This window comes from Martelella mediterranea DSM 17316 (assembly GCF_002043005.1).
Lineage (GTDB): Bacteria > Pseudomonadota > Alphaproteobacteria > Rhizobiales > Rhizobiaceae > Martelella > Martelella mediterranea.
Window position 1 is genome coordinate 2,715,135 of the sequence record NZ_CP020330.1, and the last position, 56,093, is coordinate 2,771,227.

Here is a 56,093-nt window from a genome sequence, read left to right on the forward strand (position 1 = left end):
TTCATGCTGCTGATGGCGCTGGTGATCGCGATCGCGATGAAGATCGTCGGCATCATGCTGATCACCTCGCTCCTGATCGTGCCGGCCGCCACCGCCCGCCGTTTCGCGCGGACCCCGGAGATGATGGCCGTATTCGCATCGCTGATCGGGGTTGTGAGCGTGGTGGCAGGACTATATTCCTCGCTCTATTATGACACGCCATCCGGTCCGTCGATCGTGGTGGCCGCCATGCTGATCTTTCTGGTGACGCTGGTGCCCGAAGCGGCGAGGCGGCCGCGATGAAAACGAGGGACGATATGAAAAGGCCCGATGAAAAGCTGACACGCAACCAGGCGCTTGTGTTCGACTGCCTCAGCGGCAGCGAGGCGCCGATCAGCGCCTATACCATTCTGGACCGGTTGCGCGATCAGGGCTTCAAGGCGCCGTTGCAGGTCTACCGCGCGCTGGAGAAGCTCACCGAGGCCGGGCTGGTCCACCGGCTGGAGAGCCTGAATGCCTATGTCGCCTGCGCCCATCCGCATCAGGATTGCAGCCATCACGGCATGACGGCCTTTGCGATTTGCGAGGGGTGCGGCGCGGTGATCGAGTTCCATGCCCACGATATCGAGGAGGCGCTTGGCCGGCTGGCGCGCTCGAAAGGGTTTCGGCCGGGCGCGATGACCGTGGAGATGCGGGGACTATGCGCGGCATGCGCTTCTGGCGAAGCATGATGCCGGCTATGCGACCTCAGTTCCGCAGGGCGGCCGTTGCGGCATTGTCCCCGAATTCCGGGGCGGGATCCATGGAGATATCAACCCGCGTGCAGTTGCGGCCGGCGCGCTTGGCGGCATAAAGCGCCCGGTCGGCCCTGATCAGCAGGTTGCGCGAATCGTGCTGGGTCGTCGCCGGGTGCTCGACGGCGATCCCGATGCTGACCGACAGTCGTTTGCTCGGACTCGATGCGTGCGGGATGGCGAGTTCTGCGATCGCGTCATGAATGCGGTCGCTGAGGGCAAGGGCCGCATCTTCGTCGCTGTTCGGCAGCACCAGTGCGAACTCCTCGCCGCCGAAGCGCGCGGGAAGATCCTCGTCGGACCGGGTGGATGCCTTGAGCGCGGCGGCAACCCGTTTCAAACACTCGTCGCCGGCGGGATGGCCATAGGTATCGTTATAGCCCTTGAAATGGTCGATATCGATCATCAGCATGGCGAGCGGCCGGTCCGCCTCCGCGGCTGCCGTCCAGCTCTGCTTCAGGAAATCGTCAAACAGGCGGCGGTTGGCGAGCGCTGTCAGGGCATCCGTGTTGGAGATATCGTTGAGCGAGCGATATTTGGCATAGAGCGCCTCGGCATAGACCTTTTCGCGCAGATAGAGGAGGAACACCTTGCGCTCGACCGACTCGATGCGATAGCTCGCCAGCAAAGTGAGCAGACTTGTCACGCCGAGAAAGATCAGCGGAGAGGCCTTTTCCATCGGCAGCAGTGTCGGCAGCGGAAGAATGAAGAAGGCGGCGATGGCGAAGTTTACCGATGCGGCAACCACGGCCTGTGACGTGCGCAGCGGCAGCGCGATATTGCCGACGATGGCAAGCAGTATAAAAGTGTACGGCTCGAATTCCACGATCGGATTGCCGGGCGATTTCAGCATCAGCCCGGTGCCGACCGCCGATACCGCGACGCCGAAAACCGAAATCCAGCCCGGAAGGCGGGTGTCGAGATCGCGCATGATCAAAACTGTTAGCGCTGACAGCAAGGCCAGAACAACGCCAGATCTGATCAGGGTCATGCGGGCCAGCAATTCTTCCCGATAAATCAGATCGATAAAGGCAAAACCCGCGATCACGAGGATGCCGATCGCGCCTGCCCAGACGAGCTGGCGGTGGCGGTTGCGATGCATCTCCTCCACGAACCGGCGTTCGAGCGGGCGCGTGAATCGGAGCAACACCCCTCTTTTTTTCAGGTTGAGTTCAATCTGCTCGTCGAGCAACTGGTCTTCGCTCGACAGGCTTTTGACGCGCCGCAACATCATGGCGCGCGCGACCCCGCAGGTCCCAGATCGCGGCTGAAGCGCTTCCAGTTGGCGATGTAGTTCTCGGCCGACTGACGAAGGCCGGCGATCGCTTCACCATCGAGTTCGCGCACGGCGCGCGCCGGCGCGCCGACGATCAGGCTGTTGTCGGGAAAGGATTTGCCCTCGGTCACCAGCGCGTTCGCGCCGATCAACGAGTTGCGGCCGATCGTCGCGCCGTTCAGGATCGTGGCGCCCATGCCGACAAGGCTGTTTTCGCCGATGGTGCAGCCATGGAGGATTGCGCGATGGCCGACGGTGCAGCCTTCGCCGATCGTGGTCGGGAAGCCCATATCGGTATGGATGATGACCCCGTCCTGGATATTGCTGCCCCTGCCGATGGTGATCGGCTCGTTGTCGCCGCGCAGCACGGCCGCAAACCATATGCCGACATCCTCGCCGATAATGATGTCGCCGATCACCGAGGCGTCGGGAGCGATCCAGAATTGGCCTTCGGGCGGCAATCGCGGCTGTTTATCGGCCAAGTTGTAAAGGGGCACTTGCATCTCCTCTCAAACGCAGACAGACACTATATCAGATCACCTCGAATGCAAGGTCTCCAACGCCTTCGATGCTACACGCGATGCGATCACCACGCTCGACCGGGCCGACGCCAGCCGGCGTGCCCGTCAGAATGATGTCGCCGGCGGCAAGGCAAACGTATCGAGACAGTTCCGCGATGATTTCCGCGGTCTTCCATATCATCTGCGAGAGATCGCCATGCTGGATCACCGTGCCGTTGCGCACAAGGCTGATCGCACCGTGCTCGGGATGGCCGATTTCGGTGGCGGGCGCGATGTCGGAGACGGGCGCGGACGCCTCGAAGGCCTTGGACATTTCCCACGGCCTCGATTTCGCCTTGGCTTCGTCCTGAATATCGCGCCGGGTGAAATCCACCGCGACGCCGTAACCGTATACACAATCCAGGGCCTGATTAACGCCGATATCGGCGCCGCCATTTTTCAGGGCAACAAAACATTCCACCTCATGGTGGACGTTTCGCGACAGGACGGGGTAGGGAAAGGGTCTGCCGCCAGGGACGAGATTGTCGGGGTTCTTCTGGAAGAAGAACGGCGCTTCGCGGCTGGGATCATGACCCATCTCCACCGCGTGTGCGGCGTAATTTCGACCGACGCAATAGACCCGGCGAACGGGAAAGGTGCTTTCACTGCCTCTGACGGGCAGGGTCACGGCGGGCGGGGAGGGAATGACGGTTGACGACATTGGTGCTTGTCCTGAAAGCGAGAGCCACGGCAGGTGCATTTTGACGCCGGCCCGGATTGAAGATCTTGGCCGGATGACGCCAAACAGGCCACTAAGTAGGGAGTGTAAGTGCGTCGGTCCAGTGTTAACCCTACCAACTCGTCGGCATATCGGTATATATTGGACATTCCTCGCTCTCACGGCGCCCTGGAGCGAACCGCGCGCCTTGTCGTTGAAATTCGACGCCCGTGCTTCCGCGGGTTCGAAGGTTGAAGAAAGGCCTGGCGGTTCAGGACGCAATGCTTGAGAATCTGGAAATCATCATCGCCATGCTGGAAAAGGTCGGCATGGCGGCCCTCATCGTGCTCGCCTATAGGTTGATCCGCTACGCGCGCTTCTCAATCGTCCGTTCATCGCTCGCGATCGGGCTGTTGTTCGGCTTCGGGGCGGTGGTCACGATGGTCGATCCGCTGGAGGTGCTGCCGGGCATCATCGTCGATATCCGGGCGGTCATGGTTGCCCTTGCGGCGCTTTTCGGCGGCCCGCTCGCCGCCTTGATCGCATCGGCCGTGACCATTGCGATGCGGATTTATATCGGCGGCGCCGGTGCGCTTGCGGGCTGCGTCAGCATTGCGCTGGCCGCGGTGATCGGGCTTGTCTATGCACGCCTCAGCGGCGGACGGCGCGACCCTGTCGGCCTTGCCATTCTGGGCCTGTTGCTGTCGCTCACCCTGGTCGCGGGCGTTTTTGCGCCCGTTCCGATAGTGTCGTCGACAACGCCGGCGCTGATCATCCGCAATCTGCTCGGAACCATGATCCTCGGCTATCTGCTTGCCGTGGAGGAACGGCGCGAGGCCGAATATCGCGCCTACAAGCGCGAGGCGGAGCGCGATCCGCTCACCGGACTCAAGAACAGGCGGGCGCTCGAGGCGTTTGACCGGCAGGTCACCACCGAGGCGGAGCGTCGCCCCTTCGCCGTACTGATGATCGACATCGATGGCTTCAAATCGCTGAACGACCTTCACGGCCACGCCTTTGGCGACATGGTTCTGCGCCGGCTTGCCGAGGTTGTCCGCGGACGCATGCGCGGCTTCGATCTGGTGGTGCGCTATGGCGGGGAGGAATTCTGCGTGGTGGTCAAGGAGGCGACGCTGCACAATGCCAGGCGCATCGCGGAGGATATCAGGCTTCAGATCATGGAAGAGCGTTTCCAGGCCGCGACAGAGGAGATCGGGGTGACGGTCAGCGTCGGGGTCGCCGAAGCGAACGCCTCCACCCTCTCCGTGTTCCACGTCATAGAGCATGCCGACAAGGCGCTCTATGATGCCAAGAACGACGGCCGCAATCGCGTGTGCATCTATAGCCTGGAAACCGATCGCAGGCAGAAGCTACATCAGGCCTGAGGTTCGTCCGGAATGGAAAAAGCCCCGTCTCCGGGGCTTTCTGATTTTGCATGTCTTGCGACCGGCTCAGATCGCGCCGCTGCCCCAGGGGCCGTGATGGATATCGAGGCCGTCGAGGCGGTCGAAACCATGGGCGCCGAAGAAATCACGCTGGGCCTGGATCAGGTTGGCGGTGCCGCGCGACTGGCGATAGGCATCGAAATAGCCGAGCGCCGAGGCAAGGCCGGGCACAGGAAGGCCGGCGCCGGTTGCCGCAGAGACGATCCGGCGCAGCGACGGGAGGCACTCGTTGACCATTTCCGAGAATGCCGGCGTCACGATCAGGTTGGCAACGTCCGGCGTGTCGGAGAACGCCTTTGTGATGTCGTCGAGGAACTGCGAGCGGATGATGCAGCCGGCGCGCCAGATGCGGGCGATCTCCGGCATCGGCAGCTTCCAGCCATATTCCTGCGACGCGGAATCCATCACGTCGAAGCCCTGGGCATAGGCCGCGATCTTGGCGGCAAAAAGCGCCAGTTCGAGATCGCGGTTGAGCCAGGGACCGGCCTCGATGCCGAAGGAAAGTTCCTCCTTGTTGAACATTGGCTCGGCCGCGGCGCGTTCGCCGCGCATGGCGGAGATGCAGCGTGCGGCAACGGCCGCCTCGATCACGGTGGCGGGGACCGCGAGCTGCTGGGCCTCGATCGCGGACCAGCGGCCGGTGCCCTTCTGGCCGGCGGCATCGACGATCACGTCGGGCATCGGCTTTCCGGTCTCGGGGTCGCTGGCGCGCAGTACCTTCTCGGTGATCTCGATCAGGAAGGAATTCAGGCGGCCCTTGTTCCACTCACCGAAGACATTGGCGATATCGGACGCTTCCATGCCGCAGCCATCGCGCAGAATGCCGTAGATTTCGGCGATCATCTGCATGTCGGCATATTCGATGCCATTATGGATGGTCTTGACGAAATGGCCTGCGCCATCGGTCCCGAGCCAGGCGCAGCAGGGATCGTTGTCGAATTTTGCGGAGATCGAAGTCAGCACCTTTTCAACGCGTTTGTAGCTGTCCTCTGTGCCGCCGACCATGATCGAGGGGCCGTGGCGCGCGCCTTCCTCGCCACCCGATACGCCCATGCCGATAAAGGTCAGGCCGGTGCCGTCGAGCTCCTTGAAGCGGCGGCGGGTGTCGTGGAAATTGGCGTTGCCGGCATCGATGATGATGTCGCCCTTGCCGAGATAGGGGCGCAGCTTTTCCATTTCCTCGTCGACCGGGTCGCCGGCCTTGATCATGATGATGATCGGGCGGGGCGGGCGGATGGCCGCGACGAAATCCGAAAGCGTTTCGGTCGGGACGATGTTCTTCTGCAACTCGCCGGCGCCGGCGTAGAATGCGCGCGTCTTGTCGGCGGTGCGGTTGTAGACCGCGATCCTGTTGCCCTTCTCGGCAATGTTGAGGGCGAGATTGGAGCCCATGACTCCAAGCCCGATCAGTCCGATTTCTGCTTTTTCCAAGACATCACCTCTTGTCTTTGGCGCATCATGTGGGTTGCCGTCGGCAATGATGCGCAATTTCGAAAACCCGGATCGCCTTCAGGCGCGCCGAAGGGCAGGCGGCGGGCCGGGGTTGGCCTTTTGTGGCACCGCGACGGGCAAACGGCAAGACGTGGCGGCGCAAAACCGGCGCTTTTCACCGGGTGGCCGAAAAGTTTTGCCGTTCTGTCATAATGGGAGATAACCTGTGGCGGAAAGTGATGAATTATCGTTTGGCGGCAGTAAGCGCGGAGAAGTCGAACAACGAGGGATCGAGCAGATGCGAGGGATTGACGCTCGAAAGCGCCCTCAGCATCACGTCCTTCCGGCCGGGCATGCGCGCCTCCATATCCGACAGCATTTCTTTCATGGTATTGCGCTCCAGCCCGTCCTGCGAGCCGCAGAGATCGCAGGGGATGATCGGAAACCGCATCGCCTCGGCAAACCGCGCGAGATCGTCCTCTGCGGCGTAGGCGAGGGGGCGCAGCACCATCAGGTCGCCCTCATCATTCAGCAGTTTTGCCGGCATGGTGGCGAGCTTGCCGCCATGGAACAGGTTCATGAAGAAGGTCTCGAGGATATCCTCGCGGTGGTGGCCAAGCACCAGCGCATCGCAGCCCTCCTCGCGCGCGATCCGGTAGAGATTGCCGCGCCTTAGCCTGGAGCAGAGCGCGCAATAGGTCGAGCCCGGCGCGAGCTTCTCGGTGACGATCGAATAGGTGTCGCGATATTCGATCCGGTGCGGGACGCCGAGCTTCGTCAGGTAATCGGGCAGGACATGCTTGGGGAAATTCGGCTGGCCCTGATCGAGATTGCAGGCAAGGATGTCGACCGGCAGCAGGCCGCGCCATTTCAGCTCCAGCAGAACGGCCAGCAGGCCATAGCTGTCCTTGCCGCCCGACAGCGCCACGAGCCAGCGCTTCTGATCCTTCAGCATGTCGAAATCGGCAATCGCCTGGCGCACCTGCCGGAGCAGCCGCTTGCGCAGCTTGGAAAAGCCGACGGAGGAGGGCGCATCGGCAAACAGAGCCTGGAAGGCATCGGGCAGTGTATCTTCGGCCAGTTCGTTCATCATCGCTCCGGGCGCTTGGTTTGCTAGAGCCTGTTCGCTTTTCGTTGAATCGCGAACCGGCTTTAACCTTTTGTTTTCCGCTCGTCCGGACGGAAAACCGGTATCCACTTTTCCTGGACGCGCTCAAAGGCAATGCCTGTTTACGCCGAAAGGTTCAACCCGCAAAGACCGACCAGCCGGTGCGCGCCGCCAGCATTTCGAGCGCGACCGAGCCAAGCGCGGGATTGCCGGTCGCATCCAGCCCCGGCGACCACACCGCCATCGATGCCTTGCCGGGCGCGACCGCCAGAATGCCGCCGCCGACCCCGGATTTGCCGGGAAGGCCGACGCGGAACGCGAAATCGCCGGAGCCATCATAATGGCCGCAGGTCAGCATCATCGCGTTGATGCGGCGCGCCCTTCGCGGCGAGACCACCGAAAAACCGGTCAGCGGATTGGTGCCGTGATTGGCCAGATAAAGCCCGGCATGGGCAAGCTGGACGCAGTTCATCATCAGCGCGCATTGATGGAAATAGACGCCGAGCACGTGATCGACCGGGTGGTGGATATTCCTGAAGCCGCGCATGAAATTGGCGAGCGCGAAATTGCGGAAGCCCGTGCGCTGTTCCGATTGCGCCACCTTCTCGTCGATCGAGAGCGTCTCGTCATTGGCGATGAAATGCATGAAGCGCAGGAATTCGCCGATCGCCTCGCGCGGCGCATGCCCGGCCAGCACGATATCGGTCACCACGATCGCTCCGGCATTGATGAAGGGGTTGCGTGGGATGCCGTGCTCGTGCTCGAGCTGGACGATCGAATTGAAGGAGGAGCCCGAGGGCTCGCGCCCGACCCTTTTCCATATCGCCTCGCCGACCTTGCCGAGCGCCAGCGTCAGCATGAACACCTTGGAAATGCTCTGGATCGAAAAATGCGTCTCCGCATCGCCCGCATGGTAGGTCTTGCCATCGACGGTGGCGATGGCAATGCCAAACTGATTGGGGTCGACCTTGGCGAGTTCGGGAATGTAATCGGCCACCTTGCCTTCGCCCAGGCGGGGCTGGAGCTCGCGCACGATATCGTCAGCAATGGTCTGCAGGTTCATGCCCGCGATCTCCCTTCAGAGCCTTTCGCGACCGGAACCCGCCATCCGGTCCCCGCGACGATGCGGCAGGTGAGTGGCATAGAGAAATCCGCCCTCGCGGTAAACGCCGATTTTTCTGCAATGTAGTCGATCGCGCAGCGAAGCGAAAACGCATCCGGCACCGAAATCACAATTTTCGATATATCGTATCTTGCAAATTTCGATGGAGATTATATCTTTAGATATATCGTAAACAACAGGAGCGATAGTGGTGAGACATTTTCATGAGCGCCCGGCCGAGGAAGGCCAGGGGCGGTTTCGCGAATATATGATGATGGCGCGCGGCGGCGGCGGTTTCGGCCGGGGCGGCTTTGGCGGCCCGTTCGGTTTCGGCGACGGCGATGGTCCCGGCAGGCCGGGCCGCTTTCTCGGCCAGGGGCAGATCCGCCTGCTGGTTCTCCATCTGATCGGCGAGGAGCCCCGTCACGGCTACGACATCATCAAGGCGATCGAGGAAATGAGCGGCGGCTTCTATGCGCCGAGCCCCGGCGTCATCTACCCCACGCTGTCCTACCTCGAGGAAGCTGGATATGTGGTGGCCGCCGATGACGGAAACAAGAAGCGCTATTCGATCACCGACGAGGGCAGCGCCTATCTCGCCGACAACATGTTCGAGGCATCCATGGCGTTGAAGGCGTTGTCGACGATCGGCGACAAGATGAAGCGCCGGAAAGAGCGGCATAAGGCCGAAGCCGGCCCCGAACTGCCGCGAAGCGTCGATGTCGCGATGCTGAACCTGCGGGAGGTGATCGCCCGCAAGCTCGACGACGACCCCGCCGCCGCAAGCGAAATCGTCCGCGCCCTCTTGGAGTTCACGGCGCGTTATGAGTAGGCTGCCGATAATTTCGATATAACGAAAGATATAACTCGGCGTTTTCGCCGGGTTCCTGGCTGCTCACAAAGTTATCCTTTCTGACGGACGTCATCCTCGGCCCTGTGCCGAGGATCTAATCACCTCTCTATGCGAGCGGAGTCTGCGGTTATCAATGTGCTGTTTTTTATGCATTTCTTAATCCGGTACGCTTCTCGCGCGGGTAAGTGCTTAGACCCTCGGGACAAGCCCGAGGGTGACGGAAGAGGGTGGGGCAGCTTTTGTCAACAGGTCGAAACCGGTGCCTGCGCCGGGTTACTGCCGCGCTCGACGGTTTCTAGAACCGCCGCGCCAGTTCCAGAAGCTCGGTGTCCGACAACGGCGCGATTTCGCTTTCGTGGGTGGAGACCGGCGAGAAGCCGAACTGCTGGTAGAGCTGGAGCGCGCGCGGGTGATCGAGATTGTTTGTCTCGGTGATCACTTTTTCCGGCTGGTCGGCCCAGATCGCCTTCAGGGCCTGGAGCAGGAACCACTTGCCGACGCCGAAGCCGAGCGCGCGTTCGAACAGGCCGAAATGCACCAGCCGGGTGACGCTGTCATCCTCGCGGTGGTATTCGTAAAAGCCGGCCGGCGCGCCTTCCAGATAGAACACGGTCACCGTGGTGCGGTCATTGTGGATGGTGGCGGCAAGGTCCTCGTCGCTCATGCGCACCCGGTCGACCCACTCCCAGCGGGAGCCGACCTGGCGATAGAGAAAACGGTAGTAGGCAAGCGGAATTTCCGGCACCCGCATCAGCGCGATATGAAGGTTTGCCGGCGCCAGCAAATGGGCTTTCGGCGGCGTGGTCATTTCAAGCCGGGTGACGTGAACCGGGATCGGTGCCGTAGTCTTTTTCGTCATCGCGCTCAGGCCTCTCCGGTCGCCACGGGCGTATCGTCGCGGCTGCCCCATTCCGACCACGAGCCGTCATAAAGCGTATTGTCGGCGTGGTCGAGCGTTTCGAGCGCAAGCGTGATGATGGCGGCAGTGACGCCGGAGCCGCAGGTTGTGACCACCGGTTTCGAAAGGTCGATGCCGGCGTCCGCAAACAGGGCGCGCAGTTCCTCGGGCGATTTGAACCGGCCGTCCTTCGCGAAGGAGGAGGATGGCAGGCTTTTCGCGCCCGGCATGTGGCCGGATCGCATGCCCGCGCGCGGTTCCGGCTCGGCCGCCTCGAACCGGGCGGCGCTGCGTGCATCCGCGATCTGGCGACTGCCGGAGGCGACGATTTCGCGCATGTCTTCAAAAGAGGTAACGCGGTGCGGCTTGGCGTCGAGCTTGAACGTCGCCGGCGCGGGCGCGGGAGTGCCGGTCTCCTGGGCGCGGCCTTCGCCGCGCCAGCCGTCAAGGCCGCCATCGAGGACGTAGACGTCGCTCGCTCCCATCATCCGCAGCATCCACCACAGGCGGGGGGCTGCCAGGTAGCCTGGGCCGTCATAGACCACGATCGTGTGATCGCTGCCAACGCCGAGCGCTTCCATTTCGGCTGCAAACACTTCCGGCGCCGGCAGGGTGTGCGGCAGGCCTGAGGAGGTGTCGGCAATCGCATCGTGATCGAAGAACACCGCGCCCGGCAGGTGGCCGGCCAGGTACTCGGCCTTCGGGTCGCGGTTATGGGCCGGCAGGTACCAGGAGGCATCGATGACCGAAAAGCCCGGCTTGCCCAGCCTTTCCTCGACCCATTCCGGCGAAACGATAAAACTCATCTGGCGACACTCCTCATGCGATGGCTGGAATATGTCCGATGAACACGGGTTCACCGGACATATTCCAGCTTATTGTTTTTACGCATTTCCGGACGGAAAACCGTGATTACACTTTTCCTGGAAATGCTTTAGGCGTCAAACCGTATCCGAAAACGGCGGTTCTCGCGGCCCTTCTTTTCGATCTTGCCGATATGGATGCCGCCGACCTCGCCGGTGGAGCGCACATGGGTGCCGCCGCAGGGCTGGCTGTCCACGCTGGCGTTCTCGCCGATCGCGATCAGCGAGATCCGGCCCATGCCCATCGGCGGGCGGACATTCTTCGATTTGACAATGCCGGGATTGGCGGCCAGCTCCTCATCGGTGATCCACTGCACATAGACCGGATGGTCTTCGGCAACCAGCTTCATCATCGCAGCCGTGACCGCGTCCTTGTCGATCGTTTCCGACATGTCGAAATCGACGCGGGATTCCTCTTCGCCGACGGAGGCGCCGGTGATCGGATAGGGACAGACGACGGAAAGCAAATGGCAGGCGGTGTGCATGCGCATCAGCTTCAGCCGCCGCGGCCAATCGATTTCGAGGCGGAGCCTGTCGCCGACGGCGGGCGGCGTCTCGCCTTCGGCCGGCACGTGCAGGATGATGTCCTTGGTCTCGCCATGGCGGGTAACGGCAAGCGCGATCGCCGAGCCGTCAGCGCGCCGGGCGATGCCGGTATCCCCCGGCTGGCCACCGGAGGTGGCGTAAAAACAGGTGCGGTCGGTCTCGAACGTGCCGTCCTGATGCACTGAAGTGACCACCGCATCGCAACTCGCCAGGGTGAAATCGTTGCGGTAGAGGGCATCAACAGGCATGGGTCACTTTCTATTCAAACGGAGCGGCAATCTCCGTTTTCCGGGTCAGCCATTGCGGCAGCGGCAGCCCTTTATCCTTCAGGAATTCGGGGTTGAAAAGCTTCGACTGATACCGGTTGCCATAGTCGCACAATATGGTGACGATGGTGTGGCCGGGGCCGAACTCGCGCGCCAGACGCATGGCGCCCGCTATATTGATGCCCGATGAGCCGCCGAGGCACAAGCCCTCATCCGTTACCAGATCGAATATCAGCGGCAGCGCCTCGCTGTCGGGAATGCGGTAGGCAAAATCGGGGGTGAAGCCTTCCAGATTGGCGGTGATCCGGCCCTGGCCGATGCCCTCGGTGATCGAGCCGCCCTCGCTCTTCAATTCGCCATGGGCATAGAATTCGTAAAGCGCGGCCCCTTCCGGATCGGCGATCCCGATCTTGATGTCGTTGTTCTTCGCCTTCAGTCCCATGGCGGTGCCGGCAAGCGTGCCGCCGGAACCGACCGCGCAGATGAAGCCGTCGACCTTGCCGTCGGTGTCGCGCCAGATTTCCTCGGCCGTGGTCTCTATATGGGCGTTGCGGTTGGCGACATTGTCGAACTGGTTGGCCCAGATGGCGCCATTCGGGTTTTCCTTCGCAAGCTTTTCGGCAAGCCGGCCCGAAAGTTTTACGTAATTGTTCGGATCGCGATAGGGCTTGGCCGGCACCTCGACCAGTTCCGCGCCGAGCAGGCGGAGCGCGTCCTTCTTCTCCTGCGCCTGGGTTTCGGGGATCACGATCACGGTCTTGTAGCCGAGCGCGTTGGCGACCATGGTCAGCCCGATGCCGGTATTGCCGGCAGTGCCTTCCACGATCGTGCCGCCGGGCTTCAGCAGACCGCGCCTCTCCGCATCGCGGATGATGTAGAGTGCTGCGCGGTCCTTGACCGACTGGCCGGGGTTCAGGAATTCGGCCTTGCCGAGAATGGTGCAGCCGGTCGCTTCCGAGGCGGCGCGAAGCTTCACCAGCGGTGTATTGCCGATCAGGTCGATGACGGAGGAATGCGTGGTCATGATCTCGCTTTCAATTTTTCCGTACTTGTGCCGCCGGGGTCGGGCTTTGCCAAGGATTTAGTTTTCGCCGCTTTCGGCTTTGGCGCAAAGCCATTTCATTCCTTGATCGCCTCGAAGGCGGAAAGTGCGCGCTTTCGCGCGGCCTTGTGGTCGACGAGCGGCTTTGGGTAGGTCTCGCCAAGCGTTACGCCGGCTTGGCTGAGCACATCGTCGGGCGCATCGAACGGGGCGTGGATGTGCTTCTTCGGCATATCCTTCAGTTCCGGCACGTAGGCGCGGACATAATCGCCGGCCGGATCGAACTTTTCGCCCTGGAGGACCGGGTTGAAGATCCGGAAGAACGGGGCCGCGTCCGCGCCCGAGCCCGCGACCCACTGCCAGTTCGCCGCGTTGGAGGCGGGATCGGCGTCGACCAACGTGTCGCGAAACCATTTCTCGCCGTGTCGCCAGTCGATCATCAGGTCCTTGATCAGGAAGGAGGCCGCGATCATGCGGACGCGGTTATGCATATAGCCCTCGCGCCAGAGCTGGCGCATGCCGGCATCGACAATCGGATAGCCGGTCTCGCCCCGGGTCCAGGCCGCAAACGCCTCCTCGTCGTCCTTCCAGGCGAAATCGTCGAAGCGCCCGTTCCAGTTCTTCTCGGCAAGGTCCGGCGCATGAAACAGCAGGTGATGGCAGAAATCGCGCCAGACGAGTTCCTGCAGGAATTTCTTCCTGTTTTCGGCGGAGATCGATTGCGTCCCATTGATGCGGTGCCAGATCGTTGCCGGCGAAATCTCGCCGAGCGCCAGATGCGGGGAGAGCATGGAGGTCGCCTGCCGGTCCGGCCGGTCGCGCTTTGCGGCATAATCCTGCACGACATCCGCGACAAAATGATTGAGACGAGCGATCGCGCCATCCTCGCCCGGCTGCCAGATATCGGAAAAGCCCGCCGCCCAGTCGGGCCTGGCCTCGTAGAGCTTCCAGTCTTTCAGTTTCTCGGATTTGATTTTTTTCGCCACGCCTTCAAGGCTTTTCGGGGCGTCAATCGGATCGGGCACATGCTGATCCGCCGAAAACGCCTTCCAGAACGGGGTGTAGACCTTGTAGGGCCCGCCCGACTTGGTCTTGAAGTTTGAAGGCTCGTGCAGGATCTGGCCGGCAAAGCTCCTGACCGTGATCCCGTCCTCGCCGAGCGCTGCCTTCACCGCCTTGTCGGCGCGGATGCCTTCAGTGCTGTAGCGCCGGTTCCAGAACACGGCCTCGGCCTCGGATTCCTCGATCATCGCGCGCAACACGTTCAGCGGGTCGCCGCTCCGCAACACCAGCGGCGCGCCAAGTTCGTCATAGCGGGATGCCAGCTTTTCCAGCGAGCGCTCCAGCCACCACGCCTGCGCCGCGCCAAGCGGCCCGTTGCCGTTATCCTCGCGGATATAGACCGGCACCACGGCCCGGCCATCTTCCAAGGCGGCGGCGAGCGCGCGGTTGTCGGAAAGGCGCAGATCGTTGCGGATCCAGTAGATTGCCGGTTTGGCCATTGTCCCTCGTCATCCGTTTGTTCCGCGCTTGATGTAGGGCGCTGACAACGGATGGCAAAGGCCGCAAGGCGATGCGGCGTGGCAAACGGGCTCAGTCGATGAATTCGACCGTCACGCCGGGCGAGACCATCCCGGCGAGTTCATTTGCATCCCAATTGGTCAGCCGCACGCAGCCATGACTTGAGGTCTTGCCGATCTTGTCGGGATCGGGGGTGCCGTGAATGCCGTAGCTCGGCTTCGACAGCGCAATCCAGACATTGCCGACGGGACCGTTGGGACCGGGATTGATCGTCAACACCTGGTTGTTGTCGCCCTGCTTGAAGTTCTTGTGCGGATTATAGGTGTAGTTCGGGTCGATCGCGATCCGCTCCACCGAGACGGTGCCGGAAGGCGAGGGCGTGTCCGCCGAGCCGATCGTGGCCGGATAGGCCGCGATCAGCGTGCCCTCGGCGTCATAGGCGCGCAACTGCTTCAGGGCCTTGTCCGCGAGGATTCGCTCGACTTTGGCTTTTTTCGGCTTGCCGATGCTGATGACCTTGACCGTGGTTCCCGGCCGCGAGAAATCGGCATCCGGATTCATCCTTTTCAGGAAACCCTCATCCATGTGGAATTTCTCGGCCAGCATTTCGGAGACCGATGTATAGGACATCTCCGGTAATTCGGCCTTTTCGGCGTAGTCGGACGGGATCGCGGCGACATAGGGGCCTGCGGCATCCGTCGCGGTGATGGTGTAGGTGGTGAACGGCAGTCCGCCCTCCAGCGACAGCGATTGCATGATCTTTTCGCTGTCGGCAACGGGATCGAGCCGCTCGCCGGTGGCCTCGGCATAGGCGTCCAGTGCCTTCCTGACATTGTCGCCCATCAACCCGTCGATCACGCCCGGGGAAAAGCCCTTGCGGTCGAGAAACACCTGGGTCGCGACCACGTTCATATCCGGCTTCGCCGATGTCCTGGCAACAGGGGGGCTGGTTTCCGTGCGGTCGGGCGTCACGGTTTGCGGCGCTGAAGGAAAATCATTGGACGGCGGCGGAGGGTAGGCGTTCTGATTGCCGAAATCGCGGCTCCAGCGGGCGCGACCATTCGTGCCGAACGGTCGTTCGCCCCAGTTGCCGCCGCCTTGCCATGTCCGGTCGAAGCCTGACGCGGTATCGTAACCGGCATTGGCGGGACGATATTCGTCAGCATAAAACTCGGTCGCCACGAGGTTTCCATACGCGTCGAGCAGGATCTGGCGGCCATCGGCGTCGCGGCTCAAAACCACGCTGCCGGCTTCCGGCACATAGTCGAGCATTGCGCCATCGGGCGCGATCAGCAGGATCTGCCGGCCATCCCTGTAGAGCGGCTCATGCGCATGGACCGGCGTGACCGCGGGCGCCGTCGCCAGCGCCAGGTAGAAGGGAATGGTGTACAATGTCGCTTTTCGCATGTCTTCGACCGTGTGACCGTTATAATCGGCAAAACCCTTGCCGGATTCGCATTGGCCCGGATTCGCACTGGATGGATTCAAGGCCCTGGAGAATGAACGTCGGCTGAACCGGCATGTTTCATTATCATCCAAACGTGGTTAAATTTGGTTTTATGACGGACGCCTCATGATCGATTTCAGCATCCCGGACGGCCCTTCCTTTCAACTTGATCCGACATCGGTTCTCGATATCGGCGGCTGCGTCGTGGCGGGCGTCGACATTGCCCCCAAACGGGCCATTCCGGATGATGGCGATCTGCGCATCGATCATTCGCTGGAAGGCTTTCTGTTCACATGCGGCCCGGAGCATATCCGCCATCCGGAGCCGGTGGAGGGTGAGGACGGGCGGTTCTATCCGCTGCACGGCTCCGCCTCCGCCAATGCGGCGGTGGTCAAGTCTCTGGAAACCGGCGCGACCGGCGCGGAATGCGTTGCCGCGATCCCGGTGAAGACCGCCAATGGCGGCGACATGCTGATCGAGCGCCGCTGGACACTGGAGGCCGCGACCGGCGAATTGACGCTCGCCGATACCGTGATCAACCGGTCCGACCGGGCGCTGCCGATCATGATGATGTATCATATCAATTTCGGCGCGAAGCATTTCGATGACGGCGTGCGGCTCGAAAGCGCCTCGCTGCCCGAGGGCGCATTGCCCTGGCGGTTCGGCGAGGGCGATCACGGCATCTTCTGCGTTCCGGCGGCAGGCAGCGAGGGCGGCTGGTCGACGACCCGGCTCGGCCCGATCGCGGCCCTTGGCGGGCGCTCCTTTGTGCTTTCCGTGGATACGGCGACGCTGCCTTACCTGCAGATATGGCGCAATCAGGAAGCGCCGGCGCATATTCTCGGCATCGAGCCGGTCTCCCATCGCTGGACCTCGCGGCGCAAGCTCGCCGAAGCCGGCGAGCTGGAACCGGTGGCGCCGGGCGGCTCGAAGCGGTTTTCGCTAAAAATTCGTTTCGAATAGCCAGACCGTCCGCCGACTTGCAAATCGTCAAAATCTTCTTAGTTTCGGCGTACCAAACGCAAAAGGGATACCGTCATGAATATCCGCCCGATCGATGAGTTTTATGCTGTCAGCCCGCAGATCACGCCGGACCAGATCGCCGAGATCAAGGCGGCCGGGTTCAAGTCCATCGTCTGCAACCGGCCGGACGGCGAGGAGCCGGGCCAGCCGACCTTTGCCGAGATCAAGCAGGCGGCCGAGGATGCCGGCCTCTATTTCGCCCATGTGCCCGTCGGCGGCATGGGTCTGACGCCCGAGGCCGTGACCGGCATGGTCGATGCGCTGGATGACATGGAAAAGCCGGTGCTGGCCTATTGCCGCTCGGGCGCGCGCTCGACCCGGATCTACGAGGAAGCCAAGCGCCTGCGCGGCTGAGTTCCTTTAATCAAGGCGGTCCCGGTGGGCCGCCTTCTGTTTCTGCATGCAAAAGAAAGTGAATGCGATGACGGTAAAACGTATCAATCCCGGCCCCCTCATGTCCGGCGCGGTGGTCCACGGCAACACGGTCTATCTCTCCGGCCAGACCGGTGAGGGCGCGGACGTCACGACGCAGGCGAAGGAATGCCTCGCCAAGGTTGACGCGCTTCTGGCCGAGGCCGGGACCGACAAGTCGAAAATCCTGCAGACGCTGGTTTATCTGAAGGACATGGGCAATTTCGCCGAGATGAACGCGGTTTGGAAAGACTGGATCGATCCGGCGAACACGCCGGCGCGCGCCACCAGCCAGGCCGAACTTGCCGCGCCGCATATCCTCGTCGAGTTCACCGTGATCGCCGCGCTCGACTGATCCGCGGCGCCGTTTGCCGCCGGAATGGCTTGGCGCTCATCCAGGCCATTTTCTGCGATATGTATTAAAACTGTGCGGTCGGCAGCTATTCTGCGACGGTTTCAACTTGGGGAGGGGGAAGAAATGAAAATCAAGGCAGCATTGATCGGAATTGCGATGGTGGCGACTGCGGCGACGCCGGCGATGGCCCGCGAAACCGCGGCGATCCTGGCCGTCAGCTGGCAGCCGGCCTTCTGCGAAGGCCATCAGGATAAGCCCGAATGCAAGAGCCAGACGGAAAGCCGCTATGATGCCGGCCATTTCGCGCTGCACGGGCTCTGGCCGCTCGGCGAGAACTATTGCGGCGTTGCCGCGGACGTCCGCGCCGAAGATGAAAACGGGAACTGGAATGCCTTGCCGGCGCTGTCGTTGAGCGATGGTCTGCGGGAAACGCTGGCGAAGGTAATGCCGGGGACGCAATCCAATCTCCAGCGCCACGAATGGGTGAAGCACGGCACCTGCACCAAGTTCACGCCGGAAAACTACTACCAGACGTCCGTGGACCTGCTCGAGCAATTGAACGGTTCCGAGGTCGCCAGGCTGTTTCAGTCGAATATCGGCATGGAACTCTCGGCCGACGAGATTGCCAGGGCGTTTGATAGCGCATTCGGGCGCAACGCCAGGAATCGCATCAAGATCAGCTGTGTCTCCGATGGAGATCGCCAGTTGATCGACGAGATTACGATCGGCCTTTCGGACAAATATGCGCCGGGCACGTCTCTGGAAGACCTGATACAGGGCGCCGGCCGAACCGCGATCGGCTGCGACGGCGGGATCGTCGACCCCGCCGGTCTGCAATAATTCGTCAGAGCGTGCGGCTCTGGGCACGGGCATCGTCTTCCTTGCCGGAGCTGCGCAGATGGCGCTGTTTCGGGCGGATGGCGTTGCGCACCCGCTTGATGCCCTCGACGGAGAGCGCGATATTGCCGGCGACCGCGATTTCCTCGCGCATATAGACCTCGCCGGTCAGCCGCGCCTCCTCGCCCTTGACGGTGACGTGGACTTCCGTGGCATCGAGCAGGCCGGAGGAAGCCAGTTCGCTGGCGATCGCATCCTCGCGGCGGGCGTCGGGATTCCATTCCTCGGTGTCTTCAACCGGTTCGCCATAGAAAGCCGCTTTTTTGAGTACCATTGTCGCTTCCTTCCAAATGCCGTTTCAATTCTAAAGCCTTAAACGTCTGACGCGGGCGATTGTTCATTTCATGACGTCTTTGTGACGGCGCAGGCAATTCCGGAAGGCGCATTGTTTCCTAGGCCGCTTTCGCATACATAGCGGCCCAAGCATCCAATTGACGGGAAGCAGGAAAGATATGGCACGACAGTTCATCTACCACATGGCCGGGCTCAAGAAGGCCTACGGCGCCAAGAAGATTCTCGAAGACATCCATCTGTCGTTCTACCCGGACGCCAAGATCGGCATTCTCGGCCCGAACGGCGCCGGTAAGTCGACCGTGCTCAAGATCATGGCCGGTCTCGACAAGGAGTGGACCGGCGAGGCCTGGCTCGCCGAGGGCGCAACCCTTGGCTACCTGCCGCAGGAACCGCAGCTCGATCCGGAAAAGACGGTGTTCGAAAACGTGATGGAAGGCGTCGCCCACAAGAAGGCGATCGTCGACCGCTACAACGAACTGATGATGAATTATTCCGATGAGACGGCGGACGAGGGCGCGCGCCTTCAGGACGAGATCGACGCACAGAACCTCTGGGACCTCGAAAACCAGGTCGAGATGGCGATGGACGCGCTGCGCTGCCCGCCGGGCGACGCCAATGTCGAAAATCTCTCCGGCGGCGAAAAGCGCCGCGTCGCGCTCTGCCAGCTTCTGCTGCGTCAGCCCGACCTGCTGCTCCTCGACGAACCGACCAACCATCTCGACGCCGAGACCATCGCCTGGCTCGAAAAGCACCTGCGCGAATATCCGGGCGCGATCCTGATGGTCACCCATGACCGTTACTTCCTCGACAATGTCACCGGCTGGATCCTCGAGCTCGACCGCGGCCGCGGCATTCCCTATGAGGGCAATTACTCGGCCTATCTGCAGGCCAAGGCCAAGCGCCTGGCCCAGGAAGCCCGCGAGGAAGGCAGCCGCCAGAAGGCGCTGTCGCGCGAGCAGGAGTGGATCGCCTCCAGCCCCAAGGCCCGACAGGCCAAGTCGAAGGCCCGTATCCGCGCCTATGACGAACTGGTGGCATCCGCCGAAAACCGTCGTCCCGGCGATGCCCAGATCATCATTCCGGTCGGCGAGCGTCTCGGCAATGTCGTGATCGAGGCCGAGAACCTGTCGAAAGCCTATGACGGTCGGGTGCTGTTCGAGAACCTGTCCTTCAAGCTGCCGCCCGGCGGCATTGTCGGCGTCATCGGCCCGAACGGCGCGGGTAAATCGACGCTGTTCAAGCTGATCACCGGTCAGGAAAAGCCGGATTCCGGCGATATCCGCGTCGGCGAGACCGTCGATCTCGGCTATGTCGACCAGAGCCGCGATTCGCTCGATGGCGACAAGAATGTCTGGGAGGAGATTTCCGGCGGCAACGACATCATCAAGCTCGGCAAGTTCGAGATGAACTCGCGCGCCTATTGCGGCGCCTTCAACTTCAAGGGCGGCGACCAGCAGCAGAAGGTCGGCAATCTCTCCGGCGGCCAGCGCAACCGCGTCCACCTCGCCAAGATGCTGAAGTCGGGCTCCAACGTCCTTCTCCTCGACGAACCGACCAACGATCTCGACACAGAGACGCTCGGCGCGCTGGAAGACGCGCTCGAAAATTTCGCCGGCTGCGCCGTGGTCATCAGCCATGACCGCATGTTCCTCGACCGTCTCGCCACCCACATCCTCGCCTTCGAGGGCGACAGCCACGTGGAATGGTTCGAGGGCAACTTCGAAGACTACGAGGAAGACAAGATCAGAAGGCTCGGGCCTGAGAGCGTCAAGCCCAGCCGGGTGTCGTATAAGCGGCTGACTCGGTAATTGTCGACGGCTTTGCGGCACTGGCAATCGCTGCCGCAAAGCCCACAAACCTTCTCGCCCCGGAGGGGAGAGATGTCGCGAAAGCGACAGTGAGGGGGGAGCCTATCCCAGCAAACGCCCTCACGATTGGAAATACCGAGCCACCCTCACTGCCCCTTTCGGGGCATCTCTCCCGCCAGCGGGAGAGAGTATTGGGAGCAAGCTGCATCACCTCGGGCAACATGCCTGCTTTTGCTAGCCCGAGGACTTCTCAAACCGTTTCTCACAAATCCAGCCGCTTCCGCTGCCGCCCCGCGATGTCCTGCACGAACTGCCACGCCACGCGGCCGGAGCGGCCGCCGCGGGTGGTGGCCCAGGTGAGGGCTTCGGCGTGGAGGGTTTCGGGCGTGCCTTCGAGGCCGAAATGGGCGGCGTAGCCGTCGATCATCGCCAGATAGTCGTCCTGCGAGCATTTGTGGAAGCCGAGCCAGAGGCCGAAACGATCCGACAGCGATACCTTTTCCTCGACCGCCTCGGACGGGTTGATCGCGGTGGAGCGCTCGTTTTCGATCATGTCGCGCGGCATCAGGTGGCGGCGGTTGGAGGTGGCGTAGAGCAGCACGTTTTCCGGCCGCCCCTCGACCCCGCCATCGAGCGCCGCCTTCAGCGATTTATAGGCGGCGTCATCGTGATCGAAGGAGAGGTCGTCGGAAAACAAGAGGAAGCGGTGAGAGGACGCCTTGATGATCTCGAGCAGGTCGCCGAGCGTGCCGATATCCTCGCGGTAGAGCTCCACCAGCTTCAGCGGCAGCTTGTGTTCGGCGATGATCGCGGCGTGAACCGACTTCACCAGCGAGGACTTGCCCATCCCGCGCGCGCCCCAGAGCAGCGCGTTGTTGGCCGGAAAGCCCTCGGCGAAGCGCAGCGTGTTTTCAAACAGGATGTTGCGGACATGATCGACGCCGCGGATCAGCGACAGATCGACGCGGCTGGGGCTTGCGACCGGCGCGAGGTAGCGCTGCTCCGGCTTCCAGACGAAGCAATCGGCGGCGTCGAGATCGCTCTCACGGTATTGCGGTCCGGCGATGCGTTCCAGCGCGTCGGCGAGCCGGGTTACCTCGGCAAGGAACCTGTCTGTGGTTTCGGTGTTCATGTTTTTCTCCCGATGCATCGTCTTTGGCCTTCAGATTTCCGGTTTCGGAGGCGGATGCAAGGTCGATTCCCGGGCAAAAAGGCCACTAAAACGCAAAAAGCATCGGTGTTTCATAGGCTATTGTTGCATTGAACGGGGCTCCGACTATATACCGGCGACACGTTTGCGGGGGTGGGCCCCGTCTTGACGCCGGGCGTGGCCCTGGTTCTGGTTTGAGGAGTTTTTGACAACATGTTTAGCACGGCTTACGCCCAGGCAGCGGGCGCCGCAGGTCCGTTCGGATCCGGCATGGAAATGATCTTTCTGTTCGTGCCGCTGATGGCGATCTGGTATTTCCTGCTGATCCGGCCGCAGCGCCGTCAGGCCAAGAAGCGCCAGGAAACGCTCTCCGCCATTCGCCGCGGCGATCAGGTCGTCACCGGCGGCGGCATTGTCGGCAAGGTGGTCAAGGTCATCGACGACAACGAGCTTGAAGTCGAGATTGCCGACGGCGTCCGCATCCGTATCATGCGCAGCTACGTCTCCGACGTGCGCGTCAAGGGCGAGCCGGTCAAATCCGAGGACGCCAAGTCCTGATTTCATTACGGCCGAACCGTGAAAAAGCCCGGTTCGGCCGTAATTCTATTGCATGCCTTCGGCCCGAGCGCCGAAATTGAGGCGGGGCCTTCCAGGCTGCCGCCTGCTTCGTGAAACCGACGAACCGAGACCTTCATGCTGTATTTTTCCCGTTGGAAGACCTTCTTCATCTGGCTAGTCGTTGCGGTGGGCATCGTCATCGCTTTGCCGAATGTATTCAGCGACCAGCAATTGTCGAAGCTCCCGGGATGGATGCCCGACAGCAAGATCACGCTCGGCCTCGACCTGCAGGGCGGTTCCTACATCATGCTGCAGGTCGATCGGAATGACATCGTCACCGATCGGCTGAACACGCTGGTCGATGATGTGCGCTCCGATCTGCGCGAGGCGCAGGTTCGCTATACCGGCCTTTCCGGCTCCGGTGACAGCGCGCAGGTGCGGATCACCGATCCGGCGCAGTATGTGGAAGCCGAAACCGCGCTCGAGCCGCTTGCCGAATATATCAATGCCGGCACGCTGAACGGCGGCACGTTCCAGGAAGTCACGATGGATGATGACGGCAACGGCCTCATCCGGCTGACGCTCACGGAACAGGGCATCGATTACCGCATGCGCTCCGCCGTCGAACAGTCGATCGAGGTGATCCGTCGCCGCGTCGACGAACTCGGCACCACCGAGCCGCTGATCCAGCGCCAGGGCGACGACCGCATCATCGTGCAGGTGCCGGGTCTGGATGATCCCCAGCGCCTGAAGGCGCTTTTGAACAAGACCGCGAAGCTGACCTTTCATATGGTCGACACCACGGTCTCGGCGCAGGACGCGATCGAGGGAAGGCCGCCGGCGGGCACCGAAGTGCTCTACTCGATGGACGATCCGCCGGTGCCCTACGTGATCGAGAAGCGCGCGCTGATCTCGGGCGAAGACCTGGTCGACGCCAAGGCCGCCTTCGACCAGCGCACCAACGAGCCGGTGGTCAATTTCCGCTTCGATTCGCGCGGCGCCCAGCGATTCGCCCAGGCGACCCAGCAAAATGTTGGCCGCCCCTTCGCGATCGTGCTCGACGACCAGATCGTTTCCGCGCCGGTGATCAACGAGCCGATCCTTGGCGGGTCGGGGCAGATTTCGGGCAATTTCACCGTCCAGGGCGCCAACGACCTTGCCGTGCTGCTGCGCGCCGGCGCGCTGCCTGCAACGCTGACGGTGGTCGAGGAACGCACGGTCGGGCCGAGCCTCGGCGCTGATTCGATCCGCGCCGGCGTCATGGCATCGGTCATCGGTGCGGCCGCCGTGGTCGTGTTCATGGTCGCTTTCTACGGCATGTTCGGCCTCGTCGCCAACATCGCGCTGGTCTTCAACATCGTGCTGCTGCTGGCGCTGCTCAGCATTATCGGCTCGACGCTGACCCTGCCAGGGATCGCCGGTATCGTGCTGACGATCGGCATGGCGGTGGATTCCAACGTGCTGATCTACGAGCGCATTCGAGAGGAACGCCGCAATGGCCGCAGCATCGTGCAGGCCGTCGACGCCGGTTTCTCGCGTGCCTTCGGCACCATCATCGACGCCAACCTGACGACGCTGATTGCCGCCGTCATCCTGTTCTTCCTCGGCTCCGGCCCGGTGCGCGGTTTCGCGGTGACGCTGGCGATCGGCATCATCACCACAATCTTCAGCGCCTTCTATCTGACGCGCTGGATGATTGCCGAATGGGTGCGCCGCAAGCGGCCGAAGGAACTGCCGAAGGGCATCCGCACCGGCATGTTCGACGGCATCAATTTCTCGTTCATGAACTTCCGCCGCGTCACCTTCATCATCTCCGTGGTGCTGGTCATCGCATCGGTCGTCGGCTTCGGCACCAAGGGCATGAATCTCGGCATCGACTTCACCGGCGGCTCGGTCGTGCAGGTGGAGGCGAAATCTGGTCCGGCCGATCTTTCCGAAATTCGCACGACGCTCAACGGATTGAATATCGGCGCGGTTCAGGCTCAGGGCTTCGGTTCCGACAAGGACGTGCTGATCCGCATCCCGGCCCAGGATGGCGGCGCGAATGCAGAGCAGAGCGCGATTTCAAAGATCCGCTCCGCGCTGGAGAGCGACTACACCTTCTCGCGCGTCGAGGTGGTCGGTCCCGTGGTCTCCGGCGAGCTCAGCCGCTCGGCGACGATCGGCGTGCTCGCCTCGCTGATCGCGATCCTGATGTATATCTGGTTCCGCTTCGAATGGCAGTTCGCCGTCGGCGCGATCATCGCCACCGCCCACGACGTGATCCTGACCATCGGTATCTTCGTGCTGACGGGGGTCGAGTTCAATCTCACCAGTATCGCGGCGGTGCTGACCATCGTCGGCTATTCGCTGAACGATACGGTGGTGGTCTATGACCGCGTACGCGAAAATCTGAGACGCTATCAGAAGATGCCGCTGCCGGAGCTGATCGATATCTCGATCAACCACACCCTGTCGCGCACCATCCTGACGGCGGTGACGACGATGCTGGCGCTGGCTGCCCTCTACGTCTTCGGCGGCGAGGTGATCCGCTCCTTTACCTTCGCGATGCTGTTCGGCGTCGCGGTCGGCACCTTCTCCTCGATCTACATCGCGGCCCCCGTGCTGATTGCTTTCAAGCTGCGTCCCGATACCTTCAACAAGAAGAAGGACGAGGGCGCGCCCGAAGAGCAGGGCACGGTGGAGACGATCTGACGGCATGGCGCGCGGCATCGAAATACGCGAGGCGCATTTTCCCGGTCGCGCGCCGATCGACACCTACGGCAATGGCGGCTTCCGCTTTGCCGACATGTCGCATCGCGGCTCGCTTCTGTGCCTGCCGTCCGGCATCCACGGCTGGGATGTGACGTCGCCGCAGGAAATGGCGGTCGAGACGTTCGAGCGGGTACTGGCCGAAGCGGATGGGATTGAGGTTCTGCTGGTCGGCACGGGCCTGGATCTGTCGTTGCTGCCGCGTCCGTTGAAGGAAGCGCTCAAGGAACGCGGTATTGTCGCCGATCCGATGAATACGGGTGCCGCTGTCCGCACCTACAATATCCTGCTGGAAGAATCCCGCGCGGTGGCCGCGGCGCTGATCGCGGTATAGTTTCAAGTAGCCTCGATCCTGATACCGGAGAAACCATTGGCCGACGCACAAGAAGGGCCGGATCCGCTACTCGCCGAGCTTCGCGAGGCCGATCGCGATCGCTATCTCGCGGTGCTGCTTTCGCCGTCGGAACACCGGCCGGCGCTGACGGCGCTCTATCTGTTCAATGCCGAACTGGCCCGGGTGCGCGAGCGGATCAGTGAGCCGCTGCCGGGCGAGGTGCGCCTGCAATACTGGCGCGACCTGCTTGAGGGAAGCGAACATGGCGAGAGCCAGCGCAACCCCTTGGCTGCCCACTTGTTGCAGACTCTTGAAACATACCGCCTGCCGGCAGCCCCGCTGATCGGCATGAGCGAGGCGCGGATCTTCGATCTCTATGACGATCCGATGGGCAGTCTTTCCGAATTCGAAGGCTATGCCGGCGAAACCGCCTCCGCCCTGATCCAGCTTGCAAGCCTGGTGCTCGACAGCGGGAAGGCCGCCGCCGCTTCGACCGCTGCCGGTCATGCCGGCGTGGCGCAGGCGGTGGCGGGCTCGCTGCTGCTGATGAGCCGGCATCGCGCCAATGGCCAGGTCTTCATCCCGACCGAAATCCTGTCGGCGACGGGGCTCGACCGCGAATCATTCCTGATCGCCAGCGATCGCGATCGCGTGGGCAACGCGATCCGCGCCTTTGCCGGGTTCGGGCGCTCCCATCTGGAGAAATTCGAGGTGGAGGGCCCGGTTGCCAGGGAAATCGCGCCCGCCTATCTGCCCATAGCGAGCTGCAAGAACATTCTTGTAAAGGCCGAGCGTTTGGGTGAAAATGTGCTCGATAACTCAATCCAGCCGCCGCAGTGGAAGAGGCAGTTTGCGATGATGCGCTCTTTGCTGTTTCGTAAGTTTTGATTTATATAACGCGTCGACCATGGGTTCTCCTGCCGGTTCCGGGCACAGGCTTTCAACCATTCAGCATTTCCGTCCGGTGGGCAGGGCGCGCGTGATGCAGCAGCAGAGGAAGTGGGCGCATGGAAACTTGGATATGGGTCGCAATCGCCATCGCGGCCGTCGTCGCAGCCTATTATTTCCTGCTCCGTCCCAAGAGCCAGCCCACCGCGTCTGATGTTTCGGTCGACGAGACCTATAAATGGGCGGCGAGCGAGTTCAGGCGCAGCTATCCCGATGAGAGGGTTGCGGCGGTGATTGGCGACAAGGAGATGGAGACCTTCTTCCTGCGGCTCGTTAATGGCAAGGTCGGCATTTACCGCTCGCGGCGCGGCAAGGGGCAGGCGATCATCGTGGTGCAGAGCGATTACCGTCTGCGGGCGCTGCCGGAGGCGAACGGTCTTCAGGTGGATTACCCGGAGGCGGATTTCTTCAGCGGCAACTACCTGTTTCAGACCGAACGCGATGCCGCCGACGTTTCCACCTGGATGCTCAACGCTCGCTGAGCCCCGGCCGGCTCCCTATCAGCCCTCAAGCCAGGCCTTGCAGGCCGTGAGCGCGCGCGTTGCCATGAGTTGTTTCTTCACGCTGGATTTCGCCTTGCCGCGCGGCTTCTTGCCGGTCTCGGGATCGATCAGCGCGCCGGGCTCCAGTTCCGGAAACAGGCCGAAATTGACGTTCATCGGCTGGAATGACCGCTTGCCGCCTTCTTCCTGATGGGCAAGATGCCCGCCGGTGACATGGCCGAGCAGCGCGCCGAGCGCCGTTTCCGGCGGCGGGACGACCGGCGTTTTGCCAAGACGCTCGGCGGCGGCGAACCGGCCGGCGAGCAGGCCGATGCCGGCGCTTTCCACATAACCCTCGCAGCCGGTGATCTGGCCGGCGAACCGCAGACCCGGCCGGCCCTTCAGCACCAGCGTGCCGTCGAGCAGCACCGGCGAATTCAGATAGGTGTTGCGGTGGAGGCCGCCGAGCCGTGCGAACTCGGCCTCGGCGAGGCCGGGGATCATCTGCAGCACATCCTTTTGCGCGCCATAGCGCAGCTTGGTCTGGAAGCCGACCATGTTGTAGAGCGTGCCGAGCGCATTGTCCTGGCGGAGCTGGACGACGGCATAGGGCTTCACCTCCGGATTATGGGCATTGGTGAGGCCCATCGGCTTCATGGGGCCGTGACGCAGGGTCTCGCGGCCGCGCTCGGCCATCACCTCGATCGGCAGGCAGCCGTCGAAATAGGGCGTGCCCTCCCATTCGTGGAAATCGGTCTTGTCTCCGGCAATCAGCGCGTCGATGAAGGCGTTATACTGCGCCTCGTCCATCGGGCAGTTGATATAGTCCTTGCCCGTGCCGCCGGGGCCGACCTTGTCGTAGCGCGACTGGAACCAGCAGATATCCATGTCGATCGTGTCGCGGTAGACGATCGGCGCGATCGCGTCGAAAAAGGCCAGCGCCTCGCTGCCTGTCTTTTCCTGGATCGCTTCGGCCAGCGCCGGCGCGGTGAGCGGCCCGGTAGCGATGATCGCCTGGTCCCAGTCTTCCGGCGGCAGGGCCGCGACTTCCTCGCGCACGATCGTGACCAGCGGATGTTCGGCAAGCTTGGCCGTCACGGCGGCGGAAAAGCCGTCGCGATCGACCGCGAGCGCGCCGCCCGCCGGCACCTGGTGGGTATCCGCCGAGGCCATGATCAGCGATCCGGCAAGGCGCATTTCGGCATGGATCACGCCCACCGCATTGCTGGTGGCATCATCGGAGCGGAACGAGTTGGAACAGACCAGTTCGGCAAGACCGTCGGTCTTATGGGCGGCGGTTTCGCGAACGCCGCGCATTTCATGCAGAATGACCGGGATGCCGGCATTGGCGATCTGCCACGCGGCCTCGGAACCGGCAAGGCCGCCGCCGATGACATGAATGGGGTTGTGCTCGGACATGGGTGCCTCAATCAGACTGGAGTTCAGGGGCTCATCGCGCTTCTGCGCGGCCGCGGCTCAATACCGCATTGCCCCTGCACATGCCAGAAGCCGCCGCCGCCGTCGAGGTCCGGCGCGCAGAAATTGCGGGAAGGGCCGGGTGGAAAATTCTTGTGCCTCGTCAAACCCGCGACATCTTTTATGAGGTAGGCTGTTGAAAGGCGCTTTGCAATTGTCAAACTATTGGAAGGGAAGCAGTGCCCGACGGAATTCGGCTGCCGGCGCAAGGCGGCATCAAACCTGACGGGTTATCCGATTTCAAAAGCTTTGCCGCAGTGCGAGAAAAACTTGACTTATATCATGTCGCCAGCGGCGGGGTTGCGGGATACCGATAGCGGTTCAGAATGACCTTCCACTTGAAAGGGGAAACCGAGATGGAACAGATAACGCCAGACGCCACTCGAAATATTCTCGAGCAGGACGAGCTCGATCTGATGAACAGATACTGGCAGGCGGCCAACTACCTGTCGGTCGGCCAGATCTATCTGATGGACAATCCCCTGCTGAAGGCGCCGCTTGCCGCCGAACATGTGAAGCCGCGCCTGCTTGGCCACTGGGGCACGACGCCGGGTCTCAATTTCCTCTATGTGCACCTCAACCGCATCATCAGGAAGCATGACGCGGACATGATTTATATCGCCGGCCCCGGTCACGGCGGGCCCGGCCTTGTCGCCAATGCCTATCTCGACGGGACCTACACCGAGGTCTATCCCGAGATCACCGAGGACGAGGAGGGGATGCAGAAACTGTTCAAGCAGTTCTCGTTCCCCGGCGGCATTCCGAGCCACGTTGCGCCGGAAACGCCCGGTTCGATTCACGAGGGCGGCGAACTTGGCTACGCGCTGGTCCATGCCTTCGGCGCGGCCTTCGACAATCCGAACCTGATCGTCGCCTGCGTCGTCGGCGATGGCGAGGCCGAGACCGGCCCGCTTGCCGCCTCGTGGCACTCGAACAAATTCCTGAACCCGATCGTGGACGGCGCGGTTCTGCCGATCCTGCATCTGAACGGCTACAAGATCGCCAATCCGACCGTGCTTGCGCGCATGAAGAAGTCGGATCTCACCGATCTCTTCACCGGCTATGGCTACGAGCCTTTCTATGTGGAAGGCGACGATCCGGAATACATGCATCAGCGCATGGCCGAGGTGATGGAGGATTGCTACGCCCGCATCCGCGAAATCCAGGAGACGGCGCGGGCCGACGGCACGGTCTACGAGATGCCGCGCTGGCCGATGATCATCCTGCGCAGCCCCAAGGGCTGGACCGGGCCAAAATTCGTCGACAACAAGAAGGTCGAGAATTTCTGGCGTGCCCATCAGGTGCCGATCGCCGAAGCCCGCCAGAACGGCGAGCATCGCGCCCTGCTGGAAGAGTGGATGCGCGGCTATGTACCCGAGAGACTGTTTGACGAAAGCGGCCGGCTCGTGCCCGAATTGAAGGCGCTCGCGCCCACAGGCAATCGCCGGATGAGCGCCAATCCGCACACCAATGGCGGCCTGTTGCGCAAGGAACTGAACATGCCCGATTTCCGGGCGCTCGCCGTCGATGTGAAGCAGCCGGGCGAGGTGATGGCCTCGGCCACCAAGCATCTCGGCATGCTGCTCGCAGAGGTGATGAAGCTCAACAAGGACGAGCGCAATTTCCGCCTTATGGGCCCGGACGAGACCGCTTCGAACCGGCTTCAGGACGTGTTCACCACGACCGACCGCGTCTGGATGGCCGACATTCTCGAATATGACGAGGGCATTGCCCGCGATGGCCGGGTCATGGAGGTGCTGAGCGAACATCTGTGCCAGGGCTGGCTGGAAGGCTATCTGCTGACCGGGCGTCACGGCCTGTTCTCGTGCTACGAGGCCTTCATCCACATCATCGATTCGATGTTCAACCAGCATGCCAAATGGCTGAAGACCACCCGCACCATGCCGTGGCGCAAGCCGATCTCGTCGCTGAACTATCTGTTGACCTCGCATGTCTGGCGTCAGGATCATAACGGTTTCAGCCATCAGGATCCGGGCTTCGTCGACCATGTCGTCAACAAGAAGGCGGATGTGGTGCGCACCTATTTCCCGCCGGATGCCAACACGCTGCTGTGGGTCGGCGACCATATTCTGCGCACCTATAACCGCGTCAATGTGGTGGTCGCGGGCAAGCAGCCGAGCCCGCAATGGCTGTCGATCGAGGAAGCGATCGTGCATTGCGAGGCCGGACTTGGCGAATGGCGCTGGGCCAGCAACGTACCCGACGGCGAGGAGCCCGACGTAGTCATGGCCGCCGCCGGCGACGTGCCGACGCTGGAAATGATGGCCGCGGTCGATCTTCTGCGCCAGAAGCTGCCGGAAATGAAGGTCAAGGTGGTCAACGTCGTCGACCTGATGGCCTTGCAGCCGAAGGAAGAGCATCCGCACGGGTTGCGCGATGCCGATTTCGACGCGATCTTCACCGAAAACAAGCCGGTGATCTTCGCCTATCACGGCTATCCGTGGCTGATCCATCGGCTCGCCTATCGCCGCCACAACCACAACAACATCCATGTGCGCGGTTATGTGGAAGAGGGGACCACGACGACGCCGTTCGACATGGTTGTCCTCAACCGTCTCGACCGTTACCATCTGGCCATCGATGCGATCGAGCGGGCCGGCGGGTTTGGCGAACGGGGTGCCGCGGCGATCAACTACCTGAACGACATGCGCGCCAAGCATCACGATTATGTGCGTGAGCACGGCGAGGACATGCCGGAGATCGCCGACTGGAAGTGGCCCTATCCCAGGGGCTGATCCGGGGACCAGACAACACGCATGCCGCCGCCGCGACAGGCGGCGGTGTGCGCTACATTATGGAAAGTCACTATGAACGGCAGCATTCTGGCGCTGAACGCCGGTTCCTCCAGCCTGAAATTCCGTCTTTATGAAGTGCATGGCGAGCAGTTTACGCTCATTCTGCGCGGTCAGTTCGACGGGCTCAACGCCACCCCGCATCTGACGGTCAAGGAGGCGAGCGGCAAGGAAATCGCCGATCTCGACCTGGAACTGGAAGACAATATGCGCGAGGACATGCTCTCGCGCATCTTCGAGATCATCGTACCCTATACCGTCAACAACCCGCTGCGCGCCGTCGGCCACCGCGTGCTGCATGGCGGCGAGCGGTTCTCCGCGCCGGTGCTGCTGGACGATGCCGTGCTTGACTATCTGGAAACGCTGGTGCCGATGGGGCCGCTGCACCAGCCGGCCAATCTTGCCTCGGTCAAGCTGTTCCGCAAGATCCGGCCCGACCTGCCGCAGGTCGCCTGTTTCGATACCGCCTTTCACGTCAACATTGACGAGCGCGCGGCGCGTTATCCGATCCCGCGTCGCTATGGCGACAAGGGCTATCGCCGCTTCGGCTTTCACGGCCTGTCCTATACCTATATCGCGGAACGCCTCCACCAGATTTCCGACTATCTGGCGCGCAAGCGCAGCGTGGTGGCGCATCTGGGCAACGGCTCCAGCCTGTGCGCCATGCGCAACGGCAAGGCCGTCGACACTACGATGGGGATGACGCCGCTTGGCGGGCTGATGATGGGAACGCGCTCCGGCACGGTCGACCCCGGCCTGGTGCTGGCGCTGATCGAGACCGAGGGGCTTTCTCCCGCCGATCTCAAACACATGCTCTATTATGATTCCGGCCTGCTCGGCGTCTCCGGCATTTCGCCGGACCTGCGCGACCTGCTTGCGAGCGACGAACCGTATGCCGCCCAGGCGATCGCGCTCTACGTGTTTTCCGCAACCCGCGAAATCGCGTCGATGGCGGCCAGCATGGAGGGCATGGACGCGCTGGTGTTCACCGCCGGCATCGGCGAGAATTCCGCGGTCATACGCAAGATGATCTGCGACCGGCTGGCCTGGATCGGGGTGACGCTCGACGAGGAGGCCAACCAGGCCAACGCCGCCATCATCTCAGCACCGGAAAGCCGAATCGAGGTGCGGATCATCCCGACCGACGAGGAAGTTGTGCTGGCCAAGCAGACCGCGAAGGTGATCGGGGAAGGGGAGCATGGCGAGGCGGCGGCGTGAGCGCTGCAGCGTGTTGGTTGACATAGCCGGAGACGCACAGCTGTTTGTCTGCTCCAGCCTTCCCATACGGGTCATGCTCGGACTTGATCCGAGCATCCATGCGGCTTAAGCCATTGATCAAAAAGATATTTTGGTAAGTGCCCGTCGTATTTCCTGGATCCTCGGGTCAAGCCCGAGGATGACCCGGAGTGTGGGGAACTGCTTACCAGGATGACGAGGCCACTTGGCGGACGCCTTCCTCTTGATGACGTCAGAAGCCGCCCGCTGAAGGCCATGTGGCGATAGGGCTTGAACCCTGTTGCCAGTGCGCTGTCACCCGTCGTTGGCCGAATTCAAATTCTCCGGCCGAATACTGCCGCACTTGCCGATCTGCTGCTTCAGCCGGACGCCGGGGCCGAAGCCGCCCTCGCCATCCTCGATGAACACGATGCCCTGCTTCACGAATGCCTTTTCAAGCGCGTCGGCGATGGCGAGATCGCGCTCGGCCGCGTCGTCTTCCGCCTGCAACAAAAGGTCGCGGTCAATGCCGGTCAAGGCGGCGGCCTGGTCGTGCGAGAGGCCGAGGAGCGCGCGGGCGGCGCGGATTTGGTGCGGTGTGGTCATCGAAGCCTTCCGTGAAGTTCAAATCTTCTCTTACCATGTCCAATGTGCCAAATCTTCGGCGGTTCCGCGCAATCCGCAATAATTGTCGCGGCCTTCACTCGCGGTCTGCCGGCGGGCCCGCCATCCATTTGATGATGAACATCGCCGGGATGATCCACAGAAGGCCGGTGAGGACGAAATAGATCAGGGCGGCGACAGGGGAGCGGCCGTCGAGCACGACGGTTGCCAGCATGGTGGCTGTCAGTGCATAGACGATGACGAGGGTGACGATTGCGATCGTCCCGATGAATTTGCGCAATCTGACTGGCACGGCGGCAATGCCCTCCTTGGGTGTCCGAGATTATGCCGTTGAGCGGCAGGTGTGAACTGCGTAAGCCAGATCGGCGCAAATGGCAAAGCGAGCGGAGCAGGAATGATGGCGTTTGGTAAAAACATCACGTGGAGCGCGGAGGAACTCCGGTTCAATGCCGCCATGGTGCGGGGCTGGCTCTATTTCGTGGTGCTGGTGCTGTTCTGTCTGGTGATCGTCGGCGGCGCGACGCGGCTCACCCATTCCGGGCTTTCGATCACGGAGTGGAAGCCGCTGCACGGCGTGATCCCGCCGCTCAATCTGGCTCAGTGGCAGGAAGAGTTCGAGCTCTACAAGCGCATTCCGGAATATCAGCTTCTGAACAAGGGCATGTCGCTGGCCGAATTCCAGGGGCTGTTCTGGTGGGAATGGGCGCACCGGTTGCTGGCGCGCGCAGTGGGGCTGATCTTCGCCGTTCCGCTGTTCCTGTTCTGGATTACCGGCCGGCTGCCCAAGGGACTGGGATTGCCGCTTGTCGGCGTTCTGGCGCTCGGCGGGCTTCAGGGTTTCATCGGCTGGTGGATGGTGTCGTCCGGCCTGTCGGAGCGCACAGACGTCAGCCAGTACCGGCTCGCGGTGCATCTGATCATGGCCTGTTTGATCATTGCCTCATGCGTCTATATCGGCCGCGGGCTCACCCCGCGCAAGCATGAGCATGTCGGCGGCGCGCACTGGCTTGCCGTCATCCTGCTGGTCGCGACCTTCGTGCAGCTTTATCTCGGCGCGCTGGTAGCGGGTCTCGATGCCGGCCTTGCCTACAATACCTGGCCGCTGATGGATGGGGCGGTGGTGCCGGGCGGTCTGCTGTTGCATCAGCCGGGCTGGATCAATTTCTTCGAAAACCCGAAAACGGTGCAGTTCGCACATCGCTGCGGCGGCTATGTGCTGCTGCTTCTGGCGCTCGCGCATTTCGTCATCGAGTGGCGCAGCGCGGTGGCGCGCGGGCTCGATCTGGAACTGTCCCAGCATGCCCGCGGTGCGCTGATCCTGTTGGCCGCCGTGCTGATCCAGGCCGTGATCGGCATCATCACGCTGGTGACGATGATGCCGCTGCCGATCGCGCTGACGCATCAGGCGATGGCCATTATCGTTCTGATTATCGTCACTGCCCATCTGCGTGGCTATCGCGCGCCGCGCTTCGAGCTGGCGTAGCGGGTTAGCCGAAGCGGTAGGCGGAATAGGGCTTGCCGAGATATTCGCCGCGAAAGATGCGCTCGCCCGCATCCGGGCCGGCAGCGCCCGCAGCGGCAAACACCGGCACGAGGTGATCGTGGTCGGGTACGTGGGCGGCGCGGGCGTCCGGGTTGTCTTTCCACGCGGCAAGCCTTTCGGCGCGGGCCACCGGGTTCTCGATCGCCACGGCCTCCGTCAGCCAGTCGTCGAAACGGGCGGCGGCCTGCTCATGGTCGGCATCCCGGCGGCGGAACATGCGCATGTTGTGGTAGGAAAGCCCCGAGCCGACGATCAGGATATCCTCGTCGCGCAAGCGCTCCAACGCCTGACCTATACGGAAGTGGGTTTCGGCGGAAAGGTCCGGATCGAGCGACATCATGATGATCGGCACGTCGGCATGCGGATAGATCATCATGAACGGGATAAACACGCCGTGGTCGAAGCCGCGTTCGGAATCCGCCGCTGTCTCGATGCCGGCCTCGCGCAGCACGTCGCGGACATGCTCGGCGATGAAGGGCGCGCCGGGGGCAGGGTAGTCGAGCTGATAGGTATGCGGCGGGAAGCCGTAATAGTCGAACAGCATCGGCGGCTTTGCTGCCGTCGAGACCGTCAGCCTGTCGACCTTTTCCCAGTGCGCAGAAATCACCAGAACCGCCTTCGGGCGGCGGCCCAGTGAGGCGTCGAGGCCTTTCAGGAAAATCTCCAGTTCCTTCCACGGGTCGTCATCGGGAAGTTGGCCCTCGGTGCCGTGCATGAACGGCCACGGACCGCCCCCGTGGGGGATGAAAAGGACGGGAAGGCGCGCTTTGTCTGACATGACGGGAAACCTCGTTGGTTGCTTAAATCCAATATAGCGAGGCGCGAGCCCGGCGGCGATGGCCGATCCGGTCGACGGAGCGTTCACGATATGGGGGGATTTGTCCCGACTAGCAGCGACGGCTCAGTCTTTTGAGGACGTTGTTTTTGGGGCAGAAGCCTCGCAGCCACAATCTCCCCCCTTGAGGGGGAGATGTCGCGTAAGCGACAGAGAGGGGTAGAGGGCGTAAGCCCTAAAAGCCGCATATTCCGTGCTCCCGGAAAGGGTTCACCCCTCTCTGCCCCTGTCGGGGCATCTCTCCCTCAAGGGGAGAGATTGTGGGCTGCAGCGCAGAACAAGGCTCGATCGTCAGAAGACGACCGCAACGCTTGCGCGGCAGATTACCGGCCCAGTGGATTGATCCGATTTGCGCATCCGCAGAGCCCTCTCACCCCGGCTTACGAAACAGCCGGCTCTGCTCGAACAGCCCTTCCAGCACGCTGATGCGTTCGCGGGTCTTGTCCCAGCTTTTCGATTGCACCGCCTCGATCAGTGCCTCGACCACGAACAGGGTGACGATCGAGGAGTCCCAGGCGGACGGGACCTCGATGTGGACGCGGAAGGTGTGGCGGGCGAATTTGGCGACCGGGGAGGCCCATTGGTCGGTGAACAGGATGATTTCCAGCCCGTTTTCCTTCGCCACCCGCGCCAGCACCGCCATGTCCTGCTCGTAGCGGCGGATGTCGAAGATCACAAGCACATCGCCCTTGGCCATGTTCAACATGTGCTGCGGCCATGAGGAGGAGTTGGACGACATCAGCGTCGTCTTCGGCCGGATCACCTGCATATGGGTGAAAAAATAGCTCGCCAGCGCGCCGGTGATGCGGCCGCCGACGAAATAGACGGCGCGATCGAGATCGGAGAGAAGCTCGGCGGCGCCTGAAAAGGTCGCCTGATCGAGCTGGGAAAGCGTCCGACGCATATTGTCGATCGCGGCCTCGCCGAAGCGGTTCAGGATATGGGTTTCGGGCACGTTGCGGGCGAGCCGGTCATGTTTCGCGATCGGGTTGGAAAGCGTCGCCTCCAGCTCCTGGTGAAGCCGCGCCTGAAACTCGCCATAGCCCTTGAAACCGAGCTTCTGCACCATGCGGGCGACCGTCGGCGTGGACACATCGGCGTTTTCGGCAAGCGTCGTGATGCTGCCGAGGCCGGAGACCGGATAGTTCTCCCGGATCGTGTCGGCCAGCCGCTTCTCCGACCGCGTCAGCCCCTCATAGCTGGCGGCGATAATGTCGGCGACTGTCCGGACTGGTTCGTTCACGCTCTGCTCCATGTTTCGCGCTCATTAAGAGATGCGGCACCATTTCCGTCAATGGCAAAAATGAAGAGAAGTTTTCAGACTGCGATTGACAACGCCAGCGTTCTGAAGAACTATTTACAAAACAAGAAATACAAAAATCAGGGGATCGGATGCTGGAAATGTCGGGGCTCTTGAGCCCCCGCGACGGTGCGCCTGTTGCCATCGAACGCGCGGAAGCAAAAAGCGATATCGTGCTGATCTGCGAACATGCCAGCCGGCGTGTTCCGGAGAGCCTTGGCGATATGGGGCTGAGCGAAGAGCTTCTCGAAAGCCACATCGCCTGGGACCCCGGTGCGCTGGCGGTTGCCATGCTGCTCAGTGAAGCGCTCGACGCCACCCTTATTCACCAGCGTTTCTCGCGGCTTGCCTATGACTGCAACCGGCCGCCGGAGGCGAAGGATGCCATTCCCGAGATCAGCGAAGTCTTCGAGGTTCCCGGCAATCGTGGTCTGAGTACCGCCGAACGCGCCGCCCGGGCGGAAGCGCTCTACCACCCGTTCCACAAGGCGATCGATGACCTGTTTGTCGCGCGCCAGAATGCCGGGCGTTCGCCCGTGATCGTCACCATCCATTCCTTCACGCCGGTCTTCAAGGGCGTCACGCGTGACGTAGAGATCGGCATTCTGCATGACAGCGACAGCCGGCTTGCCGATTGCATGCTGGCAAAGGTCGCGGGCGGATACGACGTGCGCCGTAACGAACCCTATGCGCCGGTCGATGGCGTAACCCACACGCTGCGCCGCCATGGGCTGCCGCGTCGGCTCCTCAACGTGATGATCGAAATCCGCAATGACCTGATCGCCGATGCGGTCGGGCAGGCGAAGGCCGCAGGCTTCATCGCCGGGCTTCTCGGCCAGTGCCTTGAAGGGGAGGCCGCGTGATGCCGCAGGCGATCAGGACCTATGTGCGCTATGTCGACGGCTTCAACCGGGTGGTCGGGCGCATCGCGATGTGGCTGGTCTTCGTGATGATGGGCATTCTGCTGTGGTCGTCGGTGTCGAAGACCATGTTCAATCCGTCGCTCTGGACGCTGGAAATGGCGCAGTTCGTGATGACCGCCTATTACATTCTCGGCGGCGCCTATTCGCTGCAGCTCGACAGCCATGTGCGCATGGACCTGATCTATGGCCGCTGGACGCCGCGCCAGAAGGCGGCGGTCGATGCCGTCACCGTGATCATGCTGTTCACCTATCTGATCTTCCTGCTGATCGGCGGCGTGTCCTCTACCGAGTACGCCCTGAAATACGGTGAGACCTCCTATTCGAGCTGGTCGCCCTATATGGCGCCGATCAAGATCGTCATGGTCTTCGGCATATTCCTGATGTTCCTGCAGACGACATCGATCTTCTTCAAGGACCTGGCGAAGGCGCTGGGGAGGGAAATGGCATGAACCTCTCCTATGAAATGATCGCGCTTCTGCTGTTCTTCTCGATGATGATGACCATGCTGACCGGCCAGCGCGTGTTCGCCGCGATCGGCTTTGTCGGCGTTGTTGCGGCGGCCGCGCTCTGGGGCACCGGCGGCACCGAGCTCGGCTTTTCGGCCAGCATGAAGCTGATGAAGTGGTATCCGATGCTGACGCTGCCGCTGTTCATCTTCATGGGTTACATGCTGTCGGAATCGGGCATCGCCGAAGACCTCTACAAGGCGTTCCACGTCTGGATGGGCGGTCTGCCGGGCGGCCTTGCGGTCGGAACCATCGGGCTGATGGTTGTGATTTCGGCCATGAACGGGTTGTCGGTCGCCGGCATGGCGATCGGCGCGACCATTGCGCTGCCGGAGCTCCTGCGGCGCGGCTATGACAAGATCATGGTCTCGGGCGTCATTCAGGCCGGCTCCTCGCTCGGCATTCTGGTGCCGCCGAGCGTGGTGCTGGTGCTTTACGGCATGATCGCCCGCCAGCCGGTCGGCAAGCTCTGGGTCGCGGGCGCGCTGCCGGGCCTGATGCTCGCGGCCCTGTTCGTGATCTACATTGTCATCCGCTGCCGCATGAACCCGGCGCTCGGGCCCGCGCTTCCCAAGGAAGAACGCGACATGCCGCTCGGCGAAAAGCTAAAGCTGCTGCGCGCCGGAATCATCCCGTTCCTGATCTTCTTCCTGATGATGGGCCTGTTTCTGATGGGCGTCACCAGCCTCACCGAAAGTGCGGCCATCGGCGCGCTGTCGGCGCTGGTCGCCGCCCTTGTGAAGCGCCGCCTGACGTGGAAGCTTCTGAACAAGACCATGGAGCAGACGCTCGGCATTTCCTGCATGTTCATGTGGATCATCGTTGCAGCGCTCTGTTTCGGCGCGGTGTTCGACGGGCTTGGCGCGGTGAGGGCGCTGGAACATCTGCTGCTCGAAAAATGGGAGCTTGGCCCCTGGGAAATCCTGATCCTGATGCAGATTTCCTACATCATCATGGGCACCTTCCTGGACGACACGGCGATGCTGGTGATTGTCGCGCCGCTTTACGTGCCGCTGGTCGGTCATCTGGGCTTCGATCTCGTCTGGTATGGCGTGCTCTACACCATTACCTGCCAGATCGCCTATATGACGCCGCCCTTCGGCTACAATCTCTTTCTCATGCGGGCCATGGCCCCGCCCGAAATATCGCTTGTCGATATCTACCGCTCCGTCTGGCCGTTCGTGATCATCATGATCATCGGTCTGGCGATCGTCACGGCATTCCCGCAGATCGCGCTGTGGCTGCCGAACCTTGTCTATGCGCGCTGAGGGAGCGGACGGCGCGCTGGAGCCGGCTTAGCCGGGAAAATGCGAAATGCGGCATGAGGCCGGGTTTCGACAAAACAGAGGGAAACGGACATGAACAGCAGACGTACATTTCTCAGGAATGCGGGCCTTGCGACCGCGGCCGGCGCCTCGGCGCTTGCCGCGCCCGCCGTCGTGCGCGCCCAGAGCAAGATAACCTGGCGGCTCCAGACCTATGCCGGTCCGGCGCTGGCCGAACATGTGGTGAAGGACTGCATCGACAACTTCAACAAGGCGGCGAACGGCGAGATGGAGATCCAGCTCTTCACCGCCGACCAGCTGGTGCCGACCGGCGAACTGTTCCGCGCCATGCAGGCCGGCACGATCGATGCCGTTCAGTCCGACGACGATTCGATGAACTCGCCGCTCGATATCAAGGTGTTTGGCGGCTACTTCCCCTTCGCCTCGAAATTCAGCCTCGATGTGCCGACGCTGTTTTACGAATACGGCCTCGCCGATATATGGGAAAAAGCCTATTCGGAAGTCGGCGTGCAGTGGATCTCCGCCGGCGCCTGGGACCCGTGCAACTTCGCCACCGTCAATCCGGTCAAGAGCCTGTCCGATCTCGAAGGCTTGCGCATCTTCACCTTCCCGACGGCGGGCAAGTTCCTGTCGCAGTTCGGCGTCGTGCCGGTCACGCTGCCATGGGAAGACGTGCAGGTCGCCATGCAGACTGGCGAACTTGACGGCCTGGCATGGTCGGGGATTACCGAGGACTACACGGTCGGCTGGGCGGATGTGACCAACTACTTCCTGACCAACAATATCTCCGGCGGCTGGTGCGGCTCGTTCTTCGTCAATTCCGACAAATGGGCGGAGGTGCCGGAGCATCTGAAGGTGCTGTTCCGCATGTGCACGGATAGTTCACACCTGCATCGCCTGCACTGGTATTGGGGCGGCGAGGCGCGGCTTCGCGCCCATGGCGACAAGCTGGAACTGACCACCATTCCGGAAGCGGAATGGAAGACGGTCGAGGATGCCGCCGATGCCTTCTGGGACGAGATCGCCGCCGAGACCGACCGCACGGCGGAAGTGGTCAAGATCCTGAAGCAGTATCAGGCCGACATGAACGCCGCCGGCCCGCCCTACCGCGCCGGTTGATCGAGGTCGCGGCCGTGAGGCGAGGGCCTCCGTTCATGACCTCGTCCCTTTCCAGTGTCATGCTCGGGCTTGACCCGAGTATCCAGGCGACACGGAAAACGCTGCCTGGACCCTCGGGTCAAGCCCGAGGGTGACGCGGAACAAGGGGCGGGGTCGCGAACAACGCAACTACCCGCCCCAGGCCGCCGTCGGCAGCGGCACCATTGACACCGATCGTCCGGAGTGTTCCTGCTCCGGACGATCGCATGAACCACAGGATAAGCCCGATGAGCGCGGAATACACATTCAACCAACTGAAGAAAGATGTCGCGGACGGCAGCATCGACACCGTTCTCGTCTGCCAGATCGACATGCAGGGCCGCCTGATGGGCAAGCGTTTCACGGGGACGCATTTCGTCGACAGCGCCCACAAGGAGACGCATAGCTGCAATTACGTTCAGGCGACCGACATGGAGATGCACACCGTCGAAGGCTATGCCGCGACGAGCTGGGCTTCCGGCTATGGCGACTACACCATGACGCCTGATCTTTCGACGCTGCGCCGCGTGCCCTGGCTGGAAGGCACGGCGCTGGTGCTGTGCGATGTTTCAGACCACGCCACCCATGCGGATGTCGCCCATTCGCCGCGCGCGATCCTGAAGAAACAGATCGCCCGGCTGGAAGAGCACGGCTACCGCGCTTTCATGGCGACGGAACTGGAATTCTTCCTGTTCAACCAGACCTTCGAGAGCGCACAGCAATCCGGCTATCGCGGACTGACCCGCTCCAGCGCCTATAACGAGGACTACCACATTCTCCAGACCACCAAGGAGGAGGATGTGATGCGCGCGATCCGCAACGGCCTGCAGGGCGCGGGCGTTCCGGTCGAAAACACCAAGGGCGAGGCGGATGCGGGGCAGGCGGAACTGAACGTGCGCTATGCCGATGCGCTGACCATGGCCGACCGCCACGTGATCGCCAAGAATGCCTGCAAGGAAATCGCCTGGCAGAAGGGCAAGGCCGTGACCTTCATGGCGAAGTGGAATTACGATGCCGCCGGCAATTCCTCGCATGTCCATCAGTCGCTGTGGAGCAAGGACGGCAAGACGCCGCTGTTTTACGATCCCGACGGGCGGTTCGGTATGTCGAAGCTGATGGAGCATTATGTTGCCGGCCTGCTCGCCCATTCCGCCGAGATCACCTATTTCCTGGCGCCCTATATCAATTCCTACAAGCGCTTCATGGCCGGCACCTTCGCGCCCACCAAGGCGATCTGGTCGAAGGACAACCGCACGGCCGGCTTCCGCCTTTGCGGCGACCATTCCAAGGGCATCCGCATCGAATGCCGGGTCGGCGGCGCGGACCTCAATCCCTATCTCGCCTTTGCGGCGCTTCTGGCGGCGGGGCTGGACGGGATCGAAAAGGAAATGACGCTGGAGGAGCCCTATGTCGGCGACGCCTATGGCAGCGCCGCCGATGTCCGCGAAATCCCGAAGACCCTGCGCGCAGCGCGCGAGGCCATGAACGGCTCCGACATGCTGCGCGCTGCCCTCGGCGACGACGTGATCGACCATTACTGCCGGGCGGCGGACTGGGAGCAGGAAGAATATGACCGCCGCATCACCGACTGGGAAGTGGCGCGCGGGTTCGAGCGCGCCTGATCGGAACCGGCGCGACCGAAACGAGATTATCAAGACAACAGGACGATGATCATGACAATGATCCAATGTATTTCGCCGGTCGACGGATCGGTTTATGCCGAGCGCGAGGCGCTTTCGGCAGAGGCTGCGAAGGCGGCCATTGCCAGGGCGCGCGCGGCGCAGAAGGCGTGGGCCGCGCGGCCGCTTTCCGAGCGGATCGCGCTAGTGCAGGCGGGCGTGAAGGCGCTCAACGCCATGAGCGACGAGGTGGTGCAGGAACTGGCCTGGATGATGGGCCGGCCGGTGCGCTATGGCGGCGAGTTCGGCGGCGTCAACGAGCGCGCGGACCATATGGCGAAGATCGCGGAACAGGCGCTGGCGCCGATCGAGGTCGAGGACAGCGGCAATTTTCGCCGTTACATCGCCCGCGAGCCGCATGGCGTCGTCCTCGTCATCGCGCCTTGGAACTACCCCTATCTGACATCGATCAACACCATCGTGCCGGGGCTGATTGCCGGCAATGCGGTGATCATCAAGCATGCCAGCCAGACGCTGCTGGTCGGCGAGCGGATCGTGAAAGCCTTTGTCTCGGCTGGTATTCCGGAAGACCTGTTCCAGAATGTGTTCCTCGATCATGCGACCACCAGCGAATTGATTGCCGCAAAAACCTTTGATTTCATAAACTTCACCGGTTCCGTTGAAGGCGGTCGTGAAATGGAGCGGGCCGCAGCCGGCACCTTCACCCCGCTCGGGCTGGAGCTTGGGGGCAAGGATCCGGGTTATGTGATGGACGACGCCGATCTCGACGCCGCCGTCGCGACACTGATGGATGCGGCGATGTTCAATGCCGGGCAGTGCTGCTGCGGCATCGAGCGCATCTATGTGATAGACAGCCTCTACGACGCTTTCGTGGAAAAGGCGGTGGCGTTTGCCTCGGCCTACAAGCTCGGCAATCCGCTCGACACCGAAACCACGCTCGGCCCGATGGCGCACAAGCGGTTCGCCGCCGTGGTGCGCCAGCAGATCGCGGACGCGGTTGCCGCCGGCGCCAAGGCGTTGATCGATCCGGCGCTGTTTCCGCAAGATGACGGCGGCGCCTATCTTGCGCCGCAGGTGCTTGTCGATGTCGATCACTCGATGAGCGTGATGCGCGAGGAGAGCTTCGGCCCGGTCGTCGGCATCATGAAGGTGTCCTCCGATGAGGAGGCGCTGGAACTGATGAATGACAGCCAGTACGGGCTGACCGCGTCGCTGTGGACCGAGGATGCCGACCGCGCGGCGGCCTTGGGCGCGCGGATCGAAACCGGCACGATCTTCATGAACCGCGCCGATTATCTCGATCCCGGCCTGTGCTGGACCGGCTGCAAGAATACCGGACGCGGCGGATCGCTCTCCGTCATCGGTTTCCACAATCTCACCCGGCCGAAATCCTATCATCTGAAGAAAGTCACGAAATGAGCCCGAGAGCCAATTGGAGCTATCCGACCGCCATAAAATTCGGCGCAGGCCGGATCGTCGAACTCGCCGATGCCTGCAACAGCCTCGGCATCAGGCGCCCACTGCTGGTCACCGACAAGGGGCTGGCCGGCCTGCCGATCACGAGACAAGCGCTGGCGATCCTCGCCGATGGCGGGCTTGAGGCCGGCCTGTTTTCGGAGGTCGATCCCAATCCGAACGAAAACAACCTCGCCGCCGGCGTGAAGGCCTATATCGATGGCGGGCATGACGGCGTGATCGCCTTCGGCGGTGGTTCCGGTCTCGATCTCGGCAAGCTGGTAGCAATGATGCCGGGCCAGACCCGTCCGGTCTGGGATTTCGAGGATATCGGCGACTGGTGGACGCGGGCGGATGCCAGCAAGATCGCGCCGATCATCGCGGTGCCGACCACGGCGGGCACGGGGTCTGAAGTCGGCCGGGCAGGGGTCCTCACCAATTCCGAAACCCATGTGAAGAAGATCATCTTCCATCCGAAGCTGCTGCCGGGCATCGTCATCTGCGACCCGGAACTGACCGTCGGCATGCCGAGGGTGATCACGGCTGGCACCGGGCTCGATGCGCTTGCGCATTGCCTGGAGGCCTATTGCTCGCCGCATTACCACCCGATGTCGCAGGGGATCGCGCTTGAGGGCATGCGGCTGGTGAAGGACAATCTCCCGCGCGTCTATGCGGATGGCAACGATATCGACGCCCGCGCGGAGATGATGAGCGCAGCCGCCATGGGCGCCGTCGCCTTCCAGAAGGGGCTCGGCGCGATCCACGCGATCTCCCATCCCATCGGCGCGGTCTACAACACCCACCACGGCATGACCAATGCCGTCGTGATGCCGGCCGTGCTTCGGTTCAACCGCGAGGAGATCGAAGGCAGGCTGAAGCTGGCCGCAGATTATCTACAAATTTCAGGTGGTTATGAAGGTTTTTACAACTTCGTTCTGGAGTTCAGGTCGGCCCTCCACGTGCCCGACACGCTGTCGGCCATGGGCATCAAGCCGGACCGGATCGATGAACTGGCCGCAATGGCCATGGAAGACCCGAGCACCGGCGGCAACCCGGTCGCGATGACGCTGGAGAACACCAAAGCGTTGCTCGCCGATTGCTTCTGATCGGCGAGGCGACGGCCGTATCAGGCTGCCGCCGCCAGTATGGCGTCTTTCGCGTCGTCAAGCTCGGCGCGCACAAGTCCGGTCAGCAGGCGGGGGAGGTTTTCCCGCTTGCCGGCCAAATCCGCCAGCGCCTCGCCGTCGAGCCCCAGATCGGCGGCTGCGTCCGCCGCCTTGCGATCGATGAAAGGGTAGTATTCCTCCCAGGCGACCTGGACCTCGCGGAAGAAGATATCCGCGCCGACCTTGCCAATGCCCTTGAATTGCTGGAGCAACGCTCTTTCCCGCACCGGATCGTTGTCCGCCTCCTTGCGGAGATTGCGCAGATCGCCCGCGTATCGATCAGTGATGATCTCCGTCGTGTCGGCGATATAGCGGGCGGTGCTCTCGTCATAACGGGCGTAGCCGTTCTCGTTCAGAACCTTGACGCGTTGCTCCCATGTCGTCGCCGCCATCTTTTCGGGCGTCGTCCAGCCGGCGTCGAAAAGCGCTGCGGCTGCCTGCCGGGCCTGGTTGGCGTTGATGCGCGCGCTCATCAGCAATGAGCACAGAAGCCATTGATAGAGAGGAGCTGGCGTGTTTTTGCCGACATCGATGCGGAGCGCTTCCGCGTAGCTCTCGGGATAGCGCTCGAGGATTGCCTTGGCGACCGCCTTCTGTTGTGCCTTGCCGGCCATGTCTGCCTCCGAACTTGTGCTGTTGCGCTTCTCATCCGGTAATGCGTTGTTCCCCGCATGGTTCCCATCATTGCCTTAAGTGGGGTAAACGGTTTAAGGAGGGGCCGCAGGGTGGCGCAAGCGGCGGACCGGTTATGTCTGGCCGGTACGAATTGCGATAGAACGTCGGCGCCCATCCGGTCGGAGGTTGATACGTGTCGCTGTTTTCCGCGTTTGCCGTTTATTTCGTGATCTGGTGGATCACCCTGTTCGCCGTGCTGCCGTTCGGCCTCAGGACCCAGGATGAGGCAGGCGACATCGTGCCCGGCACCACGGAGAGCGCCCCGCACAAATTCCGTCCCTGGCGCGTGGTGTTATGGACCTCGGCGGTTTCGGCCGTGGTGTTCGCGCTGTGGTGGCTGGTGGTAAAGGAAATCGGCTTTACGCTCGGAGACCTCGCCCGCCTGATCGGGCCGGCGTAAAATAGCTAGAATTTATAGCGCAGGAAGGCGCTGCCGAGGCCGTAGTCGAAATCATCGGCCGCCGCGTTGTCCGTGGAGGCGCCATATTCGATGCGGGCGCCGAGTTCCAGGCCGGTCGGTATGAATTTGACGCTGGTTTCCAGCCCGCCGAACAACGCGCCGGTATCGATATCCTCGCTTTGGTAGCCGAAACGCGATGAGCTGGTCTCGACCTCGCCGTAAAGCTGCCGGTAGCCCGCGAACGGGGAGATGGTGAGAACGCCGAGATTGGCCTTGCCCTGGACATAACCGCCGATCGAGGAGAACCGGGTTTCGCTGGTGCCGGTCCCGTAGCGCTGCGACAGGCTCGCGGACGTGCTGCCGAGGCTCGAAAACCCGGTGATGCCGGCGCAGATATTGAAGGGACCTTCGCTGCAGATGCCCAGCCGCCCGTCTATGCCCCAGTAGGTGTTGGCGATCAGATCGTCCATCGCGTCGTCATTCATGTGCAGCATCAGCGCCGCTGGCCCGCCGGAAACGTCGAGATAGAAGAGGTCGGACAACTCCGCCGCGCTGACTTGCGTTGCCGTGGCGAGAGGGATGGCGACAGAAAGAAGGGCGACGTGCGGAAAACGGCTCAAAACGGGGCCTCGACAGGATGATGGAACCGTTCTTGTCGTGCAGGCGCCGGGCAGGGTCAAGGACGCGCCGCAACTTCCCGTTGCGGTGGTCAACAAAGGCTTAAGGGGAGTCCGGTTTCTGAAAGCCAAAAAAAAACAAGGCCGAAGGCCCTGTTTTTCAAGTATCGCGTGATCCGTTCCGTTGCCGGGGCTGCGCAAAGCGCGCCAAGATCGATCCTCCCAAGACTTTACCGCGAATAAAAGGCAAAGATTTAAGCTCCCTGCCTGTTTTATGGGCTCAACCTAGCCCAATGATTGGGCCTTGTCATCTCTTATTTTGCATTTTTGCGACAGTGGGAGAAGTTTTTACGTTTGACAAACAGGTTTGTGCATTCTGCAACGTTACAAGTAGTTGACATTTTTCAACCCCTTCCTAAGGCGGCCATCAAATCACCCTTTTGCGGGCGCGCATCCCCGCTTTGCTTCTCGTTCGCAACCCGTTAAAAGGGGCCGGAACAAACCAGATTTGCCCCATGATTCCCGACTGAACGGGATAAGCCAGAAAGCAGATTGTCATGCGTCTTTCCCGTTATTTTCTGCCGATCCTGAAGGAGAATCCCAAGGAGGCGGAGATCGTCTCGCACCGATTGATGTTGCGCGCCGGCATGGTGCGCCAGCATTCGCAGGGCATTTACTCCTGGCTGCCGCTTGGCAAGCGCGTGCTCGACAAGGTCAACCGCATCATCCGCGAGGAGCAGGACCGCTCCGGCGCGGTGGAGCTGCTGATGCCCACCATGCAGTCCGCCGATCTGTGGATGGAAAGCGGCCGCTACGAGGCCTATGGCAAGGAAATGCTGCGGATCACCGACCGTCAGGACCGGGCAATGCTGTTCGGCCCCACCAATGAGGAAATGATCACGGAGATTTTCCGCTCCTATATCAAGTCCTACAAGCACCTGCCGCTCAACCTCTACCACATCCAGTGGAAGTTCCGCGATGAGATCCGGCCGCGCTTCGGCACCATGCGCTCGCGCGAATTCATGATGAAGGATGCTTATTCCTTCGATCTGACTCTGGAAGGCGCAGAGCATTCCTACCGCAAGATGTTCGCCGCCTATCTGAGAACCTTCGACCGTCTCGGCCTGCGCGCGATCCCGATGCGCGCCGATACCGGCCCGATCGGCGGCAATCTCAGCCATGAATTCATCATTCTGGCCGAGACCGGCGAATCGGAAGTGTTCTGCCACCGCGACTTCGTCAATTTCGACATTCCGCCCGCCGATCTCGATTTCGATAGCGTCGATGCGCTGAAGGGCATTTTCGACAAGTGGACGTCTCTCTATGCGGCGACCGACGAGATGCATGATGCCGCCGCCTTCGACGCGCTGCCGGAGGGGGAGCGCCTGTCCGCGCGCGGCATCGAGGTCGGCCACATCTTCTATTTCGGCACCAAATATTCCGAGCCCATGGGCGCCAAGGTGCAGGGGCCGGACGGCAAGGAGCACCCCGTCCACATGGGCTCCTACGGTATTGGCCCGACGCGCCTTGTTCCCGCCATCATCGAAGCCTCCCATGACGAGAACGGCATCATCTGGCCGGATTCGGTGGCGCCGTTCGATGCGGTGATCATCAACATGAAGGCGGGTGACGCGGCCTGTGACGGGGTCTGCGAGAAACTCTACGAGGCCTTGCAGAATGCCGGCCTGGACGTGCTCTACGACGATACCGACGAACGCGCCGGGGGCAAGTTCGCGACCGCCGACCTGATCGGCGTTCCGAGCCAGGTTGTCGTCGGCCCGCGCGGCGTCGCCAATGGCGAGGTCGAACTCAAGGACCGCAAGACCGGCGCGCGCGAAGCCATGACGGTGGAAGCCGCGATCGCAAAGCTCACCAACGGGCGCTGAGGAGAACGGATTGATGGCTGCGGCCGGAGAGACAGACGAGAGTTTGAAGGTAGCCAAGCCGTTTTCCGTGTTCGAGCGCATGGTGGCCTGGCGCTATCTGCGATCGCGCCGCAAGGAGGCGTTCATCTCGGTGATCGCAGGATTCTCCTTCGTCGGCATCATGCTGGGCGTGGCCACGCTGATCATCGTGATGGCGGTGATGAACGGGTTCCGCAGTGAGTTGGTGAGCCGCATTCTCGGCATCAACGGCCATGTCGTGGTGCTGCCCGCCGGCGAGCCCTTCAAGGATTACGCCGCGCTGACTGAAAGGCTGGAAGGCGTGGAGGGCGTTCGCCTCGCCTTTCCGCTGGTCGAAGGCCAGGCGCTGGTCTCCGGCGCGCAAGGGGCCGGCAGCGGCGCGCTGGTGCGCGGTGTCAGGCCGGACGACATGCTGAAGCTGAAGACCGTTTCCGACAACATCAAAGAGGGCGACATGGTCGGCTACGCCGCCGGCGAGAGCGTGCTGATCGGCTCGCGCATGGCGACCTCGCTCGGGCTTTTCGTCGGCGACAAGATCACGATGATCTCGCCGGAGGGCGACGTGACCCCCTTCGGCGTCAATCCGCGCGTCAAGGCCTATCCGATCTCCGGCATTTTCGAGATCGGCATGTCGGAATATGATGCCTCGATCATCTTCATGCCGCTCACCGAGGCGCAGGCCTATTTCAACGCCGGCGACAAGGTGCAGAGCATCGAGGTGTTCCTCGACCATCCCGACGATGTCGACGCGGTGGTTCCGAAAATCCGGGAGGCGGCGGGCGAGGATATCGTGATTTCCGACTGGCGGCAGAACAACCGCACCTTCTTCTCCGCGCTGGAGGTGGAGCGCAACGTGATGTTCATGATCCTGACGCTGATCGTGATCGTCGCCGCCCTCAACATCATTTCCGGCCTGATCATGCTGGTGAAGGACAAGGGCCAGGACATCGCGATCCTGAGGACCATGGGCGCGACCTCGGGGTCGATCATGCGGATCTTCTTCATGACCGGGGCCGCGATCGGCGTCGTCGGCACGTTTGCCGGCGTCTTCCTCGGTGTGATCGTCTGCCTCAATATCGAATCGATCCGCCAGTTCTTCTCCTGGATCACCGGCACGGTGCTGTTCGATCCGCAGCTCTATTTCCTGAGCACGTTGCCCGCGGAAATGAGCCTCAGTGAGACGCTGACCGTCGTTATCATGGCGCTGACGCTCTCCTTCATCGCCACCATCTTTCCTGCCTGGCGGGCCTCCAGGCTCGATCCGGTGCAGGCGCTGCGTTACGAATAGGAGCCTTTCTTGACCACTCCGGCACTTGAGTTGCGCGAAATCGCGCGGGAATACGGGCAGGGCGATTCGGTCCTGCAGGTGCTCAAGGGCGCTTCGTTGACGCTGATGCCCGGCGAAATGGTGGCGCTGGTGGCGCCTTCGGGGACGGGCAAATCGACACTGCTGCAGATCGCCGGCCTTCTGGAAAAGCCTACATCCGGTGAGGTCATGCTCGGCGGGCTGGAGGCGACCGCGCTTTCCGATGACGAGCGCACCGCGCTACGCCGCAACGACATCGGCTTCGTCTACCAGTTCCACCATCTCCTGCCGGAGTTTTCGGCGCGCGAAAACATCATGCTGCCGCAGCTGATCGCGGGCTTGCCGCCGCAAGAGGCCGGCGCCCGCGCCGACGAGATGCTGGACTATCTGCGCATCGGCCACCGCGCGGAGCATCGCCCGGCCGAGCTTTCCGGCGGCGAGCAGCAGCGCGTGGCGATTGCCCGCGCCGTGGCCAATGCGCCCCGGCTGCTGCTTGCCGACGAGCCGACCGGCAATCTCGATCCGCAGACGGCATCCTATGTTTTCGAGGCGCTGGAGGCGCTTGTGCGGCAATCCGGCCTCTCGGCCCTGATCGCCACCCATAATCTCGACCTTGCCGCCCGCATGGACCGGCAGGTAACGCTCGATGACGGACAGGTCGTGCCCCGCGTGATCTGAGCAAACGCGGCCTTCATATCCCTTCACTGTGGTTTCAGGAAATCGGACCATTCTGACGGTCGGGCACAATTGCGCCCGCCGATACCCACAGAGTGCTTGCAAGATAGGAATATTATCCTATATAATAAATACAACCTATGATAGTTTATGCCAGCGGGGTCCCTTCGAAAGCTTGGACGCCAACATGGTATTACGAAAACTTGTGGTGAAAAAAATTTTCGCTTTATGACAAGTGAGATATACAATTCGTGAATTTAAGGAAGAACATTTAATATTAATGCGGTCTATATTTACGAGTAATCTCGATTATTCAATTAACAACACATAATATACACGTAAATGAATCCTAAATTAGAAATCTTTACTTATTAAGATTGGAGTTTATAATTATAATTCGTCTGAGCGATCGGGAAGGTTGGAAGCATTAGCGGACAGGAGAGGTTGGCTATGGGTCGAAATGAAGTCGAAAATCAGGATCAGAAAAACACCAAGTCCGATGAAGAGAGGGAAGCGTGGAATCGGTACATGCGCAATTTCCGGCGGGGCTTCCGCAAGCGCGGATTGACCAGCCTTTCGACGGTAATCACCACGGAACATTCTGAATTCATTGAGCGTTATGGTCGCGACAAGGAATGCCAGTCCAAGCGGGAGGCATTGATGATGATCATCGACGACGTCAAATCGCGCTATGATCAGGAAAGCGACGGCTGAGACCGCGGAGGTCGCTCGCGACCGTCGCCAGCCACCTGAGAACGGCCCTCTGGGCCAATTTTGCTACCTTAGGTAGATTAATCAGGGCGGGAAGGGCATCTCTGTCTGGCGCTGCCATGACAGTTGAACGTCCGTCGCCCTGACCGCCGTTTCACGATATCGGCTTGCATCACCTGCCTGCATCGCATAATAGGCTTCGCGACGTCGTCCCTCCGGTTGCGTAACCGCGACCATGGAGCTGCGTTGCGCGTGTGGCGGAATTGGTAGACGCAGCAGGTTTAGGTCCTGCCGCCGCAAGGTGTGGGGGTTCGAGTCCCTCCACGCGCACCAAAATCTCGGAGTGTAGCGTTGTAGCGTGACGCGCGGTTTTGCAATTTTGACAGCTGGTTTTGCAGTGTAGCGTGACGCGCGGTTTTGCAATTTTGACAGCTGGTTTTGCAGCAATCGGTTTTCCAATTCGCGAATACGCGAGCCAGATTGTGCCCATTCTTCTAGAATTTTTGTGATGGTGGCTTCACCCCGTATGCGACCAATTTTCTTCGGGCGGCTTCGACAGCTTCTTCCGGGAAGCTATTTGCGAATTCCAACACTACATACTCGCCGGTAAATTCCGCCGCGCCAGAATTTACAAGAGCCTCAAAGCCTGGAGTAACGGCGGGATCAAGCGCCCAGTCCGTCAATGTTTGGATAGCTCCCTTTGCCGCAATCTTGCGCCTTGTGTAGCTCGCCTTCTGTTGTCGACCGTGCTTCTTCCTGAGCGTCTCCTCATAGGCCCCGACCGCCTGCCAGAGCCGCTTTTCGATCGGATTGACCTGATCGATCCCAGCCAATTCATAGAGGCGCCGAGAACATGCCTGGGCGACATCGTCGCGCCCAAGCCTCAGCGCATTTGCCATTAGCCTTCTTACGGCTTCTGGGTCGTCCATTTTGCTTGGATCAGGCACTTTTATTGGATCAGTAGCCATCGGCAACTCCTTGCTAGGGAGGAACACGGAACTCCGAGAATTTCAAAGATACAATATTTGTCACAGTTGGCACTAGCCTTCCGGTATCCCTTATTCGTTATGGTTTAGCGCGCACAATCGGATGGTGCAGGGCGCAAGAACGCGGGGTATCATTCTCAGTTTCCAGAAGATTGACATAACGTCGAGATGGCGTTTGCTATGAAATTCTTTTATCGTACAGTGTTTCCATGCCTGAGGAGAAGAGCATGGCGATGCTTTGGGTCGACACAATCACAGATGAAGAGGCTGGCGCTTTGGATCGCGGCATTTGGGGAGTAGTCGGCACTAAGCAAGCCGACGGCACCTTTATTGCCCAAGCGACTGGCCCAGCTCCTGAAGATGGTGATTTCTGGTACGATGCTCTCAACCGCGTCAAGGAAGATCCCGATAAACGATATGCGATAGCACGTCGTCACCTTCCGCTGCCGGCGGCATGGCGCGAGATGGCCGTTTCACTGCGCATGAAGATCCGGAAAGCCCGGAAGGAAAAAACTGAATACGAAGCAGAGCTCAGAGAGCTGCATCACTTGGCAGCAATGAGTAGCTACGCCGGGTATGGTTACATCCAAAGAGTTCCGTATTCTCGCCTTGCCGCGCTCGACGTGTCGTATCACCGTATTGGCTGTGATCGCCTCTTGCTCCTAGGCCCCACAGATCGAAAATGGATGCGCGAGTTGTGGGGCGAGGCTGGCGGTCATTGGACTGCGTCGGAACTCTATAAAGAAATGTGGGCCGATGATGTGCAGCGGATTAAGGCCGACCAAGCCGAGGAGCAGCATGAGTTGACGGAGCACCTCTTCGGCAATCTCCAAAGGGAGATCGATGAAAAGAGGTCTTCTGTCGCGCCGCAACCAGAGAAGAGGCGGCGTGGGATATTTGGCCGGCTGTTTGGGAAGTAGCCCTGTTTACCTCTAGTTGAACTGAAGCGCTCCTAGATCTACAACGGCGCCATTGTTCGGTATTGTGCAACCTGCCATGCCGTAGAGCATTTGTTTCAGTGGACCAGAGCGATGCTTCACCTTAGTATTTGATCCACACCCCCACGACCAGGTCGAGACCCTCAAGGATAGCCCGCCCCAATCCGAGGCGGGCTTTGCCGCATCAATCCAGCGGCACCACGCGATGAATAGCCCGCGCGGCCGCCAGCAGTGAGGCGAGCCGCTCGATCGTGGCGTCGACTGGTGCCAGCGCGCCGATGGCGCTGTTGCGGCGGCCCTGGCCGATGTCCTCGGCGGCGAGGTCGATTTGGTTCATGATGTCCTCCGCGTCGCGCTGCATGGCCTTAATGATCTGGGTGATGGCGATTTTGTTGTCACTCATGTCGGTCTCCTTTGTTAATGACCGGACCATCGCTCTCGTCGCGGCCGAAGACGAGCAATGGCAGTGCTTCCGTCGGCCGGACGTGAATCAGTTTTGCTCTCGATCTCCTCATTCGGCCGCCACGCGCAAAGTCTTTGCTGGCGTGATGATGACCTCCTTCACGCCCTTCCCATTGCCGTCGCCGATCGAATAGGTGCAATCGACCTCCTCGATGTCGAACCGTGAGAAGGTTTCGAAGACGCCTTGAACGGCGTTTAAGGACAGTATGAAGGTGCCTTGAAGGCCGGCTAAAGCCTCCGCCATCGCCTCGAAGTCCGCCCGGCCGAAGACGCCGGCGCCATAGTCGGTCTCGTTTCCCCAATAGGGCGGGTCGAGATAGAACAGCATGCCCGGCCGGTCATAGCGGCGGATGAAGTCCTGCCAGGGCAGGCATTCGATGACGACGCCGGCGAGGCGTTCGTGGATGTCCTCCAGCGTCGAGGCGAGCTTGACGAGGTTGAAGCGCGCCCCGGTGGTCTTGCTGACCCCGAAGTTACGGCCGGCGACCTTGCCGCCGAAGGCGAGGCGCTGGAGGTAGAGGAAGCGGGCGGCGCGTTCGAGATCGGTCAGCGTCGTTGGGTCGGTCTTCATCAGCCGCTCGAACTCCCGCCGGCCGGAGATCTGGAAACGCAGCGTATCCATGAACTGCGGGAAGTGCCGCTGCAGGATGCGGAAGAAATTGGCGACGTCGCCGCTGATATCGTTGATCACCTCCGTCTTCGGCTGGCGATCGCGGCGCAGGAACACGCCGCCCATGCCGACGAACGGCTCGGCATAGCCATCATGCGGGGTCGCGTTGATCCTGGCGATGACGGTCTTCGACAGGATGCGCTTGCCGCCGATATAGCCGGCTGCGGGAACGGTCGGAGCGACCGGGCGCAGATTTACCATTTCAAATATCTCACGACTCAGCCACAACGCGCAGGCCCTTCGGGGTGCGGGTGTGGCGGTTATCGTATTTTGCTGCCCGGCGGGTCTCTCTGCCAAGTGTGATCCCGCCGCGCCATGGCCGTGAGGCCATGGCCACCTGCCTGCTAGTGCGGGCGCTAGTCCTCGCTGGAGGGAGGCGCGAAGATCGTCTCGTTTTCCAGCGAGCACCACGGCAGCGTCAGCAGGAGCGCCTTGGCCTCCGCCGCCTGGTCGGGGTCGTCGACCACGCGCTTCGGCACGACCTGCATGCCGGTGAGCGTCACGGGATCGCCCGGCTCGAACGCGTCGGCCGCATCGTTCAGGTTGATGCCGGTGCCAGGCGTGGCGTTGTCGATCGCGCGCGCGTCGATCAGCCCGGATGCCGTGCCATTGAACGCCTCGACGGCGGATTTCTGCGAGAAGGTGAGGACGAACCAGTTCATCATCATGGGAGTTGCTCCTATGCTGTGAGTGCGTCTGTCGCGGCGATGTAGGCCGAGAACAGAATGTGGAGATCGGAAACCTGTTGCGCGGTCAGGCCAGCGCCGCCATGCCCGATGGCGATGCGGCGGGCGGAATAGGTAAGGGTGCTGCGCAGGTAATAGACGACCGATGTCGCCAGAGCCGATGAGGCATTTGTGAAATCCACCGCCACCTGCGCTCCGGACTTGTACAGGCGAACGGTGTTCGCGTCGGTCCGCGCCACAAGGCTATGCCCCCGGCTGTCCGTGATCGTGCCGGCCGTGGTAATGGCGCGCGCGGAGTTGACGCGCCCGGTCATCACGTTCGATGTATTGCGCGGAAACAGAGTAAGCGGCAAGCCGAGGCCGTTCAGGCGTGGTAATTCCACGGCATAAGCGCGTCGATTTCACTGCTCGGCCAACCGTTGGCGATGCGCTCGAGGGTCTGGGTAAGCCAGGCATTCGGATCGACATTGTTCATTTTTGCCGTCTGCAGCAGCGTAGCGATCGTTGCCCAGCTTCTTCCGCCGCCGTCGCTGCCTGCAAAAAGTGCGTTCTTCCGCGTTATGGCCTGCGGCCGGATTGCCCGTTCAACGATGTTGGAGTCGAGCTCGATGCGGCCATCGCTCAGGAAGCGCTCAAAGATGGCGCGGCGCGTGGTCGCATAGCGGATCGCCTCGGCGAGCTTCGATTTTCCGGATATCCGTGGCAGGGTCTTGTGCCAGAGATCGAAGAGTTCAGAGACAATTACGGCGGAGGTTTGCTGACGCACCGCGACGCGGGCGTCGGGACTTTGACCTCGAGCGGCCTCCTCGACCTGCCAGAGCTTTGCCATCCGTTCGACCGTCGCCGTTGCTACCTCGGAGCTTTTCCCGACATGTAGTTCATAGAACTTGCGCCGACTGTGTGACCAGCAACCAGCCAATGTGACGCCATCATTGCCACCGTCAGATCTCGCGAGCTTGTTGTAGGCGGCATAACCGTCGACCTGCAAAATGCCGTGATAGCCATTCAGGTGGCGGGCAACGCATTCGCCGGATCGACTGTCCTCGAAGCGGTAGGCGACCATCGGCGGGCCGCTGCCGCCGAACGGACGATCATCCCTGGCATAGGCCCACAGCCATGCTGTTTTCGTTGCTCCCGAACCTGGAGCAAGCGTCGGCAACGTCGTTTCGTCGGCGAAGACCCGTTCGGCCTTCTTTATCTCGACAAGGATGTAATCGGCGAGGATTTCCAGCTCGAAGCCGAGCTTGCCCATCCATTGCGCCATCAGCCTGCGGTCGAGTTCGACCTTGTCGCGGGCGTAGATCGCCTCCTGTCGATAGAGCGGCAGGCCATCGGCATATTTTG

At 61.7% G+C, this 56,093-nt stretch carries 57 protein-coding genes and 1 tRNA gene (2 of these 58 cut by a window edge); 31 read left to right on the forward strand and 27 right to left on the reverse strand.

Going from position 1 to position 56,093, the window contains the following annotated elements:
• Together znuB and Mame_RS12615 are read left to right on the forward strand one after the other, a co-directional pair.
• On the forward strand, positions 1 to 282 hold the 3' end of the coding sequence (gene znuB / locus Mame_RS12610) for a zinc ABC transporter permease subunit ZnuB (protein WP_018066929.1). It extends 516 nt beyond the left edge of the window; the window shows 282 of its 798 coding nt (coding positions 517-798); its start codon lies off the left edge, out of view; it ends in the stop codon at positions 280 to 282.
• 14 nt (positions 283 to 296) lie between these two features.
• Entirely contained in the window at positions 297 to 710 is a 414-nt protein-coding gene (locus Mame_RS12615) for a Fur family transcriptional regulator (RefSeq protein ID WP_018066930.1), read from the forward strand.
• Between the two features lie 16 nt (positions 711 to 726).
• On the opposite strand, the gene Mame_RS12620 is transcribed toward Mame_RS12615, so the two are convergent.
• The 3 genes from Mame_RS12620 to Mame_RS12630 all read right to left on the reverse strand — a co-directional run bounded on the left by Mame_RS12620 (position 727) and on the right by Mame_RS12630 (position 3,270).
• A complete protein-coding gene (locus Mame_RS12620) occupies positions 727 to 1,920 on the reverse strand; it encodes a GGDEF domain-containing protein (RefSeq protein WP_157624579.1) in 1,194 nt (397 codons plus the stop codon).
• An 83-nt stretch (positions 1,921 to 2,003) separates the two neighbouring features.
• A complete protein-coding gene (locus Mame_RS12625; protein ID WP_026173850.1) occupies positions 2,004 to 2,546 on the reverse strand; it encodes a gamma carbonic anhydrase family protein in 543 nt (180 codons plus the stop codon).
• Positions 2,547 to 2,580: 34 nt separating this feature from the next.
• Entirely contained in the window at positions 2,581 to 3,270 is a 690-nt protein-coding gene (locus Mame_RS12630; RefSeq protein ID WP_026173851.1) for a fumarylacetoacetate hydrolase family protein, read from the reverse strand.
• A gap of 278 nt (positions 3,271 to 3,548) precedes the next feature.
• Here Mame_RS12630 and Mame_RS12635 point away from each other — a divergent pair, with 278 nt between their 5' ends.
• On the forward strand, positions 3,549 to 4,652 hold the full coding sequence (locus tag Mame_RS12635) for a diguanylate cyclase (RefSeq protein ID WP_155122103.1): 1,104 nt from the start codon (positions 3,549 to 3,551) through the stop codon (positions 4,650 to 4,652).
• Positions 4,653 to 4,718: 66 nt separating this feature from the next.
• Here the strand turns inward: Mame_RS12635 and gndA are convergent, their stop codons facing one another.
• The 3 genes from gndA to Mame_RS12650 form a co-directional block, all read right to left on the reverse strand.
• Positions 4,719 to 6,143: an NADP-dependent phosphogluconate dehydrogenase gene (gene gndA / locus Mame_RS12640; RefSeq protein ID WP_026173852.1), complete on the reverse strand. Its 1,425-nt coding sequence runs from the start codon at positions 6,141 to 6,143 to the stop codon at positions 4,719 to 4,721.
• A gap of 244 nt (positions 6,144 to 6,387) precedes the next feature.
• On the reverse strand, positions 6,388 to 7,236 hold the full coding sequence (gene ttcA / locus Mame_RS12645; protein ID WP_018066936.1) for a tRNA 2-thiocytidine(32) synthetase TtcA: 849 nt from the start codon (positions 7,234 to 7,236) through the stop codon (positions 6,388 to 6,390).
• 151 nt (positions 7,237 to 7,387) lie between these two features.
• On the reverse strand, positions 7,388 to 8,314 hold the full coding sequence (locus Mame_RS12650) for a glutaminase (RefSeq protein ID WP_018066937.1): 927 nt from the start codon (positions 8,312 to 8,314) through the stop codon (positions 7,388 to 7,390).
• A 250-nt stretch (positions 8,315 to 8,564) separates the two neighbouring features.
• Between Mame_RS12650 and Mame_RS12655 the strand changes: the two genes are divergently transcribed.
• Positions 8,565 to 9,185 (forward strand): PadR family transcriptional regulator, encoded by a 621-nt coding sequence (locus Mame_RS12655; protein ID WP_018066938.1) that lies wholly within the window; start codon positions 8,565 to 8,567, stop codon positions 9,183 to 9,185.
• A gap of 316 nt (positions 9,186 to 9,501) precedes the next feature.
• Here the strand turns inward: Mame_RS12655 and Mame_RS12660 are convergent, their stop codons facing one another.
• The 6 genes from Mame_RS12660 to Mame_RS12685 all read right to left on the reverse strand — a co-directional run bounded on the left by Mame_RS12660 (position 9,502) and on the right by Mame_RS12685 (position 15,749).
• Positions 9,502 to 10,065 carry a GNAT family N-acetyltransferase gene (locus tag Mame_RS12660; RefSeq protein ID WP_018066939.1) on the reverse strand — a complete coding sequence of 188 codons (564 nt, stop codon included), beginning with the start codon at positions 10,063 to 10,065 and terminating at the stop codon, positions 9,502 to 9,504.
• A gap of 5 nt (positions 10,066 to 10,070) precedes the next feature.
• Positions 10,071 to 10,910 carry a 3-mercaptopyruvate sulfurtransferase gene (gene sseA, locus Mame_RS12665; RefSeq protein ID WP_018066940.1) on the reverse strand — a complete coding sequence of 280 codons (840 nt, stop codon included), beginning with the start codon at positions 10,908 to 10,910 and terminating at the stop codon, positions 10,071 to 10,073.
• 128 nt (positions 10,911 to 11,038) lie between these two features.
• Positions 11,039 to 11,761 carry an alanyl-tRNA editing protein gene (locus Mame_RS12670; RefSeq protein ID WP_018066941.1) on the reverse strand — a complete coding sequence of 241 codons (723 nt, stop codon included), beginning with the start codon at positions 11,759 to 11,761 and terminating at the stop codon, positions 11,039 to 11,041.
• Between the two features lie 10 nt (positions 11,762 to 11,771).
• The gene (locus tag Mame_RS12675) at positions 11,772 to 12,803 is read right to left on the reverse strand and encodes a cysteine synthase A (protein ID WP_018066942.1); all 1,032 of its coding nucleotides are present in this window, start codon (positions 12,801 to 12,803) and stop codon (positions 11,772 to 11,774) included.
• A 95-nt stretch (positions 12,804 to 12,898) separates the two neighbouring features.
• Entirely contained in the window at positions 12,899 to 14,323 is a 1,425-nt protein-coding gene (locus Mame_RS12680) for a cryptochrome/photolyase family protein (RefSeq protein ID WP_018066943.1), read from the reverse strand.
• A 91-nt stretch (positions 14,324 to 14,414) separates the two neighbouring features.
• Positions 14,415 to 15,749 carry a L,D-transpeptidase gene (locus Mame_RS12685; protein ID WP_033411000.1) on the reverse strand — a complete coding sequence of 445 codons (1,335 nt, stop codon included), beginning with the start codon at positions 15,747 to 15,749 and terminating at the stop codon, positions 14,415 to 14,417.
• Between the two features lie 166 nt (positions 15,750 to 15,915).
• Between Mame_RS12685 and Mame_RS12690 the strand changes: the two genes are divergently transcribed.
• The 4 genes from Mame_RS12690 (at position 15,916) to Mame_RS12705 (ending at position 18,418) form a co-directional block, all read left to right on the forward strand.
• A complete protein-coding gene (locus tag Mame_RS12690; RefSeq protein ID WP_018066945.1) occupies positions 15,916 to 16,752 on the forward strand; it encodes a DUF4432 family protein in 837 nt (278 codons plus the stop codon).
• Positions 16,753 to 16,827: 75 nt separating this feature from the next.
• Positions 16,828 to 17,166, forward strand: coding sequence for a protein tyrosine phosphatase family protein (locus Mame_RS12695; RefSeq protein WP_018066946.1), 339 nt, complete (start codon positions 16,828 to 16,830; stop codon positions 17,164 to 17,166).
• Between the two features lie 67 nt (positions 17,167 to 17,233).
• Complete coding sequence (locus Mame_RS12700; protein ID WP_026173854.1) at positions 17,234 to 17,578, forward strand: RidA family protein; 345 nt, start codon at positions 17,234 to 17,236, stop codon at positions 17,576 to 17,578.
• Between the two features lie 123 nt (positions 17,579 to 17,701).
• Complete coding sequence (locus tag Mame_RS12705) at positions 17,702 to 18,418, forward strand: ribonuclease T2 family protein (RefSeq protein WP_018066948.1); 717 nt, start codon at positions 17,702 to 17,704, stop codon at positions 18,416 to 18,418.
• A 4-nt stretch (positions 18,419 to 18,422) separates the two neighbouring features.
• On the opposite strand, the gene Mame_RS12710 is transcribed toward Mame_RS12705, so the two are convergent.
• On the reverse strand, positions 18,423 to 18,749 hold the full coding sequence (locus tag Mame_RS12710) for a BON domain-containing protein (RefSeq protein ID WP_018066949.1): 327 nt from the start codon (positions 18,747 to 18,749) through the stop codon (positions 18,423 to 18,425).
• A 178-nt stretch (positions 18,750 to 18,927) separates the two neighbouring features.
• Here Mame_RS12710 and ettA point away from each other — a divergent pair, with 178 nt between their 5' ends.
• A complete protein-coding gene (ettA, locus tag Mame_RS12715) occupies positions 18,928 to 20,577 on the forward strand; it encodes an energy-dependent translational throttle protein EttA (RefSeq protein WP_018066950.1) in 1,650 nt (549 codons plus the stop codon).
• A gap of 262 nt (positions 20,578 to 20,839) precedes the next feature.
• Here ettA and Mame_RS12720 read toward each other — a convergent pair whose 3' ends face one another.
• Positions 20,840 to 21,709 carry an ATP-binding protein gene (locus Mame_RS12720; protein ID WP_018066951.1) on the reverse strand — a complete coding sequence of 290 codons (870 nt, stop codon included), beginning with the start codon at positions 21,707 to 21,709 and terminating at the stop codon, positions 20,840 to 20,842.
• 231 nt (positions 21,710 to 21,940) lie between these two features.
• On the opposite strand from Mame_RS12720, the gene yajC reads away from it, so the two are divergent.
• The 5 genes from yajC (at position 21,941) to Mame_RS12745 (ending at position 26,800) form a co-directional block, all read left to right on the forward strand.
• Positions 21,941 to 22,285 (forward strand): preprotein translocase subunit YajC, encoded by a 345-nt coding sequence (yajC, locus tag Mame_RS12725; protein WP_018066952.1) that lies wholly within the window; start codon positions 21,941 to 21,943, stop codon positions 22,283 to 22,285.
• Between the two features lie 135 nt (positions 22,286 to 22,420).
• Positions 22,421 to 24,979, forward strand: a complete 2,559-nt coding sequence (gene secDF / locus Mame_RS12730; protein WP_018066954.1) for a protein translocase subunit SecDF — start codon at positions 22,421 to 22,423, stop codon at positions 24,977 to 24,979.
• A gap of 4 nt (positions 24,980 to 24,983) precedes the next feature.
• Positions 24,984 to 25,370, forward strand: coding sequence for an Mth938-like domain-containing protein (locus Mame_RS12735; protein WP_018066955.1), 387 nt, complete (start codon positions 24,984 to 24,986; stop codon positions 25,368 to 25,370).
• Positions 25,371 to 25,406: 36 nt separating this feature from the next.
• Positions 25,407 to 26,258 carry a phytoene/squalene synthase family protein gene (locus Mame_RS12740; protein WP_018066956.1) on the forward strand — a complete coding sequence of 284 codons (852 nt, stop codon included), beginning with the start codon at positions 25,407 to 25,409 and terminating at the stop codon, positions 26,256 to 26,258.
• Between the two features lie 119 nt (positions 26,259 to 26,377).
• Positions 26,378 to 26,800 (forward strand): hypothetical protein, encoded by a 423-nt coding sequence (locus Mame_RS12745; protein ID WP_018066957.1) that lies wholly within the window; start codon positions 26,378 to 26,380, stop codon positions 26,798 to 26,800.
• Positions 26,801 to 26,818: 18 nt separating this feature from the next.
• On the opposite strand, the gene trmFO is transcribed toward Mame_RS12745, so the two are convergent.
• Entirely contained in the window at positions 26,819 to 28,219 is a 1,401-nt protein-coding gene (trmFO, locus tag Mame_RS12750; protein ID WP_018066958.1) for a methylenetetrahydrofolate--tRNA-(uracil(54)-C(5))-methyltransferase (FADH(2)-oxidizing) TrmFO, read from the reverse strand.
• 413 nt (positions 28,220 to 28,632) lie between these two features.
• Between trmFO and Mame_RS12755 the strand changes: the two genes are divergently transcribed.
• Together Mame_RS12755 and Mame_RS12760 are read left to right on the forward strand one after the other, a co-directional pair.
• The gene (locus Mame_RS12755) at positions 28,633 to 31,032 is read left to right on the forward strand and encodes a phosphoketolase family protein (protein WP_018066959.1); all 2,400 of its coding nucleotides are present in this window, start codon (positions 28,633 to 28,635) and stop codon (positions 31,030 to 31,032) included.
• Positions 31,033 to 31,104: 72 nt separating this feature from the next.
• Positions 31,105 to 32,307 carry an acetate/propionate family kinase gene (locus Mame_RS12760; protein WP_018066960.1) on the forward strand — a complete coding sequence of 401 codons (1,203 nt, stop codon included), beginning with the start codon at positions 31,105 to 31,107 and terminating at the stop codon, positions 32,305 to 32,307.
• A gap of 312 nt (positions 32,308 to 32,619) precedes the next feature.
• Here Mame_RS12760 and Mame_RS12765 read toward each other — a convergent pair whose 3' ends face one another.
• Both Mame_RS12765 and Mame_RS12770 read right to left on the reverse strand, forming a co-directional pair.
• Complete coding sequence (locus Mame_RS12765) at positions 32,620 to 32,910, reverse strand: helix-turn-helix domain-containing protein (RefSeq protein WP_018066961.1); 291 nt, start codon at positions 32,908 to 32,910, stop codon at positions 32,620 to 32,622.
• A gap of 94 nt (positions 32,911 to 33,004) precedes the next feature.
• Positions 33,005 to 33,220: a DUF2842 domain-containing protein gene (locus tag Mame_RS12770; protein WP_026173855.1), complete on the reverse strand. Its 216-nt coding sequence runs from the start codon at positions 33,218 to 33,220 to the stop codon at positions 33,005 to 33,007.
• 102 nt (positions 33,221 to 33,322) lie between these two features.
• Here Mame_RS12770 and Mame_RS12775 point away from each other — a divergent pair, with 102 nt between their 5' ends.
• On the forward strand, positions 33,323 to 34,411 hold the full coding sequence (locus Mame_RS12775) for a COX15/CtaA family protein (protein WP_018066963.1): 1,089 nt from the start codon (positions 33,323 to 33,325) through the stop codon (positions 34,409 to 34,411).
• A gap of 4 nt (positions 34,412 to 34,415) precedes the next feature.
• Here the strand turns inward: Mame_RS12775 and Mame_RS12780 are convergent, their stop codons facing one another.
• Together Mame_RS12780 and Mame_RS12785 are read right to left on the reverse strand one after the other, a co-directional pair.
• Positions 34,416 to 35,249: a DODA-type extradiol aromatic ring-opening family dioxygenase gene (locus Mame_RS12780; RefSeq protein WP_018066964.1), complete on the reverse strand. Its 834-nt coding sequence runs from the start codon at positions 35,247 to 35,249 to the stop codon at positions 34,416 to 34,418.
• Positions 35,250 to 35,676: 427 nt separating this feature from the next.
• Complete coding sequence (locus Mame_RS12785; RefSeq protein ID WP_018066965.1) at positions 35,677 to 36,561, reverse strand: MurR/RpiR family transcriptional regulator; 885 nt, start codon at positions 36,559 to 36,561, stop codon at positions 35,677 to 35,679.
• Between the two features lie 146 nt (positions 36,562 to 36,707).
• Here Mame_RS12785 and Mame_RS12790 point away from each other — a divergent pair, with 146 nt between their 5' ends.
• From Mame_RS12790 to Mame_RS12820, 7 genes are all read left to right on the forward strand, one after another.
• Positions 36,708 to 37,469, forward strand: a complete 762-nt coding sequence (locus Mame_RS12790; RefSeq protein ID WP_026173857.1) for an N-formylglutamate amidohydrolase — start codon at positions 36,708 to 36,710, stop codon at positions 37,467 to 37,469.
• A complete protein-coding gene (locus Mame_RS12795; protein ID WP_018066967.1) occupies positions 37,469 to 37,978 on the forward strand; it encodes a TRAP transporter small permease subunit in 510 nt (169 codons plus the stop codon). The genes Mame_RS12790 and Mame_RS12795 overlap by 1 nt, the downstream gene beginning before the upstream one ends.
• On the forward strand, positions 37,975 to 39,303 hold the full coding sequence (locus Mame_RS12800) for a TRAP transporter large permease (protein WP_018066968.1): 1,329 nt from the start codon (positions 37,975 to 37,977) through the stop codon (positions 39,301 to 39,303). Before Mame_RS12795 ends, Mame_RS12800 begins: the two co-directional genes overlap by 4 nt.
• A gap of 90 nt (positions 39,304 to 39,393) precedes the next feature.
• Positions 39,394 to 40,440, forward strand: coding sequence for a TRAP transporter substrate-binding protein (locus tag Mame_RS12805; protein WP_018066969.1), 1,047 nt, complete (start codon positions 39,394 to 39,396; stop codon positions 40,438 to 40,440).
• 266 nt (positions 40,441 to 40,706) lie between these two features.
• Positions 40,707 to 42,080 (forward strand): glutamine synthetase family protein, encoded by a 1,374-nt coding sequence (locus tag Mame_RS12810; protein WP_018066970.1) that lies wholly within the window; start codon positions 40,707 to 40,709, stop codon positions 42,078 to 42,080.
• A 51-nt stretch (positions 42,081 to 42,131) separates the two neighbouring features.
• On the forward strand, positions 42,132 to 43,517 hold the full coding sequence (locus tag Mame_RS12815) for an aldehyde dehydrogenase family protein (RefSeq protein ID WP_026173858.1): 1,386 nt from the start codon (positions 42,132 to 42,134) through the stop codon (positions 43,515 to 43,517).
• Positions 43,514 to 44,659, forward strand: coding sequence for an iron-containing alcohol dehydrogenase (locus tag Mame_RS12820; RefSeq protein WP_018066972.1), 1,146 nt, complete (start codon positions 43,514 to 43,516; stop codon positions 44,657 to 44,659). The genes Mame_RS12815 and Mame_RS12820 overlap by 4 nt, the downstream gene beginning before the upstream one ends.
• Before the next feature lie 20 nt (positions 44,660 to 44,679).
• Here the strand turns inward: Mame_RS12820 and Mame_RS12825 are convergent, their stop codons facing one another.
• The gene (locus Mame_RS12825) at positions 44,680 to 45,333 is read right to left on the reverse strand and encodes an HhH-GDP family DNA glycosylase (RefSeq protein WP_018066973.1); all 654 of its coding nucleotides are present in this window, start codon (positions 45,331 to 45,333) and stop codon (positions 44,680 to 44,682) included.
• 194 nt (positions 45,334 to 45,527) lie between these two features.
• Here Mame_RS12825 and Mame_RS12830 point away from each other — a divergent pair, with 194 nt between their 5' ends.
• A complete protein-coding gene (locus Mame_RS12830; protein ID WP_018066974.1) occupies positions 45,528 to 45,794 on the forward strand; it encodes a DUF1467 family protein in 267 nt (88 codons plus the stop codon).
• Positions 45,795 to 45,799: 5 nt separating this feature from the next.
• On the opposite strand, the gene Mame_RS12835 is transcribed toward Mame_RS12830, so the two are convergent.
• Positions 45,800 to 46,414 (reverse strand): hypothetical protein, encoded by a 615-nt coding sequence (locus tag Mame_RS12835; RefSeq protein ID WP_155122104.1) that lies wholly within the window; start codon positions 46,412 to 46,414, stop codon positions 45,800 to 45,802.
• A gap of 554 nt (positions 46,415 to 46,968) precedes the next feature.
• Between Mame_RS12835 and proS the strand changes: the two genes are divergently transcribed.
• The 5 genes from proS to Mame_RS12860 all read left to right on the forward strand — a co-directional run bounded on the left by proS (position 46,969) and on the right by Mame_RS12860 (position 51,340).
• Entirely contained in the window at positions 46,969 to 48,297 is a 1,329-nt protein-coding gene (proS, locus tag Mame_RS12840; protein ID WP_018066977.1) for a proline--tRNA ligase, read from the forward strand.
• A 13-nt stretch (positions 48,298 to 48,310) separates the two neighbouring features.
• On the forward strand, positions 48,311 to 49,603 hold the full coding sequence (locus Mame_RS12845) for a lipoprotein-releasing ABC transporter permease subunit (protein ID WP_018066978.1): 1,293 nt from the start codon (positions 48,311 to 48,313) through the stop codon (positions 49,601 to 49,603).
• Positions 49,604 to 49,612: 9 nt separating this feature from the next.
• Complete coding sequence (locus Mame_RS12850) at positions 49,613 to 50,299, forward strand: ABC transporter ATP-binding protein (RefSeq protein ID WP_033410988.1); 687 nt, start codon at positions 49,613 to 49,615, stop codon at positions 50,297 to 50,299.
• A gap of 441 nt (positions 50,300 to 50,740) precedes the next feature.
• Complete coding sequence (locus tag Mame_RS12855; protein ID WP_155122105.1) at positions 50,741 to 51,010, forward strand: hypothetical protein; 270 nt, start codon at positions 50,741 to 50,743, stop codon at positions 51,008 to 51,010.
• Between the two features lie 245 nt (positions 51,011 to 51,255).
• Positions 51,256 to 51,340: transfer RNA gene (locus Mame_RS12860), tRNA-Leu, on the forward strand.
• A 161-nt stretch (positions 51,341 to 51,501) separates the two neighbouring features.
• On the opposite strand, the gene Mame_RS12865 is transcribed toward Mame_RS12860, so the two are convergent.
• Complete coding sequence (locus tag Mame_RS12865; protein WP_155122106.1) at positions 51,502 to 51,975, reverse strand: hypothetical protein; 474 nt, start codon at positions 51,973 to 51,975, stop codon at positions 51,502 to 51,504.
• Positions 51,976 to 52,220: 245 nt separating this feature from the next.
• Between Mame_RS12865 and Mame_RS12870 the strand changes: the two genes are divergently transcribed.
• Positions 52,221 to 52,913, forward strand: a complete 693-nt coding sequence (locus Mame_RS12870; protein WP_155122107.1) for a hypothetical protein — start codon at positions 52,221 to 52,223, stop codon at positions 52,911 to 52,913.
• Positions 52,914 to 53,115: 202 nt separating this feature from the next.
• Here the strand turns inward: Mame_RS12870 and Mame_RS12875 are convergent, their stop codons facing one another.
• The 5 genes from Mame_RS12875 to tnpC form a co-directional block, all read right to left on the reverse strand.
• On the reverse strand, positions 53,116 to 53,334 hold the full coding sequence (locus tag Mame_RS12875) for a hypothetical protein (protein WP_018066983.1): 219 nt from the start codon (positions 53,332 to 53,334) through the stop codon (positions 53,116 to 53,118).
• A gap of 108 nt (positions 53,335 to 53,442) precedes the next feature.
• Positions 53,443 to 54,264, reverse strand: a complete 822-nt coding sequence (locus Mame_RS12880) for a DNA adenine methylase (RefSeq protein WP_018066984.1) — start codon at positions 54,262 to 54,264, stop codon at positions 53,443 to 53,445.
• A 155-nt stretch (positions 54,265 to 54,419) separates the two neighbouring features.
• Positions 54,420 to 54,731: a hypothetical protein gene (locus Mame_RS12885; RefSeq protein ID WP_018066985.1), complete on the reverse strand. Its 312-nt coding sequence runs from the start codon at positions 54,729 to 54,731 to the stop codon at positions 54,420 to 54,422.
• 11 nt (positions 54,732 to 54,742) lie between these two features.
• Complete coding sequence (locus tag Mame_RS12890) at positions 54,743 to 55,132, reverse strand: hypothetical protein (protein WP_155122108.1); 390 nt, start codon at positions 55,130 to 55,132, stop codon at positions 54,743 to 54,745.
• Positions 55,114 to 56,093, reverse strand: partial view of an IS66 family transposase gene (tnpC, locus tag Mame_RS12895; RefSeq protein WP_079920784.1) — the 3' portion only. Its footprint extends 613 nt past the window's final position; 980 of the gene's 1,593 nt are visible here — the last part of the coding sequence; the start codon falls outside the window, past its right edge; its stop codon occupies positions 55,114 to 55,116. Before tnpC ends, Mame_RS12890 begins: the two co-directional genes overlap by 19 nt.

Coding starts and splice junctions, on each gene's coding strand:
- Mame_RS12705 (WP_018066948.1), top strand. CDS start 17,702: ATGAAAATCAAGGCAGCATTGATCGGAATTGCGATGGTGGCGACTGCG.
- Mame_RS12780 (WP_018066964.1), bottom strand. CDS start 35,249: ATGTCAGACAAAGCGCGCCTTCCCGTCCTTTTCATCCCCCACGGGGGC.
- Mame_RS12815 (WP_026173858.1), top strand. CDS start 42,132: ATGACAATGATCCAATGTATTTCGCCGGTCGACGGATCGGTTTATGCC.
- sseA (WP_018066940.1), bottom strand. CDS start 10,910: ATGAGTTTTATCGTTTCGCCGGAATGGGTCGAGGAAAGGCTGGGCAAG.
- Mame_RS12825 (WP_018066973.1), bottom strand. CDS start 45,333: ATGGCCGGCAAGGCACAACAGAAGGCGGTCGCCAAGGCAATCCTCGAG.
- Mame_RS12675 (WP_018066942.1), bottom strand. CDS start 12,803: ATGACCACGCATTCCTCCGTCATCGACCTGATCGGCAATACACCGCTG.
- Mame_RS12755 (WP_018066959.1), top strand. CDS start 28,633: ATGGAACAGATAACGCCAGACGCCACTCGAAATATTCTCGAGCAGGAC.
- Mame_RS12865 (WP_155122106.1), bottom strand. CDS start 51,975: ATGGCTACTGATCCAATAAAAGTGCCTGATCCAAGCAAAATGGACGAC.
- Mame_RS12690 (WP_018066945.1), top strand. CDS start 15,916: ATGATCGATTTCAGCATCCCGGACGGCCCTTCCTTTCAACTTGATCCG.
- ettA (WP_018066950.1), top strand. CDS start 18,928: ATGGCACGACAGTTCATCTACCACATGGCCGGGCTCAAGAAGGCCTAC.
- Mame_RS12670 (WP_018066941.1), bottom strand. CDS start 11,761: ATGCCTGTTGATGCCCTCTACCGCAACGATTTCACCCTGGCGAGTTGC.
- Mame_RS12845 (WP_018066978.1), top strand. CDS start 48,311: ATGGCTGCGGCCGGAGAGACAGACGAGAGTTTGAAGGTAGCCAAGCCG.
- Mame_RS12760 (WP_018066960.1), top strand. CDS start 31,105: ATGAACGGCAGCATTCTGGCGCTGAACGCCGGTTCCTCCAGCCTGAAA.
- ttcA (WP_018066936.1), bottom strand. CDS start 7,236: ATGATGAACGAACTGGCCGAAGATACACTGCCCGATGCCTTCCAGGCT.
- Mame_RS12650 (WP_018066937.1), bottom strand. CDS start 8,314: ATGAACCTGCAGACCATTGCTGACGATATCGTGCGCGAGCTCCAGCCC.
- proS (WP_018066977.1), top strand. CDS start 46,969: ATGCGTCTTTCCCGTTATTTTCTGCCGATCCTGAAGGAGAATCCCAAG.
- Mame_RS12660 (WP_018066939.1), bottom strand. CDS start 10,065: ATGACGAAAAAGACTACGGCACCGATCCCGGTTCACGTCACCCGGCTT.
- Mame_RS12785 (WP_018066965.1), bottom strand. CDS start 36,561: ATGGAGCAGAGCGTGAACGAACCAGTCCGGACAGTCGCCGACATTATC.
- Mame_RS12745 (WP_018066957.1), top strand. CDS start 26,378: ATGGAAACTTGGATATGGGTCGCAATCGCCATCGCGGCCGTCGTCGCA.
- Mame_RS12870 (WP_155122107.1), top strand. CDS start 52,221: ATGGCGATGCTTTGGGTCGACACAATCACAGATGAAGAGGCTGGCGCT.
- Mame_RS12820 (WP_018066972.1), top strand. CDS start 43,514: ATGAGCCCGAGAGCCAATTGGAGCTATCCGACCGCCATAAAATTCGGC.
- Mame_RS12885 (WP_018066985.1), bottom strand. CDS start 54,731: ATGATGATGAACTGGTTCGTCCTCACCTTCTCGCAGAAATCCGCCGTC.
- Mame_RS12765 (WP_018066961.1), bottom strand. CDS start 32,910: ATGACCACACCGCACCAAATCCGCGCCGCCCGCGCGCTCCTCGGCCTC.
- Mame_RS12775 (WP_018066963.1), top strand. CDS start 33,323: ATGATGGCGTTTGGTAAAAACATCACGTGGAGCGCGGAGGAACTCCGG.
- Mame_RS12710 (WP_018066949.1), bottom strand. CDS start 18,749: ATGGTACTCAAAAAAGCGGCTTTCTATGGCGAACCGGTTGAAGACACC.
- Mame_RS12800 (WP_018066968.1), top strand. CDS start 37,975: ATGAACCTCTCCTATGAAATGATCGCGCTTCTGCTGTTCTTCTCGATG.
- Mame_RS12680 (WP_018066943.1), bottom strand. CDS start 14,323: ATGGCCAAACCGGCAATCTACTGGATCCGCAACGATCTGCGCCTTTCC.
- Mame_RS12795 (WP_018066967.1), top strand. CDS start 37,469: ATGCCGCAGGCGATCAGGACCTATGTGCGCTATGTCGACGGCTTCAAC.
- Mame_RS12700 (WP_026173854.1), top strand. CDS start 17,234: ATGACGGTAAAACGTATCAATCCCGGCCCCCTCATGTCCGGCGCGGTG.
- Mame_RS12875 (WP_018066983.1), bottom strand. CDS start 53,334: ATGAGTGACAACAAAATCGCCATCACCCAGATCATTAAGGCCATGCAG.
- Mame_RS12810 (WP_018066970.1), top strand. CDS start 40,707: ATGAGCGCGGAATACACATTCAACCAACTGAAGAAAGATGTCGCGGAC.
- Mame_RS12735 (WP_018066955.1), top strand. CDS start 24,984: ATGGCGCGCGGCATCGAAATACGCGAGGCGCATTTTCCCGGTCGCGCG.
- Mame_RS12880 (WP_018066984.1), bottom strand. CDS start 54,264: ATGGTAAATCTGCGCCCGGTCGCTCCGACCGTTCCCGCAGCCGGCTAT.
- Mame_RS12685 (WP_033411000.1), bottom strand. CDS start 15,749: ATGCGAAAAGCGACATTGTACACCATTCCCTTCTACCTGGCGCTGGCG.
- Mame_RS12790 (WP_026173857.1), top strand. CDS start 36,708: ATGTCGGGGCTCTTGAGCCCCCGCGACGGTGCGCCTGTTGCCATCGAA.
- Mame_RS12635 (WP_155122103.1), top strand. CDS start 3,549: ATGCTTGAGAATCTGGAAATCATCATCGCCATGCTGGAAAAGGTCGGC.
- Mame_RS12630 (WP_026173851.1), bottom strand. CDS start 3,270: ATGTCGTCAACCGTCATTCCCTCCCCGCCCGCCGTGACCCTGCCCGTC.
- Mame_RS12615 (WP_018066930.1), top strand. CDS start 297: ATGAAAAGGCCCGATGAAAAGCTGACACGCAACCAGGCGCTTGTGTTC.
- yajC (WP_018066952.1), top strand. CDS start 21,941: ATGTTTAGCACGGCTTACGCCCAGGCAGCGGGCGCCGCAGGTCCGTTC.
- Mame_RS12805 (WP_018066969.1), top strand. CDS start 39,394: ATGAACAGCAGACGTACATTTCTCAGGAATGCGGGCCTTGCGACCGCG.
- Mame_RS12720 (WP_018066951.1), bottom strand. CDS start 21,709: ATGAACACCGAAACCACAGACAGGTTCCTTGCCGAGGTAACCCGGCTC.
- trmFO (WP_018066958.1), bottom strand. CDS start 28,219: ATGTCCGAGCACAACCCCATTCATGTCATCGGCGGCGGCCTTGCCGGT.
- Mame_RS12695 (WP_018066946.1), top strand. CDS start 16,828: ATGAATATCCGCCCGATCGATGAGTTTTATGCTGTCAGCCCGCAGATC.
- secDF (WP_018066954.1), top strand. CDS start 22,421: ATGCTGTATTTTTCCCGTTGGAAGACCTTCTTCATCTGGCTAGTCGTT.